32 protein-coding genes, 4 pseudogenes and 1 riboswitch are annotated in these 43,493 nt (G+C 69.8%); of the genes and pseudogenes, 25 read left to right on the top strand and 11 right to left on the bottom strand.

Annotated features, from left to right (window positions below):
* From BJF85_RS16900 to BJF85_RS16835, 14 genes and pseudogenes are all read left to right on the top strand, one after another.
* On the top strand, positions 1–1,010 hold a 1,010-nt coding region (locus BJF85_RS16900), incomplete at its 5' end, for an HNH endonuclease signature motif containing protein (RefSeq protein WP_139320682.1).
* Between the two features lie 55 nt (positions 1,011–1,065).
* Positions 1,066–1,986: a MoxR family ATPase gene (locus BJF85_RS16895; RefSeq protein ID WP_075848895.1), complete on the top strand. Its 921-nt coding sequence runs from the start codon at positions 1,066–1,068 to the stop codon at positions 1,984–1,986.
* Positions 1,987–2,051: 65 nt separating this feature from the next.
* Entirely contained in the window at positions 2,052–3,191 is a 1,140-nt protein-coding gene (locus tag BJF85_RS16890) for a VWA domain-containing protein (protein ID WP_075848893.1), read from the top strand.
* Positions 3,184–4,308, top strand: a complete 1,125-nt coding sequence (locus BJF85_RS16885) for an XdhC family protein (RefSeq protein WP_075848891.1) — start codon at positions 3,184–3,186, stop codon at positions 4,306–4,308. The genes BJF85_RS16890 and BJF85_RS16885 overlap by 8 nt, the downstream gene beginning before the upstream one ends.
* A gap of 288 nt (positions 4,309–4,596) precedes the next feature.
* The gene (locus BJF85_RS16880) at positions 4,597–5,142 is read left to right on the top strand and encodes a (2Fe-2S)-binding protein (RefSeq protein WP_075848889.1); all 546 of its coding nucleotides are present in this window, start codon (positions 4,597–4,599) and stop codon (positions 5,140–5,142) included.
* Positions 5,139–7,594 (top strand): annotated as a pseudogene (locus BJF85_RS16875) (xanthine dehydrogenase family protein molybdopterin-binding subunit). The gene BJF85_RS16880 and the pseudogene BJF85_RS16875 overlap by 4 nt, the downstream one beginning before the upstream one ends.
* Positions 7,591–8,440: pseudogene (locus tag BJF85_RS16870) on the top strand (xanthine dehydrogenase family protein subunit M). The pseudogenes BJF85_RS16875 and BJF85_RS16870 overlap by 4 nt, the downstream one beginning before the upstream one ends.
* Positions 8,441–8,552: 112 nt before the next feature.
* The gene (locus BJF85_RS16865; protein WP_075848887.1) at positions 8,553–9,329 is read left to right on the top strand and encodes an SRPBCC family protein; all 777 of its coding nucleotides are present in this window, start codon (positions 8,553–8,555) and stop codon (positions 9,327–9,329) included.
* Positions 9,330–9,387: 58 nt separating this feature from the next.
* Positions 9,388–10,463 (top strand): annotated as a pseudogene (locus tag BJF85_RS16860) (NAD(P)-binding domain-containing protein).
* Positions 10,464–10,736: 273 nt separating this feature from the next.
* Positions 10,737–10,833, top strand: a riboswitch (glycine riboswitch).
* A 49-nt stretch (positions 10,834–10,882) separates the two neighbouring features.
* Positions 10,883–13,747, top strand: coding sequence for an aminomethyl-transferring glycine dehydrogenase (gcvP, locus tag BJF85_RS16855; protein WP_075848885.1), 2,865 nt, complete (start codon positions 10,883–10,885; stop codon positions 13,745–13,747).
* 4 nt (positions 13,748–13,751) lie between these two features.
* Positions 13,752–14,831, top strand: a complete 1,080-nt coding sequence (gcvT, locus tag BJF85_RS16850) for a glycine cleavage system aminomethyltransferase GcvT (RefSeq protein WP_075848883.1) — start codon at positions 13,752–13,754, stop codon at positions 14,829–14,831.
* Positions 14,832–14,842: 11 nt separating this feature from the next.
* The gene (gene gcvH, locus BJF85_RS16845; protein ID WP_075848881.1) at positions 14,843–15,217 is read left to right on the top strand and encodes a glycine cleavage system protein GcvH; all 375 of its coding nucleotides are present in this window, start codon (positions 14,843–14,845) and stop codon (positions 15,215–15,217) included.
* A gap of 3 nt (positions 15,218–15,220) precedes the next feature.
* Positions 15,221–16,492 (top strand): serine hydroxymethyltransferase, encoded by a 1,272-nt coding sequence (gene glyA, locus BJF85_RS16840; RefSeq protein ID WP_075848879.1) that lies wholly within the window; start codon positions 15,221–15,223, stop codon positions 16,490–16,492.
* A 101-nt stretch (positions 16,493–16,593) separates the two neighbouring features.
* On the top strand, positions 16,594–17,835 hold the full coding sequence (locus BJF85_RS16835) for a hypothetical protein (protein WP_139320681.1): 1,242 nt from the start codon (positions 16,594–16,596) through the stop codon (positions 17,833–17,835).
* 15 nt (positions 17,836–17,850) lie between these two features.
* Here BJF85_RS16835 and BJF85_RS16830 read toward each other — a convergent pair whose 3' ends face one another.
* The 4 genes from BJF85_RS16830 to BJF85_RS16815 form a co-directional block, all read right to left on the bottom strand.
* Positions 17,851–18,072, bottom strand: a complete 222-nt coding sequence (locus BJF85_RS16830; protein WP_075848875.1) for a hypothetical protein — start codon at positions 18,070–18,072, stop codon at positions 17,851–17,853.
* Positions 18,073–18,215: 143 nt separating this feature from the next.
* Positions 18,216–19,466: a Bcr/CflA family multidrug efflux MFS transporter gene (locus BJF85_RS16825; protein ID WP_187346930.1), complete on the bottom strand. Its 1,251-nt coding sequence runs from the start codon at positions 19,464–19,466 to the stop codon at positions 18,216–18,218.
* Between the two features lie 210 nt (positions 19,467–19,676).
* The gene (locus BJF85_RS16820) at positions 19,677–20,318 is read right to left on the bottom strand and encodes a hypothetical protein (protein WP_139320680.1); all 642 of its coding nucleotides are present in this window, start codon (positions 20,316–20,318) and stop codon (positions 19,677–19,679) included.
* Positions 20,319–20,328: 10 nt separating this feature from the next.
* On the bottom strand, positions 20,329–20,997 hold the full coding sequence (locus tag BJF85_RS16815) for a hypothetical protein (protein ID WP_139320679.1): 669 nt from the start codon (positions 20,995–20,997) through the stop codon (positions 20,329–20,331).
* 170 nt (positions 20,998–21,167) lie between these two features.
* Here BJF85_RS16815 and hrpA point away from each other — a divergent pair.
* Positions 21,168–25,078: pseudogene (gene hrpA, locus BJF85_RS16810) on the top strand (ATP-dependent RNA helicase HrpA).
* Positions 25,079–25,160: 82 nt separating this feature from the next.
* On the opposite strand, the gene BJF85_RS16805 reads toward hrpA, so the two are convergent.
* A complete protein-coding gene (locus BJF85_RS16805; protein ID WP_075848869.1) occupies positions 25,161–25,649 on the bottom strand; it encodes a Pycsar system effector family protein in 489 nt (162 codons plus the stop codon).
* A gap of 74 nt (positions 25,650–25,723) precedes the next feature.
* On the opposite strand from BJF85_RS16805, the gene BJF85_RS16800 reads away from it, so the two are divergent.
* The 4 genes from BJF85_RS16800 (at position 25,724) to BJF85_RS16785 (ending at position 30,593) form a co-directional block, all read left to right on the top strand.
* Positions 25,724–26,476 (top strand): Crp/Fnr family transcriptional regulator, encoded by a 753-nt coding sequence (locus BJF85_RS16800; RefSeq protein ID WP_255375697.1) that lies wholly within the window; start codon positions 25,724–25,726, stop codon positions 26,474–26,476.
* 96 nt (positions 26,477–26,572) lie between these two features.
* A complete protein-coding gene (locus tag BJF85_RS27410; RefSeq protein WP_075848867.1) occupies positions 26,573–27,460 on the top strand; it encodes a hypothetical protein in 888 nt (295 codons plus the stop codon).
* Between the two features lie 6 nt (positions 27,461–27,466).
* On the top strand, positions 27,467–29,464 hold the full coding sequence (locus BJF85_RS16790; RefSeq protein ID WP_139320678.1) for a hypothetical protein: 1,998 nt from the start codon (positions 27,467–27,469) through the stop codon (positions 29,462–29,464).
* Between the two features lie 37 nt (positions 29,465–29,501).
* Positions 29,502–30,593, top strand: a complete 1,092-nt coding sequence (locus BJF85_RS16785; protein WP_139320677.1) for a hypothetical protein — start codon at positions 29,502–29,504, stop codon at positions 30,591–30,593.
* Between the two features lie 9 nt (positions 30,594–30,602).
* Here BJF85_RS16785 and BJF85_RS16780 read toward each other — a convergent pair whose 3' ends face one another.
* Positions 30,603–31,541, bottom strand: coding sequence for a LysR family transcriptional regulator (locus BJF85_RS16780; RefSeq protein WP_075848861.1), 939 nt, complete (start codon positions 31,539–31,541; stop codon positions 30,603–30,605).
* A gap of 90 nt (positions 31,542–31,631) precedes the next feature.
* Here BJF85_RS16780 and BJF85_RS16775 point away from each other — a divergent pair, with 90 nt between their 5' ends.
* The 4 genes from BJF85_RS16775 (at position 31,632) to BJF85_RS16760 (ending at position 35,269) form a co-directional block, all read left to right on the top strand.
* Positions 31,632–33,017, top strand: coding sequence for a CitMHS family transporter (locus BJF85_RS16775; RefSeq protein ID WP_075848859.1), 1,386 nt, complete (start codon positions 31,632–31,634; stop codon positions 33,015–33,017).
* Positions 33,014–34,339, top strand: coding sequence for an acyclic terpene utilization AtuA family protein (locus BJF85_RS16770; protein ID WP_369822202.1), 1,326 nt, complete (start codon positions 33,014–33,016; stop codon positions 34,337–34,339). Before BJF85_RS16775 ends, BJF85_RS16770 begins: the two co-directional genes overlap by 4 nt.
* Before the next feature lie 7 nt (positions 34,340–34,346).
* Positions 34,347–34,685: a hypothetical protein gene (locus BJF85_RS16765; RefSeq protein ID WP_369822201.1), complete on the top strand. Its 339-nt coding sequence runs from the start codon at positions 34,347–34,349 to the stop codon at positions 34,683–34,685.
* 119 nt (positions 34,686–34,804) lie between these two features.
* Positions 34,805–35,269, top strand: coding sequence for a ribonuclease domain-containing protein (locus BJF85_RS16760; RefSeq protein ID WP_075848857.1), 465 nt, complete (start codon positions 34,805–34,807; stop codon positions 35,267–35,269).
* A gap of 65 nt (positions 35,270–35,334) precedes the next feature.
* Here BJF85_RS16760 and BJF85_RS16755 read toward each other — a convergent pair whose 3' ends face one another.
* The 4 genes from BJF85_RS16755 to BJF85_RS16740 form a co-directional block, all read right to left on the bottom strand.
* Positions 35,335–36,249 (bottom strand): GntR family transcriptional regulator, encoded by a 915-nt coding sequence (locus tag BJF85_RS16755; RefSeq protein WP_075848855.1) that lies wholly within the window; start codon positions 36,247–36,249, stop codon positions 35,335–35,337.
* A 29-nt stretch (positions 36,250–36,278) separates the two neighbouring features.
* Positions 36,279–37,325, bottom strand: a complete 1,047-nt coding sequence (gene pdxA, locus BJF85_RS16750; RefSeq protein ID WP_075848853.1) for a 4-hydroxythreonine-4-phosphate dehydrogenase PdxA — start codon at positions 37,323–37,325, stop codon at positions 36,279–36,281.
* On the bottom strand, positions 37,322–38,557 hold the full coding sequence (locus BJF85_RS16745) for a four-carbon acid sugar kinase family protein (protein ID WP_139320676.1): 1,236 nt from the start codon (positions 38,555–38,557) through the stop codon (positions 37,322–37,324). Before BJF85_RS16745 ends, pdxA begins: the two co-directional genes overlap by 4 nt.
* Positions 38,558–38,636: 79 nt before the next feature.
* Positions 38,637–39,626: a 2-keto-3-deoxygluconate permease gene (locus BJF85_RS16740; RefSeq protein WP_075848851.1), complete on the bottom strand. Its 990-nt coding sequence runs from the start codon at positions 39,624–39,626 to the stop codon at positions 38,637–38,639.
* A 141-nt stretch (positions 39,627–39,767) separates the two neighbouring features.
* Here BJF85_RS16740 and BJF85_RS16735 point away from each other — a divergent pair, with 141 nt between their 5' ends.
* The gene (locus tag BJF85_RS16735) at positions 39,768–40,463 is read left to right on the top strand and encodes a DJ-1/PfpI family protein (RefSeq protein WP_075848899.1); all 696 of its coding nucleotides are present in this window, start codon (positions 39,768–39,770) and stop codon (positions 40,461–40,463) included.
* Positions 40,464–40,477: 14 nt separating this feature from the next.
* Here BJF85_RS16735 and BJF85_RS16730 read toward each other — a convergent pair whose 3' ends face one another.
* Positions 40,478–41,962, bottom strand: coding sequence for an MDR family MFS transporter (locus BJF85_RS16730; protein WP_075848849.1), 1,485 nt, complete (start codon positions 41,960–41,962; stop codon positions 40,478–40,480).
* Between the two features lie 497 nt (positions 41,963–42,459).
* On the opposite strand from BJF85_RS16730, the gene BJF85_RS16725 reads away from it, so the two are divergent.
* The gene (locus BJF85_RS16725) at positions 42,460–43,293 is read left to right on the top strand and encodes a M15 family metallopeptidase (protein WP_075848847.1); all 834 of its coding nucleotides are present in this window, start codon (positions 42,460–42,462) and stop codon (positions 43,291–43,293) included.
* Positions 43,294–43,493: the final 200 nt, after the last annotated feature.

Raw genomic sequence — 43,493 nt, 5'->3', positions numbered from 1 at the left:
TGGAGGACGGGAAGGTTGAGTATTACGCCGCGTCCCGGGTCGTTGAGGTGACGGGTGTGCTGTCCGATGAGCACGCTCGCGAGGTCGACTCGTTGTTGGCCGACAAGCTTGCTTCGGCTGCCGAGACGATGTGGTTGCCGCACAATCTCGTGCGGGCGGTGCGGCGGCTCGTTGACAAGGTCGATCCTGCCGGTCGGGTCGAGCGGGCTCGGAAGGCTGACCAGGGCCGGAAGGTGACACTCGAGCACGGGGAGAATTGCCAGTCGCGGCTCGTAACCACGATGCGGTCCGAAGTCGCCGCTGCTTGCTATGCCCGAGTGGACTCGCTGGCTCGGCAGCGCAAGCGCGATGGGCACAAGCGCACCTATGACCAACTCCGCGCCGATGCGGTTGCCGACCTGCTGCTGGGCAACGACCCGGGCGCGAAGGCTCCCGAGGTTTCTGCGGTGGTCTACGTGCACATGCCGGTCGACACCGCGTTGTCGATCTCCGAGTCGGGCGCCGAGCTCGACGGGTACGGGCCCATCCCCGGTGCCATCGGACGCGAGATCGCCGCCAACCCCAAGTCGACCTGGCGCAAGGTGCTCTGCGACCCGGCGACTGGCGATCCGGTCGATCTGGGCCGGTCCCGCTACCGGCCCAGCGCCACACTCCGCGAGGCCATCCGGGTCCGAGACCGCGAATGTGTCGTCCCCTGGTGCCACCGACCGGCGCGGCACTGCGATACCGACCATGAGCAGGAATGGGCCCGCGACAACGGACCCACATCCCTGGCCAACCTCACCGCACGCTGCCGCCGACACCACCGCATGAAAAACACCCGCGGCTGGACCACCACCCACAACCCGAGCTGCGGCACCACCACCGTCACCACGCCACTCGGCACCATTCACACCGGCCGCCGCACACCGATCCTCATCCCGAACCCGCCGAAACCTCCACCACCCAGCCTGCAACCACCCAGCCGGCAACCCGGCCGACCACCCGACCCGGACGAACCGCCGTTCTGACTCCGGACCTGATCGGAGGGCCCAACTACGTCCCCACTGTGGTTATGGTGAGGGAGTGACGTCCGCATCCGACGGGCCCGGCACCGCCGCCGGAGCAGCCCACACCGCAGTCTCGTCGCCCGCCAAGCTGTCGGCACTGCTCGAGGACATCGGGTACCTCGCCGACGACGGAGTCGCCACCGCCGCGTTCCTCGCCCTGCGCATGGGCAAGCCGCTGTTCTGCGAAGGCGAACCGGGCACGGGCAAGACGTCACTGGCCATGGCGCTCGCCGACAGTCTCGAACTGCCCCTGGTCCGCCTGCAGTGCCACGAAGGCATCGACGCCGCCCAAGCCCTGTACGAATGGGACTTCCCCCGGCAACTGCTGCACCTGCGCGCCCTCGAAGCCGCCGAAGGCGGCCGGCTGAACGTCGACGACGCCGAACAGTCCCTGTACACCGAACGGTTCCTCCTCGCGCGCCCCCTACTGACCGCGCTGCGCTCGTCGCCCTGCGTCCTCCTGATCGACGAGATCGACCGCGCCGACGACGAATTCGAGGCGTTCCTGCTGCAACTCCTCGACGAGAACACCGTCACCATCCCCGAATACGGCGAGGTGCGCGCCGAACAACCACCCCTCGTCGTCCTCACCTCCAACCGCACCCGCGAAGTACACGACGCACTCAAACGCCGCTGCCTGTACCACTGGCTCGAACACCCCGACCTTGCCCGCGAGATCGCGATCCTCCGCGCCCGCGTCCCCGGCATCGGCCAACGCCTCGCCGAACAGATCGCCGAAGCCCTCCGCCGCCTCCGCGCCATGGAACTGCTCAAACCCCCGGGCGTCGCCGAAGCCCTCGACTGGGCCAACGCCCTCCGCGCCCTCGGTCGCGACGAACTCGACGCCGAAACGGCCGCCACCACCCTCGGCGCCGTCCTGAAATTCAGCGAGGACACCGACCGCGTCCGCGCCCGCCTCGACACGGTCCTCGGCTGAACACCCGACCGACCCACCCCGATCGGCACTCCCGCGTCGCCGCCGAAACGGGGCATGATGGACACATGCCTGACACCGAGGGCAACGTCGTCACCGCCGCCGACACCACCGACCCGCTGCCGGGGCTCGTCGGGTTCACCACCGCGCTCCGCGAAGCCGGCCTGCCGTGCGACCGCCACCGCGTGGCCACCTACCTCGACGCCGTCGAACGCATCGACGTCGGCGACGCCACCCAGCTGTACTGGGCTGGACGCCTCACCCTGTGCGCCGACCCCGACGACCTGCCACGCTACGACGCGGCCTTCGCCGAATGGTTCGGCGACGCCGGCCCCCGCGCCGACGGCATGCCCGTCCGCCGCGAACAACGCGCCCGCATCGCGCCGCTGACCTCCGACGGCGAGGGCGACGGCGACACGCAGGCCGGCGAACAACTCAGCGTCGCCGCCAGCGACGTCGAACTGCTCCGCGACCGCGACCTCGGCGAACTCACCGAGTCCGAACGCCGTCACCTGCGCGAGCTGTTCCACACACTGCGCCCCGTGTTCCCCCGGCGACGCTCCTCGCGCCTGCGCCCCGCCCACCGCGGCACGCTCGAACCGCGCCGCACCCTCCGCGGCATGATCGCCGCCGGCGGCGAACCTGCCCGCCTCGCCTACGCGCGCAAACGCACCCGCCCACGCCGCGTCGTCCTGCTCATCGACGTGTCCGGATCCATGAAGCCCTACGCCGACTCCCTGCTGCGCTTCGCCCACGTCGTCGTCCGCACCGCACCGGCCGACGCCGAGGCGTTCACCCTCGGCACCCGCCTCACCCGCGTGTCCCGCGCCCTGCGGCAACGCGACCCCGAACGCGCCATGCTCGCCGCAGGCGACGCCGTCGCCGACTTTGCCGGAGGCACCCGCCTCGGCGAGACCATGCGCGTGTTCCTCGACCGGTGGGGCCAACGCGGACTCGCCAGACGCGCCGTCGTCGTGGTGTTCTCCGACGGATGGGAACGCGGCGACACGGCGTTGCTCGCAGAACAGATGGCCCGGCTGCGCCGACTCGCACACACCGTGCTGTGGGTGAACCCCCACGCCGGCCGCGCCGGCTACGAACCGGTGCAATCCGGGATCGCCGCCGCGCTACCGCACGTGGACCGACTGCTCGCCGGCCACAGCCTGGCCACACTGCAACGACTGCTACGGGAGGTCCGAGATGCATGACGTACTGGACGAGGTCTTCCGGCGGTGGGAAGCGGGCGAGACCGTCGGCGTCGGCACCGTCGTCGCCACGTTCTCGTCCGCGCCGCGCGCACCCGGCGCCGCCATGCTGGTCGGCGCCGACGGCGAAGCGGTCGGCAGCGTGTCCGGCGGCTGCGTCGAAGGAGCCGTGTACGAACTCGCCGGCCAGGTCGTCTCCGACGGCGTGCCCGTGCTGCAACGCTACGGCGTCAGCGACGACGACGCCTTCGCCGTCGGCCTGACCTGCGGCGGCATCATCGACATCTTCGTCGAGCGGATCAACCGCGACACCATGCCCGACCTGCCCGAACTCGTCGCCTCCGTGCGCGAGGGCAGACCCGTCGCGCTCGTCACGATCGTCGAGCACCCCGACGAGAGCATGCTCGGCAACCGGATGCTCGTCTGGCCCGAGGCGGTGCGCGGCGGACTCGGCTCCGACCGTGTCGACGACGCCGTCGTCGACGACGCCCGCGGCATGCTCGCCGGCGGCCGCACCGGAACGCTGCACTACGGACCCGACGGCCAACGCCGCGGCGAAGGCATGGCGGTGTTCGTCAACACCTTCGAGCCGCCGCCCCGCATGCTCGTGTTCGGCGCCATCGACTTCGCCGCCGCCATGGCCCGCATGGGCAGCTACCTCGGCTACGAGGTCACCGTGTGCGACGCGCGCCCCGTGTTCGCCACGAGGACCCGCTTCCCCGAGGCGGACGACGTCGTCGTCGACTGGCCGCACCGGTACCTCAAGGCCGAGGCCGACGCCGGCCGCATCGACGGACGCACCGTCGTCGCGGTGCTCACCCACGACCCGAAGTTCGACGTCCCGGTTCTGGAGGTCGCGCTACGGCTCGACGTCGGCTACGTCGGCGCCATGGGGTCGCGGCGCACCCACGACGACCGCCTCGCCCGGTTGCGCGAGGCCGGGCTGACCGACGCCGAGCTCAAGCACCTCGCCTCGCCGGTCGGCCTGGACCTCGGTGCCCGCACCCCGGAGGAGACGGCGGTGTCCATCGCCGCGGAGATCATCGCGCTCAAATGGGGCGGCGGCGGACGACGGCTGACCGACGTCGACGGGCGCATCCACGCCGACCACGAACGCTGACCGGACGCTCCCGCTCGGGCCGGTGGCGCGAACGGTCCGTTCGCGCCACCGGCCACAGCAGCCCCCACGCAACCGATCGGGGGAATCGGTCCGCAACAGCGGAACCGAACCCCGCTGCAACGCCGCGAATGCGGAACCGTGAAAAAGCCTCGCCAAGATCGGGGTTGTCGCGGAGGCCCGCACGTAGCAGGCTCGACTGTGAGGCCGATCACCGCGGACGGCGATCGGCTCCGGCCGTTCCACGCGGCCCGTCCAGAACCGACGGACCGAGCCACCACAGGAGGCCCCATGCGCATCACCGTCACTGTCGACGGGACCGACTACACGGACGAGGTCGAACCCCGAACTCTGCTCGTACAGCATTTGCGAGAGACGCTCGGCAAGACCGGAACCGTGGTCGGTTGCGACACGAGTAACTGCGGCGCCTGCACCGTCCATCTCGACGGTCAGAGCGTGAAGTCCTGTTCGGTGCTGGCCGTCCAGGCGGACGGCTGTGAGGTCACCACCGTGGAAGGGCTCGCCCGGGACGGGCAGCTCCATCCCGTACAGCAGGCCTTCCAGGACAACCACGCACTGCAGTGCGGGTTCTGCACCCCCGGCATGATCATGCAGTCGATCGATCTGCTGGCCGACAACCCGAATCCCGACGAGGAGGCCGTGCGCGAGGGCCTCGAAGGCAACCTCTGCCGGTGCACCGGCTACCAGAACATCGTGCGCGCGGTCCGCGACGCGGCGGGCCACATGCGACCCGGCGCCGGCCCCGAGGCCGAACAGGTCGGCGAACAGGTCGCCGAGGGCCGGCGCACCGCGAGCGGCGTCGGAGGTGAGTCATGACCGCCATCCCGGACATCAACGGGGCCGCCCCCGAGGTCGGCCGCGCCCGGGTCCGCAAGGAGGACCACCGGCTGATCACCGGCCGGACCCGCTGGACCGACAACATCGCTCTGCCCGGCCTGATGCACATGGCGTTCCTGCGTAGCCCCACGGCGCACGCGCGGATCGTCGGCATCGACACCTCGGCGGCGAAGGAGATGCCCGGGGTCATCGCCGTGTTCACCGGTGACGACCTCGACCCCTCCGGCGAGATCGGCATGCCCAACGCCTGGCCGATCACGCCCGACCAGAAGACCCCGCGCAGGCCGATGCTCGCGCAGGGCACGGTCAACTTCGCCGGCGAGGCCGTGGCCCTCGTGGTCGCGCGCAGCGCCGCCGAGGCCGAGGACGCCCTCGCCGAGATCGACGTCGACTACGACGACCTGCCCGTGGTGCTCGGACTCGACAACGCCGTCGCCGAGGGCGCCCCGTTGGTGCACGAGGACCTCGGCACCAACACGAGCGCCCTGTGGGTGTTCGACTCCGCCGAGGCCGGCTCCGGCGGCGACGTGCAGAAGGCGATCGACGACTCCGAGGTCGTCGTGACGCGGCGGTTCCGTCAGCAGCGCCTGGTACCGGCTTTCATGGAACCGCGCTCGGTGGTCGTCGACCCGACGGCGCCGCAGCTGACCATGTGGTCGGCCACCCAGGTGCCGCACATCCTCAAGACGATGGTCGCGATGACGCTCGGCCTGCCCGAACACCAGGTGCGCGTGATCGCCCCCGACGTCGGCGGCGGCTTCGGCGGCAAACTCGCCGTCACCCCCGAGGAATGCGCCGCGGTCGTCGTGGCGCAGAAGCTCGGCCGTCCGGTCAAGTGGACCGAGTCGCGCTCCGAGACGATGGTGTCGGCCCACCACGGCCGCGACCAGATGCAGGACATCACGATCTCGGCCACCCGCGACGGCACCGTCACCGGCCTCAAGGTCGACCTGCTCGCCGACATGGGTGCCTACCTGGGCATCGTGGGTGGCGGCGTGCCCGTGCTGGGCGCGTTCATGTTCAACGCGATCTACAAGATCCCGGCGTACCGCTTCTCGTGCACGACGGTGTTCACCAACACCACACTCACCGACGCCTACCGCGGCGCGGGCCGGCCCGAGGCGACGTTCGCGATCGAGCGGATCATGGACGAACTCGCGGTCGAACTCGGCATGGACCCGATGGAGCTGCGCGAGAAGAACTGGATCAAGCACGACGAGTTCCCCTACACGACCGTCTCGACGCTGACCTACGACTCGGGCAACTACGAGGCCGCCACCGCGAAGGCCATGCAGTTGTTCGACTACGACGGCTGCGCCGGGAACAGCGTGAACGTCGGGAACGCGGCGACAAGGTCCAGCTCGGCATCGGCATCTCGACGTTCACCGAGATGTGCGGGCTCGCACCGTCGCGGGTGCTCGGCTCGCTCGACTACGGAGCGGGCGGCTGGGAGCACGCGGCCATCCGCATGCTGCCGACCGGCAAGGTCGAGGTGGTCACGGGCGCCTCGCCGCACGGGCAGGGCCACGAGACGGCGTGGAGCCAGATCGTCGCCGACCAGCTCGGCGTGGGCTTCGACGACATCGAGATCCTGCACGGCGACACGCAGTCCTCGCACAAGGGCCTCGACACGTACGGTTCGCGGTCGCTGGCCGTCGGCGGCATCGCCGTGGTGAAGGCCGCCGAGAAGGTCGTCGCCAAGGCACGCAAGGTCGCCGCGCACATGATGGAGGCCTCCGAGGACGACCTGGAGTTCGCCGACGGCACGTTCACCGTGCGCGGCACCAACACCTCGACGTCCATCCAGGACATCGCGTTGGCGGTGTTCGCGGCGCACGACCTGCCGGACGGGGTGGAGCCCACCCTGGACTCGGAGGCCGTGTTCGACCCGGAGAACTTCTCGTTCCCGCACGGCACGCATCTGTGTGCGGCCGAGGTCGACACCGAGACCGGGCGCGTGCGGTTGCGGTCGTACGTGTGCGTCGACGACATCGGCAAGGTGATCAACCCGCTGATCGTCGAGGGCCAGATGCACGGCGGTCTGGCACAGGGCATCGCGCAGGCGTTGTTCGAGGAGGCCGTGTACGACGAGTTCGGCACGCTCACCTCGGGCACCTTCGCCGACTACCTGCTGCCGTCGGCGATGGACCTTCCCTCGTTCACCACCGACCGCACCGAGACGGCCGCGACGTCCAACCCGCTCGGGGTGAAGGGCGTCGGCGAGGCGGGCACGATCGCCTCGACCCCGGCCGTGGTCAACGCGGTGGTCGACGCCGTGCGGCACCACGGCGTCAACGACATCGAGATGCCGCTCAGTCCGATGCGTGTCTGGCGTGCCGTCCACATGGGCGACACGGCGGCGGGCGGCCTGGGCAACGAGGCCGGCGGCGGCCTCGGTTCGATCGACCCGGCACATGGAGGTGCGCAGTGATCCCCGCTCCGTTCGACTACGTAGCACCGTCCACTGTGGATGAAGCGGTGCGGGCGCTCGCCGACGCGGGCGAGGACGCCAAGGTGCTCGCGGGCGGGCAGAGCCTGCTGCCCGTGCTGCGCATGCGGCTCGCCGCGCCGACCACCGTCGTGGACCTCGGCAAGATCGGCGAGCTGCGCGGTGTGCGCGACGACGGCGACGCCTCGTGATCGGTGCGATGACCACGCACTACGACGTGCAACGCGATCCGCTCGTCAACGACCACGCGCTGCTGCTGGCGAAGGCGACCGACACGGTCGCCGACGCCAGATCCGGCATCGCGGGACGTTCGGCGGATCGCTGGCGCATGCCGACCCGGCGGGTGACCTGCTCGCCCCGGCCCTCGCGCTGAACGCCGAGATGGTCATCCAGGGCACCGGTGGTCGGCGCACGGTGTCGTCGCCGGAGTTCTTCCAGGACTTCTTCACGACCTCACTCGCCGCCGACGAGATCCTCGTCGAGGTCCGGGTGCCCAAGCACACGGGATGGTCGGCGCACTACGAGAAGTTCAACCGGGTCGCCCAGGCATGGTCGATGGTGGCCGTGGCGGCGACCGTGCGCGCCGATGGCGGCACGATCGCCGAGGCGAGGATCGGGCTGACGAACATGGCCTCGATCCCCATGCGGGCGACGGCGGTGGAGGAGGCGCTCGTGGGACGGTCGGCCGACGCGGACACCATCCGCGCCGCGGCCGAACACGCCGCGGACGGCACCAGTCCCACGGTCGACGGCAACGCCGACGTCGAGTACCGCCAGCACCTGGCCCGGGTCCTCACGGGACGCGCGGTCGAGGCGGCCATGGCATGACTCGGCCGGCCCGGACCTGACAGCCGAACACAAGACGGACCGGGGGAGGGCATCGTGGGAACGCGGTGCCCTCCCCGCCAGTCGTAGCACGATCGAGGAAGGAGGTCGGCCCGTGCGGTTGGACCACGAATTCACCGTTCCGGCACCCATTGACGAGGTGTGGAAGGCGATCATCGACCCGGAACGGGTGGCGCCCTGTATGCCCGGTGCGACCCTCACCGCCGTCGAGGGTGACACGTTCAAGGGGACGGTGAAGGTCAAGCTGGGGCCGGTCTCGTTGCTCTACAAGGGCAACGGCGAGTTCCTCGAGAAGAACGAGTCCTCGAGGGAGATCACGATCAAGGCCGCCGGCAAGGACTCGCGCGGCGCGGGAACTGCGGCGGCCAACGTCACCGTGACCCTCACCGCAGACGGGGACACGACGAAGGGTGCCGTCGCCACGGACCTGAACGTCACGGGCAAGCCCGCCCAGTTCGGACGCGGCATGATCTCCGAGGTCGGCGGCAAGATCCTCGACAGTTTCGCCGAGAACCTGTCGGCGGAGTTGGCCGGCGACCCGGCCGGCTCGGCGGCAGCGGCGGGAACGCCGGGTGCGTCGCCGGGAAAAGACACGACGCCGGGGACGGCTGACGGCGCGGGGGTCGCGACCGGCGCCGCCGCGGCAGCACCGCCGCCCCGGCCGGAGGGCACCCAGGCCGGCGGGGCGGACAAGCCCAAGCTGGAATCCGTGCAGCCCGGCGGCGCACGCGGTGAGGCCGAGGCGATCGACCTGTTCGACTACGCGGGTGCGTCGGTGGCGAAACGCCTCGCGCCCGTGATCGCCGGCGTGGTCGCCCTCGTCGGCGTGATCGCGATCGTCCGCATGCTGCGCGGGAAGAAGGGCTCCTGACGCACCAGCCGGTCGCCTGCGCCGGAATGGGCCGCCTCGCCGCGTGGTTGTACCGAACATGCGGGCTGATCACGCGGTGGAGGTGGCCGTCATCGGCGCCGGACAGGCCGGGCTGTCGGCCGCGTACTTCCTGCGCCGCGCGGGCTTGGACCGAGGGTCCGGATTCGTGGTGCTCGATCACGCGAAACGAGCGGGCGGTGCTTGGCAGTACCGGTGGCCGTCCCTGCGGTTCGACAAGGTCCACGGCCTGCACGAACTGCCGGGTCTGGCCCTCGGTACGCCGGACCCACGTCTCCCGCGTCCGAGGTCGTCACCGAGTACTTCGACCGCTACGAGCGCACGTTCGACCTCCCGGTACGCAGGCCGGTCGACGTCAGCGCCGTGCGGTACGCCGACGACGAGCGCGGCGCATTCGTCGTCGAGACGCCGGCCGAGACGTGGCTGGCGAAGGGCATCGTCAACGCCACCGGCACGTGGGACCGCCCTTTCTGGCCGCACTACCCGGGCCAGGGCGATTTCCGGGGCAGGCAGTTGCACACCGCGGACTTCTCGGGAGCCGACGAGTTCCGAGGCAAACACGTCGTCGTGGTCGGCGGTGGCAGCTCGGCGGTGCAGCAGTTGCTCGAGATCGCACCGGTCGCCGCGGGCACGACGTGGGTGACGCGGACGCCGCCGGTGTTCCGGGACACCGAGTTCACCCCCGAGTACGGCCGTGAGGTGGTCGCGCAGGTGGACGCGCGCGTGCGGGAGGGCAAACCGCCGCGCAGCGTGGTCAGCGTGACCGGTCTGATGCTCACGCCGCAGGTCAGGGCCGCGCGGGAGGTGGGCATCCTCGACCGCAGGCCGATGTTCGAGCGCATCACCCCGCGCGGTGTCGTCTGGCCGGACGGGACGGAGCAGGCCGCCGACGTCATCCTGTGGGCCACCGGCTTTCGCGCCGCGCTGGACCATCTCGCTCCGCTGGGACTGCGGGAGCCGGGCGGCGGGGTGCGCATGGACGGCACGCACGTGGTCGTCGAGCCGCGGGTTCACCTCGTCGGCTACGGGCCGTCGGCCAGCACCATCGGCGCGAGCCGCGCCGGGCGCTCCGCGGTGCGTGCGCTGCTCGCCGAACTCGGCCACCCACGGCCCTGACCGCCGAACGCCCACGTGACGGACTGACGGCGGCCGGGTCGGCGACCACTCACCGTAACCGGGTGTGGTCCACCGGGTCGACATCGTCGCGGTGTACGTCACTGCGACGGCGCGGAGGGTGGACGCCGTGCGCCGCGACCAGTACGTTAACCGTCTGATAACCGAATATCGAGGCTGCTCGAGCCGTGAGCGGGAGAGACCTCGCGCGTTGGTAGCGCGAGGCACCGAAGGAGCAAAGACCCCACAATCTCTCAGGTACCGTTACCGCCATGGTGAGGCCACTCTGGAAAGTGGGCTCGATGAGCCTCACCCAAGGTGAAAGCCGTGTACGCACGGTGAAACTCTCAGGTGTCATGACAGAGGGGGAGTTCCCAGCGTGGCGGGTATCCCCGTCATGCGCTTGAAAGGAGCTCCTTTCGATGACCGTTCCGGCACATACTCCGACGTCATCGCCGTCGTCGTCGTTCATGCCCCGGCACATCGGCCCCGCCGAGCCGGAGCAGGCGAAGATGTTGGCCGAGTGCGGTTACGGCAGCCTCGACGCGCTCGCCGCCGCCGCCGTTCCGTCAGCCATCCGCACCACGGGTGAACTGGACCTGCCCGAGCCCGCCTCCGAGCAGGAGGCGATCAGCGAACTGCGTGCGCTCGCGGCCAAGAACCGGCCGATGACCCAGATGATCGGTCTCGGCTACCACGACACAGTCACCCCCGCCGTCATCCGCCGGAACGTGTTGGAGAAGCCGGCCTGGTACACGGCCTACACGCCCTACCAGCCGGAGATCTCGCAGGGCAGGCTCGAGGCGCTGCTCAACTTCCAGACCATGGTGTCCGACCTGACTGGCCTGGCCACCGCCAATGCCTCGATGCTCGACGAGCCCACGGCCGTCGCAGAGGCGATGATGCTGATGCGCCGCGCGTCGAAGGCGAAGAGTTCCACGATCGTCGTCGACGCCGACTGCCTGCCGCAGACGATCAGCGTGCTCCGCACGCGGGCCGAGGTCGTGGGCATCGAGGTCGACGTCCGCGATCTGACGCAGGGCCTGCCGGAGGAGTTCTTCGGCGTCGTCGTGCAGTACCCCGGCGCGTCCGGTGTGCTGCGCGCGCCCGAGTTCTACGCGGGCATCGGCGAGGCGGCCACGGCCGCGAAGGCGTTGTACTGCGTCGCGGGCGACCTGCTCGCGCTGACCAAGGTGCAGGCGCCGGGCGAGTTCGGCGCCGACCTGGCCGCGGGCAGCAGCCAGCGCTTCGGCGTGCCCATGGGCTACGGCGGGCCGCACGCCGGCTACCTCGCCGTCCGCGAGGGCCTGGAACGGTCGCTGCCGGGCCGGCTCGTCGGCGTCTCGATCGACTCCGCGGGCGCACCGGCGTACCGGCTCGCGTTGCAGACCCGCGAACAGCACATCCGCCGCGAGAAGGCCACCAGCAACATCTGCACCGCGCAGGTGCTGCTGGCCGTCATGGCCTCGATGTACGCGGTGTACCACGGGCCGGACGGGCTGCGCCGGATCGCCGACCGCGTCCACGGCCACGCCACGACGATCGCCGACGCCCTCCGCGCGGGCGGCGTCGAGGTGGTGCACGAGCACTTCTTCGACACCGTGCTCGCCCGCGTGCCGGGCCGGGCCGGGACCGTCGTCGAGGCGGCCCGCGAGGCCGGCATCAACCTGGGCGCCGACGGCGCCGACCACGTGCGCATCGCCTGCGACGAGGCGACCTCGCCGCAGGTGGTCGACGCCGTCCTGAGTGCGTTCGGCGTGGCGAACCCGGGTGCGGAGGCGACCATCGCCATTCCCGCCGGGCTCGAGCGGGCGACCGACTACCTGACCCACGAGGTCTTCCACAGCCACCGTTCCGAGACGGCAATGCTGCGGTACCTGCGGGGACTGTCCGATCTGGACTACGCGCTCGACCGGGGCATGATCCCGCTCGGTTCGTGCACGATGAAGCTCAACGCCACCACCGAGATGGAGGCGGTCACCTGGCCGGAGTTCGCGAACATCCACCCGTTCGCGCCCGCCGAGGATGCCGCCGGGTACCGCGAGCTCACCGATCAGCTCAGCACGTGGCTGGCGGAGGTCACCGGGTACCACTCGGTGTCGTTGCAGCCCAACGCCGGCAGCCAGGGTGAGCTCGCCGGACTGCTGGCCATCCGCGCCTACCACCGCGCGAACGGCCAGCCCGAGCGCGACGTGTGCGTGATCCCGTCGTCGGCGCACGGCACCAACGCCGCGTCGGCCGTGCTGGCCGGGATGCGCGTGGTCGTGGTGGCCTGCACCGACGACGGCGACGTCGACCTGGCGGACCTGCGCGCCAAGGTGGACCAGCACCGCGACACCCTCGCCGCGATCATGGTGACCTACCCGTCGACGCACGGCGTGTACGAGACGGGCATCTCCGAGCTCGCCGAGATCGTGCACGAGGCCGGCGGACAGGTCTATGTGGACGGTGCGAACCTCAACGCGCTGCTGGGCCTGGCCAAGCCGGGCGAGTTCGGCGGCGACGTCTCGCACCTGAATCTGCACAAGACGTTCTGCATCCCGCACGGCGGCGGCGGTCCCGGCGTGGGCCCGGTGGCGGTGCGCGAGCACCTCGCCCCGTACCTGCCCAACCATCCGCAGTTCCCCGGCGCCGGACCGGAGACGGGTGTCGGCCCGATCTCCGGTGCGCCGTACGGCTCGGCGTCGATCCTGCCGATCTCGTGGGCCTACGTCCGGATGATGGGCTCGACCGGCCTGACCAGCGCCACGCAGGTGGCCGTGCTGGCCGCCAACTACGTCGCCGCGCGGCTGAGCCCGCACTACCCGGTGCTCTACACCGGACAGAACGGCCTGGTGGCGCACGAGTGCATCATCGACCTGCGCCAGCTGACCAAGCAGACCGGCGTGACGGTCGACGACGTCGCGAAGCGGCTGATCGACTACGGCTTCCACGCGCCGACCATGTCGTTCCCCGTGGCGGGCACGTTCATGGTCGAGCCGACCGAGAGCGAGGATCTGTCCGAACTGGACAGGTTCTGCGACGCCATGATCTCGATCCGGCGGGAGATCGCCGAGGTCGCCGCCGGCACGTGGGAGGTGGAGCGCAGCCCGCTGCGGGGTGCGCCGCACACCGCAGAGCAGCTCGCGGGCGAATGGGACCTGCCCTACGACCGCGCGCTGGCCGTCTACCCCGGCAACACGCGCGCCAAGGGCAAGTACTTCTCGCCGGTGCGCCGCATCGAGGGCGCCTACGGAGACCGCAACCTCGTGTGCTCCTGCCCGCCCGTCACCGACTTCGAAAGCTGAGGCAATGAAGACTCCGCTGCATGACGTACACAGCGGCCTGGGCGCCTCGTTCACCGACTTCGCCGGCTGGGACATGCCGGTGCGGTACTCGAGTGATCTGGCCGAGCACCGCGCGGTGCGTGAGGCGGCCGGACTGTTCGACCTCTCGCACATGGGCGAGATCGAACTGACCGGCCCGCAGGCCGCCGACGCGTTGGACTACGCGTTGAGCGGCAAGCTGTCGGCCGTCGCGGTCGGCCGCGCCCGGTACACCATGATGTGCAACGAACAGGGCGGGGTCGTCGACGATCTGGTCGTCTACCGCCTCGCCGACGAGCACTACCTGGTGGTCGCCAACGCGGGCAACGCCCCGGAGGTGTCGACCGAGCTCGTCCGCCGTGCCGAGGGTTTCGACACGGTCGTGACCGACCGCTCCACCGACACCGCGCTGATCGCGGTGCAGGGCCCGACCTCGGCCGCGATCGTCGGCGCCGTCAGCGACGCCGACCTGGCGGCGTTGAAGTACTACGCGAGCGTGCCGACGACCGTCGGTGGGCACGACGTGCTGCTGGCCCGCACCGGCTACACCGGTGAGGACGGCTTCGAGCTGTTCGTCGGCGCCGCCGATGCCGTCGACGTGTGGGACGTTCTCACCGAGGCGGGACAGGCACACGGGCTCGTGCCGTGTGGTCTGGCCTGCCGGGACACGCTGCGCCTCGAGGCGGGCATGCCGCTCTACGGCAACGAGCTGTCCGCCGAGGGCTCACCCTTCGCGGCGAACCTCGGACGGGTGGTCCGGTTCGACAAGGAGGGTGACTTCGTCGGCCGTGCGGTGCTCGAGAACCAGCCCGAACCCGACAAGGTCCTGGTCGGACTGACCGGTGCGGGCAAGCGCGCCCCGCGGCACGGCTACCGTGTCCTGCAGGGCGACGACGAGGTCGGGGAGATCACCAGCGGTGCGCTGTCGCCGACGCTCGGCCATCCGATCGCCATGGCGTACGTGTCCGCCGCGTGCTCCGAACCCGGAACCTCGCTGTCCGCCGACATCCGCGGTCGCCTCGAACCCGTCGAGGTGGTCGCCCTGCCGTTCTACCAGCGTCGCTGAAAGGCCCCGAGATGACGATTCCCCAAGACCTGCGCTACACCAAGGAACACGAGTGGATCTCCGTCGACGGTGACGTCGCCACCGTGGGCATCACCGCCTTTGCGGCCGACGCCCTCGGCGACGTCGTCTTCGTCGAACTGCCGGAGGTCGGTTCGGAGGTGAGCGCGGGCACGCCGTGCGGAGAGATCGAGTCGACCAAGTCGGTCTCCGAGCTCTACGCACCGGTCGACGGCGAGGTCACGGAGGTCAATCAGGCCGTCGTGGACACCCCGGAGTCCGTGAACTCCGATCCGTATGAACAAGGGTGGCTGTTCAAGGTCCGCGTTGCGAGCGTGCCGGAACTGTTGGACGCCGCCGCGTATACCGCGCTCACCCAGGAGGGCTGACCATTGAGTTCGTTCGAAGCCGATCTGTCCACTGTAGACCCTGACGTGGCGGCTGCCGTCAAGGCGGAACTGGACCGTCAGCAGTCGACGCTGGAGATGATCGCCTCCGAGAACTTCGCGCCCGTGTCGGTGCTCGAGGCGCAGGGTTCGGTGCTGACGAACAAGTACGCCGAGGGCTATCCCGGCAAGCGCTACTACGGCGGCTGCGAGCACGTCGATGTCATCGAGACGCTGGCCATCGAGCGGGCGAAGGCGCTGTTCGGCGCCGAGCACGCCAACGTCCAGCCCCACTCGGGTGCGCAGGCGAACGCCGCGGCGATGGTGTCGCTGCTCAACCCGGGTGACACGATCCTCGGGCTCGACCTCGCGCACGGTGGTCACCTGACGCACGGCATGAAGCTCAACTTCTCCGGCAAGCTCTACAACGTGGCCGCGTACCACGTCGACAAGGAGACCGGCCGGGTCGACATGGCCGAGGTCGAGCGCCTCGCCAACGAGCACAAGCCGCAGCTGATCATCGCCGGCTGGTCGGCCTACCCGCGTCAGCTGGACTTCGCCGAGTTCCGGCGCATCGCCGACTCGGTGGGCGCGAAGCTGATGGTGGACATGGCCCACTTCGCGGGTCTGGTGGCCGCGGGTCTGCACCCGAACCCGGTGGAGTACGCCGACGTCGTGACGACCACGACGCACAAGACGCTCGGCGGTCCGCGCGGCGGCATCATCCTGTCCAAGGCCGAGTACGCCAAGAAGATCAACTCGGCGGTGTTCCCCGGCCAGCAGGGCGGTCCGCTCGAGCACGTCATCGCCGGCAAGGCGGTGGCGCTGAAGATCGCGGCGAGCGAGGAGTTCGCCGAGCGTCAGCGTCGCGTGCTCGAGGGCGCGAACATCCTCGCCAGGCGGCTGTCGGAGTCCGACGCCGCGGACGCGGGCGTGCGGGTGCTCAGCGGTGGCACCGATGTGCACCTCGTGTTGGTCGACCTGGTCAACTCGACGCTCGACGGGCAGCAGGCCGAGGACCGCCTGCACGAGATCGGCATCACCGTGAACCGCAACGCGGTGCCGTTCGACCCGCGGCCGCCGATGGTCACCTCCGGTCTGCGCGTGGGCACCCCCGCGCTGGCCACGCGCGGTTTCGCGGCCGAGGACTTCACCGAGGTCGCCGACATCATCGCGCGTGCGCTGCAGCCCACGATCGACGACACGGTGCAGAGCGAACTGCGCGGCCGGGTCGAGCTGCTGGCCAAGAAGCACCCCCTGTACCCCGGCCTGACCTGACCGGAACACAGCCGCGAAACGGCCCGTCCGCACCTTCCGTGTGGGCGGCGTTTCGCGTGAGATGTGAGATGCTGCCGCCGGTCGTGGGAGGGGGAGTCGTCATGCGGTCGCCACGGTTGGCGGGGTTGGCATCGACGGTGGTCGGAGCGGTGCTCCTGGCCGGGTGTACGACGACGGTCGCTGGCGACGCGGAGGTCGGCACCGAGGCGGGGGATGTGTCTGCCTTGCCGGACGGAATGGTGCTCCTGCAGGAGGACGGCGACGGTCCCTACAGGTTCGGCGGAACCGTGGCGTTCGACGCTTGTCAGCTCCTGTCGGTCGAGGATGCGGCCGATGCGGGTTTCGAGCTGCAGCTCGGCGTCGATCCCAGTGGACAGCTGATCAACTGGCATCAGATCGCCGATGGTGAGCACGATCCGGATCAGGGTGGTGGGGATACCGGGTTGACGAGTTGCACCATCCCCGGCGTCGGCGGCGGTCTGCTGGGGTTGACCGTGTATCAGGCTCCGTTCGACAACCCGTCCCGGCGCGAGGTCACCGAGCGCGTGTTCAGCCGGGATTTCACCTCCAACAGCACGGACAGTGAATTCGAGTCCGAGCAACGGGTCGCGGGGATACGTGTGGTCACCATGACGGGTGCTGTCAGCGACTGGTCGGTGGGGTTCTTCGCGGACGACTTCTACGCCACTCTGATGGTGAACGCCGGTGAGTCCGACGACTCGGAGGCCGTGCGTGACGCTCTCGTCGACTCGGTGGCCACCGCGCTCGCGGAGGGTCCGACCCCACCTGTCGCGTATTCCTACGTCGACCCCTACTCGTGGGTGCCGTCGCCGTGTGAGTTGTTCACCGCCGACGATTATCGGCAGGCGTGGGGACATCCCGATATCGGACGGGTCGAGGAACGTCTCAGCCTGTCCGAGGTGCTGCTCTCGCACGAGAAGGGGGAGGCCCATCACGTGCGCACCTCGTGCCAGCGGCAGAACGAGCAGGCGGCGAACATGGACGTGCCCAGTTCGGACGCGGAGCCGGACGGGTTGACGATGGAGCTCTCGCACTACCGCGAGGAATCGGGCGCCGAGATGTCGAACAATTACGATTGCGACGGGGACAAGAAGTACAGCCATCCGTTCGGCCCGCCGGTTCCGGTCGACATGGCGCTCGGTGACGGCCATGTCTGCCTGATCCAGTACGGCGACCAGGCACCCGGGTTCACCTTCAAGGTCGGTCGTACGGTCGTCGAGATCACGTCCTGGAACCTCGACATCTACGACAACGGCACACGCATGGACGAGGTCCTACTGCCTCCCGCGCAGAACGTGGCCACGCGGCTCGCCGGGCTGTGACGACGAGATACGTGGTCAGACGAGGTCTCCTGCCTGGTTCGACTCCGGTTGGGCGATCTGGACGACGGCGTCGCGCAGCGCCGCCCGGAACCTGCCGACGTCGAGCGGGCCGAGCACGGCCGTCTCCCCGGGCGGGGACACGACGACGACGTGTTCGTCGCTGGTGAAGACGGTGAGCTTGCGCCTACGTCCCGCCAGGTCACGACAGGGGACCACCCATTCGTTGTTCTCCGACACGTCGACCGCCTTCCTCCGATGCCATTGGGCTCAGCGGGGGTGGGACGTCGCCGTGGCCACGCCATGACGCGACTGACGCACGGATTGTCACGAAAATTCTCGCCGCCGGTGACAGCGGAGGTCAGTGCGGTGAGACCTGCCGGTCAGCGTCGCGGATCAGCGGTGGGGCGAACGAGGACGAGGAAGCTCGCCAGGCCGATCCCGAGGAACACCGCCATGATCGCCGCCATCGGCACGGCCGATTCCTCACCGAACAGCCCCACCAGCGGCGACGAGGCGCCGGCGACCACGAACTGCAGCACGCCGAGCAGCGCGGATGCCGAACCGGCCTTGTCGGGGTGATCGGTCATCGCCAGCGCGGTGGCGTTCGGCATGATCAGGCCGCACGCGCCCAGCACGAGGTAGAGCGCGGGCAGGATGGCGGCCAGGCCGAGCCCGGCCGCGGCGGCCACGGTCGCCATGATCGTGCCCGCGAGCGCCACCTGCAGACCCGTCCGCAGCAGGCTGCGCTGCGAGAAGCGCCCGACCAGCCGCGCGTTGACCTGGGTCATCAGCACGAGCCCGACGGCCCCGCCGCCGAACACGTAGCTGTAGGCCTGTGGGTCGAGTCCGTAAATGTCCTGCAGGACGAAGCTGGACGCGGAGATGTAGGCGAACATGCCCGCGAAGCCGAAGCCGACCGTGAGCGCGCATCCGAGGAACACCCGGTGCCGGAGCAGGCTCGCGTAGGTGCGCAGGGCGCTGCCGAACCGGGCCGGACGACGCTGCTCGGGGGCGAGCGTCTCGGGCAGTGCCAGCGCGGCGACGAGCAACAGCAGGCCGCCGAACGCGGCGAGCACGGAGAAGATGCCGCGCCACGAGGTGATGGCGAGCAGTTGGCCGCCGATGATCGGTGCCAGGATCGGGGCCACACCCGCGACCAGCATGAGCGCGGAGAAGAACCGGGCCATCGCGATGCCGGAGAACAGGTCGCGGACCGTCGCCCTGGCGATCACGATGCCCGCTGCGGCGCCCATCGCCTGCAGCGCCCGGGCGGCGATGAGCACCTCGATCGTCGGCGCGAGGGCACACAACACACTCGCGGCGATGTACACCGCGACGCCCACCAGCAGCGGAGTGCGCCGACCGAGGGCGTCCGACAGCGGCCCGGCGACGAGCTGTCCGGCGCCGAGGCCGACGACGAACGCCGCGAGGGTCAACTGGACCATCGCGTTGGGCGCGGCCAGATCACCGGCCATCGCCGGCAGACCCGGCAGGTACATGTCGATCGACAGGGGGCCGAAAGCGGTGAGACCACCGAGGATGAGGGCGAACCGCAGTCGTCCGCGCCGGTTGAGCCGTGTTCCGGCGTCGACGGTGTCGACGCCGGCGGGCGGGGTGGCTACTGCGGTCACAAGTCCTCCGATTCGGTGGCCGGCGTCGTGGGCCGGTGGGCTGGTCGGTCGGGTGTCGGCGTGGATCTCGCCGAGGCGCTGGGCGCGGGGGAGTGCGGATGGCTCCCTCGACGTACAAGTACCTAGCAATGCTTAATATTCCCGAGCCCACTCCCGCGTGTGCTCAACCGCACCCGAGGGCCCCTCGGGAGCTTGTGGCTCCGGAGCGGGTCAGAACCAGGCGGTGCGGATGGTGGTGTCGCGGAGGGGGTTGTCCGGGGCGGGGTCGGTGCCGTGCCGGTTGCCGATGGTCCACACGGGGGCGGACGTGTCGGGCATGCCGAAGAGGTGGTCGTCCTTGCCGCAGGTGTACGTCGGCTGCTCGGCGGGGTCGTCCGGGTCGGGGGTGCGGGCGAGCACGCAGCGCCTGCCGTCGGCGAGTTCGAGGAGCCAGGGCCGCTGGACGAGCTCGTGCAGCGGGCGCGGGCCGCGGTCCTCGACCATGTGGATGCGCACCGCGTCGGTGCTGTCCGGATCACGCAGGCACAGGGCCGTGTCCGCGCGGACGTAGCAGGGGTCGTAGAGCAGGTAGCCCTCGGTGGTCATGCAGCGGCGGGCGGCCGGGTCGGACAGGTCGACACCGGAGGCGGAGCATGTCGCCTCCGCGTCCTCGATCACGGTGAGCCCGGGTGCGGGTTCGCCGTTCGGGGCGAAGGGCTGGACGTCGACCCGGTCGGTGGCCGTCACCGGCGCATGATCCGCCCCGGCGCCGGGCCTCGATTCGGAGCCGGCCCCACTGCACCCGGACAGGACCAGGGCGAGCAACGTCGTCACCAGGACGGCGCCGCGGGAGATCGTGGGCATCACTGTCACAACCGGTCCTTCACAACCAGGCGGTGCGGATCTGCACCTCGTCGAGTTCGTGGCCGGGTTCGATCCTGGTGTCGGCCTCGCCGTGCCGGTTGGCCATGGTCCACACGGGGGATCGGGTGTCCGGCGCGCCGTAGAGGTAGTCGTTCTGGCCGCACGCGTAGGTCGGGATCTCGGCGGGGTCGACGCCCTCGTCGGGGCTCAGGAACAGCACGCACTGCCGGCCGTCGCCGAGTTCGAGGAACCACGGTTTGGGTTCCTTCTCCTCCGCGGGGCGGGGGCCGTCGTCCTGGACGACGTCGAAGGCGACCGCCTGACTCCTCGTCGGGTCGGCGAGGCAGAGCGCCCGGTCGGTGCCCTCGTCGGGGCGGACGTAGCACGGGTCGTGCACGATCTTCGACGTGTGCGGATCGCCGGTCGGCACGGGGGCGCAGCGCCGGGCGTGGTCGCTGTCGACGCTGACCCAGGACTGCCAGCAGGTGGCCTCGCCCTCGTCGACGACGTCGAGTCCGGCGGCGGGGTCGCCGTCGCGGGCGAACGGATACACGGGGATCACCCGCGTCGCGTGCACGGGCTCGGCGTCGTCCGGGGTGTCCCCACCGGCCGCGTCGGGGCCCGAGCAGCCGGCGAGCACGGCGCACGCGACCAGGGCCACCGCAAGTCCCGGGAGGAACGTCCGCACTTCCCGCTGTCCTTCCGTGTGCGCTCCATGTCCGCGGCGGCAGCCGGTGCTGCGGACCGCCTGCTGCCATGCGCAGCCTAGAGGGCGGGTGCGCTCGGGCCGAGGGGGCCCGCCGCGAGCCGATAATCACTCGGGGCGGGCGCGTGCGGCCCGGTAAGCTGGCCGACGGTATGTCTGCACGTTCCCCCCTCGATGAGCTGCGCCCGCGCCTGTCCGGTCTGACCGTGCGGGACGCGCATCGCGTGCGTCGCCGGATCGACGGCGCCCGCAAGGCCCGCGGCGCGACGCCGGCCAAGACCGAGAAGATCGCGGCGGAGATCTCCGCCGACATCGACGCGGCCGAGGAGCGGGTGCGCAGGCGCCGCGCCGCTGTGCCGCGGATCACCTACCCCGAGCAGCTGCCGGTCAGCGCGCGGGCCGAGGACATCGCCGAGGCGATCCGCGACAACCAGGTCGTGATCGTCGCCGGTGAGACGGGGTCGGGCAAGACGACGCAGCTGCCGAAGATCTGCCTCGACCTCGGACTGGGCGTGCAGGGGCAGATCGGGCACACCCAGCCGCGGCGGATCGCGGCGCGCACGGTCGCCGAACGCGTGTCGTCGGAGGTGGGCGCCGAGCTCGGCGGCGCCATCGGCTACAAGGTGCGCTTCACCGACACCTCGAGCGACGAGACGCTGGTGAAGGTGATGACGGACGGCATCCTGCTGGCCGAGATCACTCGAGACCGCATGCTGCGCCAGTACGAGGTGCTGATCATCGACGAGGCGCACGAACGCAGCCTCAACATCGACTTCCTGCTCGGCTACCTCAAGCAGTTGCTGCCGAAGCGGCCCGACCTGAAGGTGATCATCACCTCGGCCACGATCGACCCGGACCGGTTCGCCCGGCATTTCGCCGGCGCCGACGGCACGCCCGCGCCGGTGCTCGAGGTGTCGGGGCGTACCTATCCGGTCGAGGTGCGCTACCGGCCCGTGGTCGACCCGGACGATCCCGACGCGACCCGGACCGCGACCAGCCACAGGCCGTCGTCGACGCCGTGCGCGAGTTGATCGCCGAGGGGCCGGGCGACGTGCTGGTGTTCGCGTCGGGGGAGCGGGAGATCCGCGAGGCCAGCGAGGCGCTGACCGCGCTCGACCTGCCGAACACCGAGGTGCTGCCGTTGTACGCGCGGCTGTCGGCGGCCGAGCAGCACCGCGTGTTCCAACGGCACACCGGACGGCGCATCGTCATCGCGACCAACGTCGCCGAGACGTCGCTGACGGTGCCGGGCATCAAGTACGTCGTCGACCCGGGCACGGCGCGCATCTCGCGGTACAGCCATCGCACCAAGGTGCAGCGGTTGCCGATCGAACCCGTGTCGCAGGCCTCGGCGAACCAGCGCAAGGGCCGCTGCGGCAGGACGTCCGACGGCATCTGCATCCGGCTGTACTCCGAGGACGATTTCGACGCGCGCCCCGAGTTCACCGACCCGGAGATCCTGCGCACGAACCTGGCGTCGGTGATCCTGCAGATGACATCGCTGGGGCTCGGCGACATCGCCGCGTTCCCGTTCGTCGAACCTCCCGACCGCAGGCAGGTCACCGCGGGTGTGCAGCTGTTGCAGGAACTCGGGGCGCTCGACGCTCATGCGGGGAAGTTGACCGACGTCGGCAAGCAGCTGGCCCAATTCCCCGTCGATCCGCGGCTCGGGCGGATGATCCTCGAGGGTGCGCGCAACGGCTGTGTCCGCGAGGTCATGGTCATCGCAGCGGGCCTGTCCATTCAGGACCCGCGGGAACGTCCGGCCGAGCACAAGGAGGCGGCCGGTCAGCAGCACGCGCGGTTCCGCGACAAGGACTCGGACTTCCTGGCGTACCTGAACCTGTGGAACTACCTGCGTGACAAACAGAAGGAACTGTCGGGCAACCAGTTCCGGCGGATGTGCCGCTCCGAGTACCTCAACTACCTGCGGGTGCGCGAGTGGCAGGACGTACACAGCCAGCTGCGTCAACTGCTGAAACCGCTGAACATCACGCCGAACGACGTGCCGGCCGATCCGCAGCGGATCCACATGTCGCTGCTGGCCGGGCTGCTGTCGCACGTGGGCCTGAAGGATCCGGAGAAGGGCGACTACCTGGGGGCCCGCGGTACGCGGTTCGCGGTGTTCCCGGGGTCGGGGCTGTTCAAGAAGCAGCCGCGGTGGATCGCCTCGGCCGAGCTCGTCGAGACCTCGCGTCTGTGGGCGCGGGTCAACGCGCGGGTGGAACCGGAGTGGATCGAGCCGATCGCCCAGCACCTGGTGAAACGCACCTATTCGGAGCCGCACTGGGAGCGCAAGCAGGGCGCGGTGATGGCGAACGAGCGGGTGACGCTCTACGGCATCCCGCTCGTCGCGGGCAGGAAGGTCAACTACGGGCGGATCGACCCGGAGGTTTCGCGGGAGCTGTTCATCCGCCACGCGCTCGTCGAGGGTGACTGGGAGACGCGGCACAAGTTCTTCGCCGCCAACCGCAGTCTGCTCGACGAGGTCGAGGATCTGGAGAACCGGGCTCGCCGCCGCGACATCCTCGTCGACGACGAGACGTTGTTCGCCTTCTACGACGAGCGGGTCCCGGCGGATGTGGTGTCGGCGCGGCATTTCGACGCGTGGTGGAAGAAGGCGAGCCGCACCGATCCGGATCTGCTGAACTTCGAGAAGGCGATGCTGATCAACGCCGGCTCGGACGAGATCAGCGCCGCCGACTACCCGGACACGTGGACGCAGGGGCAGCTGCGGTTCCGGTTGACCTACCAGTTCGAACCCGGATCCGATGCCGACGGCGTGACCGTCCACATTCCACTCCCGGTGCTCAACCAGGTCACCGCCGACGGGTTCGACTGGCAGGTGCCCGGTCTGCGCGAGGAGCTGGTGACTGCGCTGATCAAGTCGTTGCCGAAGTCGCTGCGCCGCAACTTCGTGCCCGCGCCGGACACGGCCAAGGAGGTCCTGTCGCGGGTGGACCCGGCCGACGGCGGGCTGCTCGACGTGCTCGGGCGGGAGTTGGAGCGGCTGCGCGGTGTGGCGGTGCCGTTCGACGCGTGGCAGCCGGACGCGGTTGCCGACCATCTGCGGATGACGTTCCGGGTCGTCGACGAGAAGGGGCGCACGGCCGCGGAGGGCCGGGATCTCGAGGCGCTGCGGGAGAAACTGGGCGACAAGGTGCGCAAGTCGATCTCGGCCGCGGCCGACGACCTCGAGCGCACCGGGTTGACGACCCCGGCGTTCGGGGAGCTGCCCGAGGTGTTCGAGGCCACGCGGCGCGGTCACGTGGTGAAGGCGTACCCGGCGCTGGTCGACGAGGGCGAGTCGGTCGCGGTGCGGATGGTGGACACGCCGGAGCAGCAGGCCGCGGCGATGTGGGCCGGGACGCGGAAACTGGTGCGGCTCAACCTGCCGTCGCCGATGAAGTACATCAACCGCAGCCTGTCGAACACGGCGAAACTGGTGCTGGCGCGGAATCCGCACGGCGGCGTGCCGGGTCTGCTCGAGGACTGTGTGGACTGTGCGGTCGACAAGTTGATCGCCGAGACCGGTGGCCCGGTCCGTGAGGAGGCCGCGTTCGGCGACCTGGTGAAGGCGGTGGGGCAGCGGCTGAATCCGACGGTGCTGTCGGTGCTGCGGGAGGTCGAGGCGATCCTCACGGCGTTCCACGAGGTCGAGGCGGTGTTGTCCGATATGGACGGACCGGCGATCGCGGGCGGACTGGCCGACGTCCGGGCACACCTGGACGAGCTCGTGCACGACGGATTCGTGACCGAGACGGGCTACGACCGACTGCCCGATCTGGTGCGATACGTGCGCGGGGTCGGCCGCAGGCTGGAGAAACTGCCGAGCGACCCGGCGCGCGACGCCGAACGGCGCGGCGACATCGCGTGGCTGCAGGACGAGTATCGCGCGGTGCTCGCCGAGGTCCCGGCGGGCGCGAACCCGAGCCGCGAGCTCGCCGAGATCCGCTGGATGATCGAGGAGCTGAGGATCAGCTTCTTCGCCCAGACCCTCGGCACGGCCTACCCGGTCTCGCTGAAACGCGTCGTCAAAGCCCTCGACAACGCCCCGCTGTAACGTTTTTCGCTGTTCGAGAACTCGAAGACCGAGAGTCTCATGTGTACTGCCGAGGACGTTCCCCGTGCGCTTGCGTATGCAGTCAGACGAAGAGGGCGGCTGAGAGGGTGACGACGACGCCCGAACCGAAGAACCAGATAGCAGAGGTGACGGTGCGGAACTTGCGTCGTGCGATGCGACTCGTCGCCCATACCTGTTCGGCCAGCGCGCGCTGCATCTGCTCCTCGTGGGTGAACAGCGCCCGCGAGGCGCGCGAGAAGTCGTCGGGGTTGTCGAATCGTGCCGCAACATTGGCGAAGTTCAGTAGTGAGCGCGCTCCACGGAGACCCGTGCGCGGCATGAAGACGCGTAACGCGAAAAGTGTGCTGAGCAGTACCAGCACAAGTCCGAGCAGGATGAGGACCGCTTGTGCCCGGTTGGTCGTCCACAGGCCCGGCGACGTGGCTAGCTGTGTCAGGATGCCAGCCAAGACTCCGGACGCAGCGAGGACGAGCCCGGCTTTCGTGTCGGCCAACTTGACCAGTTCGTGTATTTGGCCTAGAGCTTTCCAGGTGTTCTCCGTCGCCGTCATGTTCTCCGATTGTTCGAAGTTGCTCGTTCCGCGCCAGGACCGTTGGAGTGAGACCGGCGTGACGCGCGGTGTGCGTGCTGCTCTTTTCGGGCGAAATGCGTCGACAACTGTTCTCCGTAGCCGGCCGGGCCGGTACGGAAACTGTCGTGCATCAAGAAGTCAATATCGCGTCGCGGGGGTTACGCGGCTTGCTGGGGGAGGAACTGTGGCGGAGTTTGATCGATTCCGGGCTCGAGCGCCGGCACAAGGCGGGCGACGTCCTGCTGCGTCAGGGTGCTCCCGGCGACCATCTGCTCGTGCTGAAGCATGGTCGGGTGAAAATACTGGCGTCAGAACCTGATGGAGCGGAGCTGTTGCTGTCCCTGCGCAGTAGCGGAGACCTGGTCGGCGAGATGTCACCGAGGGATGACAGGCGGCGCACGGCGACTGTGCAAGCGCTGGACAGATGCTCCACCAGCCTGCTGACCCGGGTGGCTTTCGAGGAGTTCCTGGAGCGTCACGGTGTCCATTCGGCGTTCAGTGACTACCTGGTGGCCAAGCTGTCGGAAACTGTGCCGTACCAGTTGCAGCAGGCTCATTTCGCGGCCCGCCAGCGCGTTGCGCGGTTGATCTACGAAGTGCTGATGCTCGCGGATCCGGATGATTCGGACCGGGCCCGTGTGCCGTTCTCGCAGGATGCCTTGGCCAAGGCTTTGGGGCTCTCGCGCAGTACGGTGGCCGATCAGATCGCCACGCTCAGGGCTGCGGGCGCCCTGGGGTCGGGCCCACGCATCGTCGTACGGGACGAGCGCGTGCTCTCTGTCGAGGCACGGTTGATCGCTAGGTGATTCACATCACACTCGGACTGTCCGGCGGTGGACAGTCCGGGTGTGTGCTCTTCCCGCATGGTGGGTCGCGTCCGGGAGAACGACCCAGGGAGAATTATGAACGCGGAGACAAACGGGACTGAGCTTCCGCCGTATCGCGCCGTCATGGTCGTTGACATGAAGAATTTCAGCGGGGAGCGCGGTCGTGACCACGCCCGCATCACCGAAAACATTCCGATGGTTCTGGAGAATTCTTTTCGTGCATGTGGGTGTGGGCACGTATGGGATGACATCCGATTCTCCGACACGACGGGAGACGGGTACGTCGTCGGATTCGACACCCGGTGGACGCCGTTCCTGCTGAATCCGGTGTTGCCGGCGTTGCAACTCGAGCTGGAACGTCAGAACCGGGTCGCTCGCGGCGTAGCACAGCCTATGCGGATGCGAGTCAGCCTGACGGCCGGCCCGATGACTGATTCGGGTACGAACTCCATCAGCGACGGCAGTGGTGCCACGCGAATCGAAGCTCACCGTATGGTCGACGGTGACGGCGTACGAGCGGTGTTGACCGATTCGGGCAATGCCACTTGTGTCGCCGCGATCGTTTCCGAGCAGGTCTATCGGGACGTGGTAATGGCGGGCTACAGCGGTGAGGACCCGGCGCTGTACGTACCGGTCGACGTGGCGGTGAAAGCGTATCGGGGTGCAGCGTACCTGCGGGTTCCGACGCCGTCCGGGGATCTCCTGCGTCGAGGACTCGTCCCGACGAAGGCGGATGCCGACCAGGAAGGCCTTGACCCCGCGGGGCCACATCGTGATGCAGCTACTCCTCAGCCTCGCTACGTCGGCGTGCAGGAGGTGCAGGGTTCGGTCGGGACCGTCGTGACGGGCGAAGGGAACACGGTCAACTCCGGCGGGGGCAATCAGTTCAATGGTGTCGAGATCAGTGGGAACGGGCCCACGGTACTCGGCACGAACCACGGATCCGACACTTCCGGACGGTGATGCGAGGTGGCTGTCGAGGACGATGTGCCTGCGCATACAACTGGTATCGGCCGGGTCGATGGAAATGTCGGGTTCGCGGTGACCGGCCAGAACAACACGATCTTCCTCGGCCGGCGGGAGGAGCGAGAGGAGAGGATCAACTGGTTGGCGGACTCCCGGATGCACCGGGAGTCGCTCAAGCGCCGATTCGTCGAGCCGGAGGGTTTCAGGGCTGCGGATTCGGTCTTGCGCATGCACGGGACGGTGTTCCTAGACGGGAATCCGGGATCTGGGCGCAAGAGTGCCGCGCTGATGCTCCTGTGGAGTCGGTTCGACGACGACGGATCGTGTCGCCGGGTCGCGTTCGACGACGATTCGAACGACGGTGCTGAGGCGCTTGATCCCAACACGGTCGCCGAGGGAGACCGCTTATTGCTCGACCTGTCCGAGGACCACGGTCCGGGCGGTGGGACGAACCTGAGTAGCCGCCTCGCGACGTTCTGCCAGTCGGTACAGGAGAAGGGCGCCGCGTTCGTCGTCGTCCTCCCGCCGGGCTGGCAACAGACGACTGCCTTGCATGAGCAGAGACTGGCCGGGGTCGTGAAGCGGCTCGGACGGCCGAGCGGAGAAGCGGTGTTCCGGAGTCACGTCCAGGCTGAACACAGCCTGGACGTCGTGGACCGGCACACACTGCCGCACCTTGCCGCATGCGTGGCCGACGCCCCGATGCGTGACATCGCGGAGCTGGCACTCCGATTTGTCGAGGTCCGACGGCGTGATCCACATGCGTCCGTGACGGACGCTTTCGCAGAGGCGCGCAAGAGCGCCGAGGACTACGTCGCGGACGTAGCCGCATCCGTGGGTAGGTATGCGCCACAACAACGAGCGCTTCTGTTGGCCGCGGCCCTGTTCGAGGGTTCCCACACGGACGCCGTCCATGAAGCGACGCGCTTGATGCTGGAGGCGCTGTCCTTTTCCTCCGAGGAGATTCACCTGCTGGAACAGGACGGCATCGACACGAGGCTCGCTGCCGTGGACGTCGCAGTCGATAGCCACCGGTGTGTCCGTTTCGGAAACGTCGGCTACCACTATGCGGTTGCCCGGTACTTTTGGGCGAACCACCCCGACCTGCGGGGTCCGTTACGGGACTGGATCGGTTGCTGCGTGGAGTCGTCGATGATGGCGACGAGCGACCGCGAGCGGGCGGTCGAGCGCTTTGCCGGGCAGGCGTGTCGGCACGGGCGGTCGGAGGATCTCCATATCCTCGCCGCCCGGTGGGCGAAGAGCGGCGATTCGGGGCGGGCGAATCTCCGCGCTGCGTGGGCGGCGAGAGCTCTCGACCATGCCCTGCGTTGGGACGGCGACGACGGCCACGTGGCACAGCTAGCCCGGAAGCAGCTCTACGACTGGGCGACCAAGGGGGCGGACCCCGGACTGGCGCGCGTCATGATCGAGGTGAGCGCGAAAGTGGTGGCCGATCAGTACCCCGATCAGGCCTTGGTGCGGCTGCGCTGGCTGGCCTGCCACGAGGATCGCCGTGTTCAGATCGACGCAGTGGAGGCAACGCGGGTCCTGGCTCGCGATCGCCGCGTGTATCGGCGGCTTCTGTGGCGGATGTCCGACAGGTGGATCCACCAGCGGCGGCCGTCCGATGTGCGGTTGTTCCTCGAGACATCGGCCGCCGACGTGATCATGCGTGTGGCCGGGTCCGACATACGCGCACTGATACAGGAGCGCGGGGTTCGGCAACAGTTGGTTCAGTGCTGGTCGGCCGTGTTCGCCCTCGACGACGTGTCGAGATGGGGTGAGCACGTTCGCGGGTGGCTCGACACGGCCGCGGATACGACTGCCGGTGGGGTCGGCGTCGACGTGCTCGTCGACGCTGCCGGGCCCGAGGTGCGGACGATGGCCCGGCTGTACGTCGTGGCGCGGAACTGGGCCGATGCTGCACCGGGCGTGCGCGGTCCGGTCCTCGAACGCCTGTACCGCGGAATCGCACAGGCACAGGGATTGGATGTGGCGTGAAATGACCATGCAACGCAAGGGAATACTGATCGTCGGGGTGGCGACGATCCTGATGTGCGTCCTGTTCGGAACGTTGCTCGGCTGGCCGATCTGGATGTGGGCCGTCGTCGTCGTTGTGCCGATACTCACGGCTACCGTCCTCTCGTGGCCCAGTTCCCGAGTCAGGGCAGTACCGGTGGCTCCTCGGCCGATGCCGCCACCGTCGCAACAGGTGGAGCCGAAGTCTCTGCCGCCGGGACGGCGGGAAGTTACCGATGTGCTCCTCCCGAGCGCACGTACCGGCTACTCGTTCGCGTTCTCGTGCGTCGTTCGGTGGATGGTCCCCGACGGGCGCTCGGATCGCGAGATTCACCCCAATCCAGGTGCACTAGCCATGGAGGCCGTTCTGGGGGACGCGGAGCGACTGTGCGCCGAGTTGCAACCGGCGCAGGCTGGCCCGGGTGCGTATCGGCTCGAGGCGGCTCTCGGGGATCCGCGTCACGACAGAACGGGGCGGCTCACCGTATGGGTGGAATCGGTGTCGCTGCAGCTTTCCGAACGTGACAGGGCGCGCGTCGAGGCGCTGGAGGAGGTCCACAAGGAGGAGGAAGTGTTCGATCGCCAATGCACGTTCGAACGCAAGGTGCGGGACTATCTCGGCAGTGACGTCCTCTCCAGCGCGGGCAGTGCGGTGGTCTGGCACTTGACGCGTACTGCGACACCCGAGAAGGACAACGTCAAACCGACCGTGGAGATGCTCGACAAACTGCGACAACTGGTCGACTCCGCCAACGGTGTCGATAACGCCGCGGCGGCGGGGGCGGAGCGCGGCGTGCCGTTGGGGAACGGTCAGGGCGTGCTGCCCCTGATACCGGAGATGTCGCCGGCGGAACCTGCGGCTACGTCGGCGCCGACAGTGGACGAGCATGCGATGGCCATCGTCGAGCACATCCCGGATCCGGACGAGCGGGTGCTTTTCGGTGACCACCTGACGCAACTCCTCCGCAGCCACGGTGGGGAGGATGCGGCGGAGAACCTCGAATCCCGAATCGGCTCGGCCGAACCGGGCGACGCTTCGGATGCCGACACACCCGCGGAACCGACACCGGAGTCCTGGTCCGGCGGTGACGAGGACAGTGATCGTGACTAGTCCAGAGCTTCAGTGCCGCGGGATCCACCGGGCCCCGACCGGCAGCGGGAGTTCCTGGGCCGCCGCGGCCGACAGCGTGTCGAGCAGCGCCCGGGCCGGTCGTGACATCGGACGCCGGGGGTCGTGGACGAGGCAGATGTCGCGTTCGACGACCGGGCCGGTGGCGACGCGGCGGTGCAGGCCCGCGAAGCCCATCATGGGCACGACGAGCGCCGGCACCATCGACAACCCGAGTCCGGCGGCGGTCAACCCGGCGACGGCACCGATGTTGCGTGCCTCGGTGATCGGGCCGAGCTCGACGCCCGCCTCGGCGAGGGTGCGGTCGACGTACGGGCGGATGCTCGTGCTGTGGTCGAAGGCCACGAACGGTTCGCCGGCGAGGTCCTTCCACGTCAGTCGTTTACGGGTGTCGAAACGGTGGCCCGGCGGGAAGACGCACACGAAACGGTCCACGGCGATCGTCGTCGCGGTCAGGCCGTCCGGCACCGTGGGCGAGACCGTGACGGCCAGGTCGGCCGTGCCGTCGACGACCCGGTCCAGGACCTCGTCGGACAGTCCGTCGCGCACGGTCACGGCGACGTCGGGCAGCGTGCGGCGCAACTCGGCCAGGACGGTCGGCACCATGCTCGCAGCGAGGGACGGCAGCGCCGCGACCGTCACGGCGCCGCGGGTTCCGGCGAGGTAGCCCTCGAAGTGGTGGAACGCGGCCTCGACGTCCGCGAGCAACCGCCGTGCGATGCGCAGGAACTCGACGCCGTCGGCCGTGGGGGTCACGTGCCGCGTGGTGCGTTCGAACAGCACGGCCCCGACGTGGTGCTCGACCTCCAACACGACCCTGCTCAACGAGGACTGTGCAATGTGGAGTTTCCGCGCGGCCGCGCTGTAGCCGCGCGCGTCGGCGACCGCGACGACGACCCGCAGCTGCCGCAGCGAGAGATCTATGCCCACGGCGCATCAATCTATGCCGAATCCATGCTGGACGCCAGGGGTGGGCTACCGCAGACTCTGCGGCGACCCCAACTGGAGAGGTCCAAGACAATGGTGTCTTTGCTGGGATTCCTGACCGTCGGCGTGATCCTGACGCTGCTGTTGACGAACCGGGTGGCCGCCGTCGTGGCACTGGCGGGCGTGCCGATCGTCGCCGCGCTGGTGGCCGGATTCGGTCCCACGGAGATCGGGGAGTTCGCGAGCGGCGGGATCGCCGATGTCGCCGGAACGGCGGCCATGTTCGTGTTCGCCATCGCGTTCTTCGGCGTGCTGCGGGACGCGGGCATGTTCGATCCGGTGATCCGGCGGATCGTCGGCATGGCCGGTGACTCGCCCGCCACCGTGTGCGCGGCGACGACGGCGCTGGCCTGTGCGGCGCATCTCGACGGGGCCGGGGCGACGACGTTCCTCATCACCATCCCGGCGATGCTGCCGATCTTCGACCGGCTCGGCATGAGCAGGCTGCTGCTGACGACGTGTGTCGGCCTCGGCGCGGGCGTGATGAACCTGCTGCCCTGGGGCGGTCCCACGGCGCGGGCGGCGTCGACGACGGGAGTTCCGGCCAACGAACTGTGGGTGCCGTTGATCCCGGCGCAGGCCGTCGGGATCGTGACCGCCCTGGTGATCGCGTGGCTGCTCGGCAAACGGGAGAGCAGGCGCATCGCGGCCGGGGCCGAGCAGGAGGTGGGCGTGTCGGCAGGATCGACCGGTGCGGGCGGTGGTACCGGTGGCACGGGTGACGCCGCGGAGCCGGCGCCGGCCACGGCGACCGAGTCGGGGACCGGGGCGGACGAGGAACACCTGCGGCGGCCGCGGCTGTTCTGGTTCAACGTCGTGCTCACCGTGGCCGTCATCGGTGCGCTGGTCGCCGCGGTGGCGCCGCCGGAGGCGGTGTTCCTGGCCGGACTGGTCGTGGCGTTGATCGTCAACTACCCGGGGCTGAAGCGGCAGACCGAGCGCATCGAGGCCCATGCCAAGGGTGCGATGCTGATGGCGACGACGTTGCTGGCCGCGGGTGTGTTCCTGGGCATCCTCGAGTCGAGCGGCATGATCGAGGCGATGGCGGTGACCGCCGCGGAGGCGATTCCGGCGGGTGCGGCCCCGGCGCTGCCGTTGATCATCGGTGTGCTGGGCGTTCCGCTCAGTCTGGTGTTCGGTCCGGATGCGTTCTACTTCGGCGTGCTGCCGGTGTTGACGGGGATCGGTGACCAGTTCGGCATCAGCGGCGCGGATCTCGCGCAGGCCGCGTTGATCGGCGAGGAGACCCTCGGGTTCCCGATCAGCCCGATGACCGGTGCGTTCTTCCTGCTGGTCGGGCTCGCCGGGGTGGACATCGGCAAGCACATCCGGCGGTTGATCGGCTGGGCGTGGCTGACGAGCCTGGTGATGTTGGCCGTCGCGTTCGCGACGGGGGCGGTTCCGGTGTGGGCGGCATGAGCGGGCGGACAACCGTACGGCTGGGCGCGGGGGCGGGGTTCGCCGGCGACCGCATCGACCCGGCCGTCGAACTGGCCGAACACGGGAACCTGGACTACCTCGTGTTCGAGTGCCTCGGCGAACGCACCGTCGCGGCGGGTCATGCGCGCAGGCTCACCGACCCGTCGGCGGGCTACGACCCGTTGCTCGCCGCCCGGTTGCGGGCCGTCCTGCCGCACTGTGCGGTGGCAGGCACGACGGTCGTGACGAATTCGGGCGCGGCCCATCCGGAGGCGGCGGGTGCGCGCGCGGTCGCGGAGGTCGACGCGCTCGGCCTGTCGTCGCGGGTCGCGATCGTGACCGGCGACGACGTGCTCGACGCCGTGCGCACGCGCGATCCGGTGGTGTGGGAGACCGGTACGCGGTTGTCCGAGATCGACGACGAGCTGATCTCCGCCAACGCCTATCTCGGCGCGGAGCCCGTGGCCGAGGCGCTCGCGGCCGGTGCCGATGTCGTGGTGACGGGCCGGGTGGCCGACCCGGCGTTGTATCTGGGGCCGCTGCTGCACGAGTTCGGGTGGGACCGCGCGGACTGCGACCTGCTTGCGCGGGGCACGCTCGTGGGGCATCTGCTCGAATGCGCCGGGCAGCTCACCGGCGGCTACTTCGCAGATCCGCCGGCCAAACCCGTGCCCGATCCGGCGCGGCTGGGATTCCCGCTGGCCGACGTCGATGCCGACGGCGCCGCGGTTCTCGGCAAGCTCGCCCGCTCCGGCGGACGGCTCGACACCCGTACGTGCGGGGAGCAGTTGTTGTACGAGGTGGACGATCCGGGTGCGTACGTCACCCCCGATGTGGTCGCGGACTTCTCCGGCGTCACGTTCGAACAGTCCGGAGTGGACAGAGTGATCGCACGCGGTGCGGCGGGCAGGCCGCGGCCGGAGTCGTTGAAGGTGACCCTCGGGTTCCGCGGTGGGTGGCTCGGCGAGGGGCAGATCACCTATGCGGGCCCGCGGTGCCTGGACCGCGCGCGGATGGCGGCCGACATCGTGCGGGAGCGGCTCGTCGCGGTGCACGGTCTGGACGAATCGTCGATCGAGGTCGAGTACATCGGGGCGGGAGCGGCGCTGCGCGGACTCGCGCCGGCCGGGGAACCCGTCGAGGTGCGGCTGCGGGTCGCGGCGCGCGTGCGACCGCCGAGCAGGCGTCGGCGGTCGGCTGGGAGGTGGAATCGTTGTACACCAACGGACCCGCCGGCGGTGGGGGAGCGCGCAGCGACCACAGGGAGATCGTCGCGGTCCGTTCGTGCCTGCTGCCGCGGATGGACGTCCGACCGGAGGTGACGGTCCTGTGAGCGCAGAGATGCCTGCGATGCCGCGGCGGACGGTGGACGATCTGGCGGACGTCCGCGCGGGGGACAAGGGTGACACCCTGATGCTCGCGGTGTTCCCCCGCTCGGCGGAGGCGTTCGCGGTGTTGCGGGGACGGCTGACCGGTGAGGTCGTCGGCGCCCACTTCGCACCGCTGGTCACCGGCGAGGTGCGCCGACATGTCGTCGCCGGCCTGCCCGCACTGGTCTTCCGCCTCCCCGGTGTGCTCGGCGGAGGGGTGACGGGCTCGGCCACCCTCGACGGCCACGGCAAGACACTGAGCTACCACCTGCTGACCCTCGAGATCACGTCCGGCTGACCCGGGTGCGGGCAACCAGACTTCCGAATTGGGCCGGTGTGGTGGTTGTTGCGTGGTATTCGGTGAATCGTTCACTCCACGGTCGGGCGCACGTCACACCAACGCGTTACGGTCCGCGCATGGCTAATCACAGATCACGCATCGTGACCATGGTCCTCGGCCTCGTCCTGGCGCTGCTCGGTTTCGCCGCTCCCGCGGCCGGCAGCACCGCCACCGACACCACCCACGCCGCCACCACCGCCGCCACGGCGGCAGCCACGCAGTCCGCCGTGTCCGTGGCGCAGAACGACTGCGGCGACACGTCCGGGTTCACGCAGGTCCGACTCAGCAGCCTGCCGCCCGAGGCGACCGATACCTACCGTCTGATCGAGAACGGTGGGCCCTACCCGTACCCGCAGGACGACACCGTCTTCCAGAACCGCGAGGGCATCCTGCCCGCCTGCAGCTCGGGCTACTACCGCGAGTACACCGTCGAGACGCCCGGTCTGGACCACCGCGGCCAGCGGCGCATCGTCACCGGCAACGGCGGCGAGTTCTTCTACACCTCCGACCACTACGAGAGCTTCAGCCTGATCATCGGCTGACCGGCGTAAGCGCATGCCGCGGCGGGTGCCCACGCGTACGGCACCTGCCGCGGTAGGCGGAGGCGTCAGCCGAGGATGCGCTGCAGTTCCGCCAGCAGGGTGCGGGCGCGGTTCAACTCGGCCGGCCCGAGGTCGGCGCGATCCAGGTCCGGACCACCCGGAGCGCCCGAACCACCCGAACCACGCGGCGCACTCGCAGCGCCCTGCGCCTCCGGCTCGCTCACCGTGCCGGCGGGGGAGCCCAGTCGCGTTTCCATCGTGTCGGAGACATCGATGTCGAAGGCGACGCGATCGGCGCGGTGCCAGGCGCTGAACCATTCCAGCGGACGGTCGTTCTGATCGGTCGTGCCGCCCTCGAGCAACAACAGTGGACCGCCGGGATCCACGCGCAGTTCGGCCGCCAGTTTGTCGTCCGCGGCCACCGCATGCACCCGCCGCGCGCCGCGCATCGGCCGCAGCCCGTACACCCGGGACAGCAGCCGATGCAGCGACGCGTCCGTCAGATCGTCGGCCGCGAGTCCCGGCACCCGTTCCGTCGGCAGCCACGTGCGTACGTACGACAACGGTTCCTCGTCCACGAGCCGGACCCGTTCCAGGCGCAACGCGTCGGCGGTGCCGAGGAACTCGCGCACCTCCGTCGGCGGGTCGGCCGGCACGAGCTCGCGCACCGTCGTCCGCAGCGCATGACCGCGCCGCGCGAACTGCTCGAACATGCCCGTCGCGCGCTGCACCAGCCGGCGGTACTCCGTGGGCGGCGCGACGATCGTGGGCCTGCCCTGCCGCCGCGTCACCAGCCCGTCGGCCGCCAACCCGGCGACGGCCTGCCGCACCACACTGCGCGCCACGCCGAACCGTTCACACAGGGCGGCCTCACTCGGCAACGCATCGCCCGGCGCGATGTCGTGGCCGAGGATCTCCTGGCGCAACGTGTCCGCGACCTGCTGATGCAGCGGTGCGCGCGTGCTGCGGTCGACGCCCATAGCGACTCAGTCTACGAACCCGGCGGGCCTCACGAGGCCGAACCCGCCTTCGCCGTCTCCCACACCTGGTGCCACCCCGGCGCGAGCTCGGCCGCCCGGCGTGCCGCCAGCACCAGGCTCGCCTCGCGCGCGATGCCCTTGCCCGCGATGTCGAACGCCGTGCCGTGGTCCACCGACACGCGCACCACCGGCAGGCCGACCGTGATGTTCACACCGTCGTCGCCGTACACCGCCTTGAACGGCGCATGTCCCTGGTCGTGGTAGCAGACCACGACGAACTTCCACGTGCCCTTCACCGCCTGCGGGATCAGCGCGTCCGCAGGCAACGGTCCGACGGCGTTGATGCCGGCCTCCCGTGCCCTCTGCACCGCCGGCTCCAGGACGTCGGCGTCCTCGTCGCCGAACAGGCGGTTCTCCCCGGCATGCGGGTTGAGGCCCGCGACGCCGATCGCCTCGTCCGGCTTGCCGAGCGCCCGCGCGAACGAGCCGACGAGCCGCAGCACGTTGTCGGTCCGCTCCGCGTCGACCCCGGTGATCGCGTCCCGCAGCGACACGTGCGTCGTCAGGTGGAAGAAGTACAGCTCGCCCGCCGACAGCACGAGGCTGAAGTTCTCGACGCCGAACTCGTGCGCCAACAGTTCCGTGTGGCCCGGCCACTGATGTCCGCCCGCGTGCATGGCGGCCTTGTTCAGCGGGGCCGTGACGATGCCGTCGACCTCACCGGCCCGCGCGAGCGCGCACGCCCGCATCACGAACCGCGCCGCCCCGTCCCCGGCGTCGGCGCTGAGCTCGCCGTAGGGCACGTGCCCCAGCGACGGTCCGTCCTGGACGACCTCGATGGTGCGCGGATCGTTCGTCGCCTCGGCCGGACTGTCGACGACACGCACCACACTCGCGTCACCGCCGAGCACGTCGGTCACGGCGCGGCGCAGCGCATCCGCATCGCCGATCACCACGGGCCGGCACGCTGCGCGCAGCTCGTCGTGCTCGAGCAGCGTCCGAGCCGTGATCTCCGGGCCGATACCGGCCACATCACCGAGGGTCACTGCCAGCGTGGGCACCTGCTGCTGGTTCAACGGGTACTCCTTCTTCCGCGGACCGCACGCGCGGCCCTGATCAACACGTCGGGTTCGCCGAATCCACCGGCCTTCGTCGCCACGGCCAGACCGTGCGAGGCACCGCCGACGACGGATCCCACCGCCACGCCCGGCCCCACCTCGGCGTCGCCTGTGGACAGTCGAATGCCGATGCCGTCGAGGCGTTCCAGCACCGCGCGGGCACCGTCGCCGCCTGTGACGACGAGCCCGGCGGGGGAGGTGGTCCGCACCAGCCGCGCCGCGGCGTCGGCGAGTCGTTGCGCCACGACCGGCGGGGGAACGGATTCCGGGCCGTCCGCCTGCCGCTCGGGAGCGCTGAGCACGACGACCTCCGCGTCGGGGTTCGTCGACAGCGTCGCGGCGAACGTCTCCCAGGCGTCGTCGTCGAGCATCGCCTCCGGCGCCGGCTCGTGGTGCGCGGCACCGGCGTCGGCCAGCGCGCGGACCTGCGACCGGGACGCCGAATGCAGACTCGTCACGACCACCAGGGCGGGTCCGTCCACATCGGAGGACGGTGTGGGATCCGGCTTCTCGGTGGCGGCGGAGGAGCCGCGCAGTCGTGCCAGCGCGCCCGCGAGACCCGCGGCGCCGACCGGCAGCGCACGGTCGCCGAGTTCGTCGATGGCGAGGGCGATGCGGTCGAGATCGGCGTCGGTCTCCGCGTCGACCACGACGACCCGGCCCGCCTTCCGCAGCTGCGCCGCATGCTCGGCCGGCCCGTCCGCGGGATCCAGGCGCAGCCCCGGCGCGCCCAGCAACGTCGGGACGTGGCTGCTCGTCACCGGGGTGACCGGGTCCCGGCCCACCGACGTCTCCGCCACCGGGGTGCCGTCGACCGACAACGTCCCGTCGGCAATCGTGCGGCCAACCCCCGGGAACGCGGGACACACGACGGCCACCACGTCCGGCCCGGCGACCTGAGCCAGTGCGTCGAGCGCCGCGTCGATCTCCGCGCGGATCGGACCGCGCACCGTCGAATCGATCTTCTTGAACACCCGGGCTGCCGGGGTGTCCGCGATCGCCGCGCGCACCCGGGCCGCGGCGTCGACGTCCGAGCAGGCCCGCGAATCCGTGCTGACCGCGACCACCCGGGCATCGCTCGCACCCGGCCGCAGCCGCAACTCGGCCGGCCGGCCCGCACCGGCGAACTGCACCGCCGTGTCCGCAGCCCCCGTGACGTCGTCCGCCACGATCAGCATCTCAGCGTTCACACGGCCTCCAGTGTCCTGCGGGACGCCCGCACCCGGTCGGCCTTAGTGAACGCAGCTCCGCAGGCTCCGCAATTCTCGTTCACACGGCCTCCGTCGGGTTCGGCTTGAGGACCCCTGCCCGCTTCAGCATGTACGCCGCGATGACGGGCGCAAGGATCGCCGTGACCAGCGCCGAGGCGGCGATCTGCGCGGTCGCCGTGCCCACGTACTGCTGGAACGTCGGGTCGGCCGCCGCGACGACCGCCGGCGTGGCGATCGCGTTGCCGGCCGTCGTGCCCGCCGCGAACCCGATGCCCGACATCGCACCGCGACGCAACAGGAAGCGGTAGCCGAGGTAGACGAAGAAACCGGTGACCGGGGCGACGATCACGCCGAGCACGAGGCCGCTGATGCCGCCGGTGACGATGTCCCCGAGATCGATGGCCGTGCCGAGCGCGAACGCGAAGAACGGGATGACGATGTTCGGCACCGGCTTGACGACCCGGCGCCACTCGGCGTCGATGTTGCCGACGAGCACGCCGAGCAGGAACGGCACGATCGCGCCGACGAGCGCCAGGAACGGGATGTCGCCCAGGCCGGAGGCGCCGAGGAACAGCAACGTCAGGAACGGACCGTCGTTGATGGCGCTGGCGATGTAGGCGCCGCGGTCCCGTTCGTCGCCGTACTGACCGGTGAACGCGAGCCACAGTCCGCCGTTGCTGTTGTCGACCGCGGCCAGCAGCGCGAGCAACGAGATGCCGAGCACCCCGTCGAGACCGACCCACAGGCCCAGCAGCACGGCCAGACCCGCCGGGATCAGGCTCTTCATCAGCAGCAACGTGCCCGCGGTCGCGAGGATCGGACCACCGGTACGCGCGCTCACCTGCGTACCCGTGGCGAAGATCAGCAGCGCGATCAGCGGCAGCGCACTGTCGGCCAGCAGGGCCGTCGTGAAGCTGCCCATCTCGAGGAAGCCCGGCGCGAACGTTCCCGTCAATGCCCCCAGGACCAGCGGGATCAGCATCAACCCGCCGGGGATGCGTTGCATCGTGGCGAACAGGGGAACGCGCGATGTCTCCAGTGTGCTCACGCCGGCCTCCTTGTCGGCTCCCGGCACACACCCCGTGCACCGGCACTTGTACGCATAAGCTGTACGGACAAGATGGCACACTACGCCGCCGGAGTGAAGCCCTGTGTCGGGGTCGGTTTCGGCGCTGGCAGGCTGGCCGGCATGAGCGAGTCGACGGAACCCGCGGCGGTCCGTGCGGTGGCGGTGTTGCTGCCGAACCTCACCCAGCTCGACCTGACGGGACCCGCGCAGGTGCTGTCGGCGACGCCCGGGGTGGTGCTGGATCTCGCGTGGCGCACCACCGATCCCGTGCGGTGCGACGGCGGCTGGTCGATCATACCGACGGTGACGTTCGACGAGGCCCCACAGGCGGACCTGCTGCTCGTGCCGGGTGGGCAGGGCGCGTTCGAGGTGTTGACCGACGACGCGGTCCTCGAGTTCGTCCGCCGTCAGGCGCGGGGCGCGCGGTGGGTGACGTCGGTGTGCACGGGTTCGTTCGTCCTCGCCGCGGCGGGACTGTTGACGGGTAGACGGGCGACGACCCACTGGGCGTCGCTGCCGATGCTGGCCGAGTTCGGCGTCGCGGCGGTGTCCGAGCGGGTCGTGGTCGACGGGAACGTCATCACCGGCGGCGGCATCACGGCCGGCATCGACTTCGGCCTGACACTCGCCGCGGAGATCGCCGGCGAGGACGTCGCCCGCGAGGTGCAGCTGCGACTCGAATACGACCCCGCGCCGCCGTTCGACAGCGGAACCCCGGACGGCTTCGGTGCCGAGGCCGCCGCAGCCATCGGCGAGCGGACCCGGCAGGCCCGCCGCCCGCTCGTCGACGCCGCCCTCCGGCACCTGCGTGGGTAGTCACCGCACCGGGCTCAGTGGACGGGGGCGCCGCCCTCGGCGTGCGCCTTCTCCTTGCTGAGCAGCAGTGACGTGCCGACCGCGATCAGGCCGATCACGCCGGCGCCCATGAACGCCACGCGCAGGCCGTCGGCGTCCGGTCGCACGGCGCCCACGGCGCTGCCGAGCGTGGCGACGGTGATGAACACGGCCGTGCCGAACGCGCCCGCGACCTGCTGCAGCGTCGCCAGGATCGCGCTGCCGTGCGAGTGCAGGTGGTGGGTCAACGAGCCGAGCGCCTGCGTCATCAACGGCGTCATCATCAGCGCGAGACCGGTCATCATGATCACGTGGTAGACGACCACGGTGAGCATGGACGAGCCAGGGCCGAGCGTCGTGTAGAGCCACAGGCCCGCCGCCATGGCGACCGTGCCGGGGATGACCAGCGGGCGCGGGCCCACCCGGTCGTACAGCGCACCCACCGGACGGCCGAGCAGACCCAGGACGAGACCGCCGGGCAGCACGGCCAGTCCGCTCTGGAACGTCGACACGCCGATGACCTCCTGCAGATACAGCGGCAGCAGGATCGACGCCACCCCGAGCAGGCACATGAACAGCAGACCCGTCAGCGTCAGGGACACGACGAAGTCGCGGATGGCGAACGGACGTAGGTCCAGCAGAGCCCGGTCCGCCCGCTGCAGGCGGAGCTGCCGGCGCACGAACACCGCCAACGCGACGGCGCCGAGGACGATCGGCAGCCACGGCGGCACCAGGTGCTCGCCGCCGCCCTCGCCGATCGACGAGAGCCCGTACAGCAGACCGCCGAAGCCGAGCGCGGACAGGATCACCGAGAACACGTCGAGCGGAACCCGGCGCGTCTCGCTGTGCAGATCCAGCCACTTGGCGCCGATCAACAGGGCACCCACGGACAGCGGCAGCACCAGCCAGAACATCCACCGCCAGCCGAGGCCGGAGAGGATCGCACCGCCGATCGTGGGACCGAGCGCGGGAGCGACGGCGATGACGATGCTGATCGTGCCCATCGTCGACCCGCGGCGTTCCTCGGGCACCAGGCGCATCACCGACGTCATCAGCAGCGGGATCATCACCGCGGTGCCGCACGCCTGGATCACCCGGCCCGTGAGCAGCACGCCGAACGCCGGCGCGAGCGCCGACACGAGGGTGCCCGTGCTGAACAACGTCAGCGACGCGAGGAAAACCTGCCGCGGGGTGAACCGTTCGAGCAGGAAACCCGTGGTGGGAATGACCACGGCCATGGTGAGCAGGAAACCGCTGGTCAGCCACTGGGCCGTCGTCGTGGTGACGTTCAGCTCGGTGCTGAGGTCGCGCAGCGCCACGCTCAGGATCGTCTCGTTGAGGATCATGACGAACGCCGACGCCACGAGCATGCCGATCAACAGCATCGCCTTCGGATCGGCGTTGGCGCTGCCGTCGGTGCCCCCGTGGTCGGGCTGCCCAGGCTGGTCCGACCCCGAGTCGGCGTGGGCAGTGTTGGTCATGCGGTCCCCCTTGTGCGCGTGGAGCTGGCGAGTGGTGCTGTTGCTGCCGCCGTGTGGGCACGGTCCGGCCCGGCGCGGCGGAGCTCTCGAGCGTCCCGGAGGGACCAACGCGCGGAAGGCCGTAACTATGCCCGGCAGGCGGAAACCGGGTAGAACGTACGGTGTACGGCGAATGACGGCGTGGCGGGACCACGGAGTCGTTCCCGGATGAGTCTAGGTTGGCACACCGACGGTTTCCCCTGCCAACGGGTTTTCCCGCACGGCGAACCCGGTGACATGCGTCTCAGCCGCGCAAGGAGCCCCACGCCGCCGTGTCAGCACCCCACGTCGCCGTGTCGGCAATGCACGTCGCCGTGTCGGCATCTCGCGTCGCCGTGTTGGCGATCTGTGCGCGAGATCGGCATTCGGCCCGTCGAGGGTGTGGTTCGTCCACAGTGGATGCATTGCGGCATTCGGGTGTCTTGTCGCGGTCCGCCGGCGGTGCTAAGAAGCCCGCCATGACTCCGACCTCGCACCACAACTCGCCATGGAAACGGGTCGCATCGAGCGTCCTCGCCGCCGTCCTGCTCGGCGGAATGACCGTCGGCACGGCCACCGCCGCCGAGGACAAGACACCGGCCACCGGCGGTGATCGCGCACCGGAATCGTTCGTCGCACTAAGTGACGTCGACCCGACGATCCTGCACGAGATCCGCTACGTCGGACACCACAACTTCGTCGGCAGGCCGATCACCGGTTACGAAGAGCCCCTGTGCCTGCTCACCGAGGACGCCGCCCACGCAGTCCGCGACGCCCAACAGGCCGCCCTGTCCCACGGCTACACCCTCAAGGTCTACGACTGCTTCCGCCCGCAACGCTCCGTCGACGACTTCGTCCGCTGGGCCCAACAACCCGGCAACGACCGCATGCGCGACGAGTTCTACCCGCGCATCGACAAGGACCGCCTGTTCCCCGAGGGGTACATCGCCGAACAATCCGGACACAGCCGCGGCAGCACCATCGACCTCACCCTCGTCGAACTCCCCGCGCAACCCCAGCGGCCCTACAAGCCCGGCGAACCGCTCGTCGAATGCTACGCCCCACAGGACCAGCGGTTCCCCGACAACTCCGTCGACATGGGAACCGGATTCGACTGCTTCGACGAGACCGCCGCCACCGAATACCCCGGCGTCCCCGACGAGGTGCGCGAGAACCGATTCCTCCTCCGCGACATCATGGCCGACGCCGGATTCGGTGATTACCCGGTGGAGTGGTGGCACTTCACCTTGGAGGACGAGCCTTATCCCGATGAGTACTTCGACTTTCCCATTTCTCGGGAGAGTTTGGAGTAGGGGGTTCGTGGGGCTGCGTTGGTGTTGCCGTGTCAGCAGTCTGCGGCGGCGCGTTGGCAGTTCACGTCGTCGTGTTGGCACCCCGTGTCGCCGTGTCAGCATTCTGCGTCGCCGTGTTGGCATTTCGCGTCGTTGTGTTGGCGGTTTGGGCGTGGGATCTGCGCTTGGGGTGAGCGGTGCCTCGCCGGCGGGCAGGTCTC

This window comes from Saccharomonospora sp. CUA-673 (genome assembly GCF_001942305.1).
Classification (GTDB): domain Bacteria; phylum Actinomycetota; class Actinomycetes; order Mycobacteriales; family Pseudonocardiaceae; genus Prauserella.
The sequence above is the reverse complement of the archived record's forward strand: the minus strand, read 5'-3'. Positions and strand labels throughout refer to the sequence as shown.

Excerpts from the sequence above, each read along its gene's own strand:
- BJF85_RS16890 (WP_075848893.1), top strand. The coding sequence starts at position 2,052 with ATGCCTGACACCGAGGGCAACGTCGTCACCGCCGCCGACACCACCGAC.
- BJF85_RS16885 (WP_075848891.1), top strand. The coding sequence starts at position 3,184 with ATGCATGACGTACTGGACGAGGTCTTCCGGCGGTGGGAAGCGGGCGAG.
- BJF85_RS16880 (WP_075848889.1), top strand. The coding sequence starts at position 4,597 with ATGCGCATCACCGTCACTGTCGACGGGACCGACTACACGGACGAGGTC.
- gcvP (WP_075848885.1), top strand. The coding sequence starts at position 10,883 with ATGACCGTTCCGGCACATACTCCGACGTCATCGCCGTCGTCGTCGTTC.
- gcvT (WP_075848883.1), top strand. The coding sequence starts at position 13,752 with ATGAAGACTCCGCTGCATGACGTACACAGCGGCCTGGGCGCCTCGTTC.
- gcvH (WP_075848881.1), top strand. The coding sequence starts at position 14,843 with ATGACGATTCCCCAAGACCTGCGCTACACCAAGGAACACGAGTGGATC.
- BJF85_RS16835 (WP_139320681.1), top strand. The coding sequence starts at position 16,594 with ATGCGGTCGCCACGGTTGGCGGGGTTGGCATCGACGGTGGTCGGAGCG.
- BJF85_RS16805 (WP_075848869.1), bottom strand. The coding sequence starts at position 25,649 with ATGACGGCGACGGAGAACACCTGGAAAGCTCTAGGCCAAATACACGAA.
- BJF85_RS27410 (WP_075848867.1), top strand. The coding sequence starts at position 26,573 with ATGAACGCGGAGACAAACGGGACTGAGCTTCCGCCGTATCGCGCCGTC.
- BJF85_RS16775 (WP_075848859.1), top strand. The coding sequence starts at position 31,632 with ATGGTGTCTTTGCTGGGATTCCTGACCGTCGGCGTGATCCTGACGCTG.
- BJF85_RS16770 (WP_369822202.1), top strand. The coding sequence starts at position 33,014 with ATGAGCGGGCGGACAACCGTACGGCTGGGCGCGGGGGCGGGGTTCGCC.
- BJF85_RS16760 (WP_075848857.1), top strand. The coding sequence starts at position 34,805 with ATGGCTAATCACAGATCACGCATCGTGACCATGGTCCTCGGCCTCGTC.
- BJF85_RS16755 (WP_075848855.1), bottom strand. The coding sequence starts at position 36,249 with ATGGGCGTCGACCGCAGCACGCGCGCACCGCTGCATCAGCAGGTCGCG.
- BJF85_RS16735 (WP_075848899.1), top strand. The coding sequence starts at position 39,768 with ATGAGCGAGTCGACGGAACCCGCGGCGGTCCGTGCGGTGGCGGTGTTG.
- BJF85_RS16730 (WP_075848849.1), bottom strand. The coding sequence starts at position 41,962 with ATGACCAACACTGCCCACGCCGACTCGGGGTCGGACCAGCCTGGGCAG.
- BJF85_RS16725 (WP_075848847.1), top strand. The coding sequence starts at position 42,460 with ATGACTCCGACCTCGCACCACAACTCGCCATGGAAACGGGTCGCATCG.